This window comes from Methylobacterium sp. NEAU K (genome assembly GCF_030700285.1).
Taxonomy (GTDB): Bacteria; Pseudomonadota; Alphaproteobacteria; order Rhizobiales; family Beijerinckiaceae; genus Methylobacterium.
This window is the reverse complement of record NZ_JAUYZJ010000032.1, coordinates 1-53,891: the sequence shown is the minus strand read 5'-3', so window position 1 is coordinate 53,891 and position 53,891 is coordinate 1. Positions and strand designations below refer to the sequence as shown.

The 53,891-nt window shown below is 69.1% G+C and carries 55 protein-coding genes and 1 pseudogene (1 of these 56 running past the window's edge); 22 read left to right on the top strand and 34 right to left on the bottom strand.

Features of this window, described 5'->3' with window-relative positions; all coding sequences use genetic code 11:
- Positions 1 to 825 carry the 5' portion of a ring-cleaving dioxygenase gene (locus tag Q8W67_RS21440; RefSeq protein ID WP_305549786.1) on the bottom strand. It extends 96 nt beyond the left edge of the window, so the window shows 825 of its 921 coding nt (coding positions 1–825); the start codon lies at positions 823 to 825; its stop codon lies beyond the left edge, outside the window.
- A gap of 121 nt (positions 826 to 946) precedes the next feature.
- Here Q8W67_RS21440 and Q8W67_RS21435 point away from each other — a divergent pair, with 121 nt between their 5' ends.
- From Q8W67_RS21435 to Q8W67_RS21425, 3 genes are all read left to right on the top strand, one after another.
- Positions 947 to 1,867, top strand: a complete 921-nt coding sequence (locus Q8W67_RS21435) for a LysR family transcriptional regulator (protein ID WP_305549784.1) — start codon at positions 947 to 949, stop codon at positions 1,865 to 1,867.
- A gap of 332 nt (positions 1,868 to 2,199) precedes the next feature.
- Positions 2,200 to 2,322, top strand: a complete 123-nt coding sequence (locus Q8W67_RS21430) for a hypothetical protein (protein WP_305549782.1) — start codon at positions 2,200 to 2,202, stop codon at positions 2,320 to 2,322.
- Positions 2,323 to 2,613: 291 nt separating this feature from the next.
- Complete coding sequence (locus Q8W67_RS21425) at positions 2,614 to 2,832, top strand: hypothetical protein (RefSeq protein ID WP_305549780.1); 219 nt, start codon at positions 2,614 to 2,616, stop codon at positions 2,830 to 2,832.
- A 29-nt stretch (positions 2,833 to 2,861) separates the two neighbouring features.
- Here the strand turns inward: Q8W67_RS21425 and Q8W67_RS21420 are convergent, their stop codons facing one another.
- Positions 2,862 to 4,337 carry a YdiU family protein gene (locus tag Q8W67_RS21420; protein WP_305549801.1) on the bottom strand — a complete coding sequence of 492 codons (1,476 nt, stop codon included), beginning with the start codon at positions 4,335 to 4,337 and terminating at the stop codon, positions 2,862 to 2,864.
- A 537-nt stretch (positions 4,338 to 4,874) separates the two neighbouring features.
- Here Q8W67_RS21420 and Q8W67_RS21415 point away from each other — a divergent pair.
- Positions 4,875 to 7,028 (top strand): ATP-binding protein, encoded by a 2,154-nt coding sequence (locus Q8W67_RS21415; protein ID WP_305549778.1) that lies wholly within the window; start codon positions 4,875 to 4,877, stop codon positions 7,026 to 7,028.
- Between the two features lie 25 nt (positions 7,029 to 7,053).
- Here the strand turns inward: Q8W67_RS21415 and Q8W67_RS21410 are convergent, their stop codons facing one another.
- The 5 genes from Q8W67_RS21410 to Q8W67_RS21390 all read right to left on the bottom strand — a co-directional run bounded on the left by Q8W67_RS21410 (position 7,054) and on the right by Q8W67_RS21390 (position 11,642).
- Positions 7,054 to 8,109, bottom strand: coding sequence for a zinc ribbon domain-containing protein (locus Q8W67_RS21410; RefSeq protein ID WP_305549776.1), 1,056 nt, complete (start codon positions 8,107 to 8,109; stop codon positions 7,054 to 7,056).
- Between the two features lie 67 nt (positions 8,110 to 8,176).
- Positions 8,177 to 9,520: an MFS transporter gene (locus Q8W67_RS21405; RefSeq protein ID WP_305549774.1), complete on the bottom strand. Its 1,344-nt coding sequence runs from the start codon at positions 9,518 to 9,520 to the stop codon at positions 8,177 to 8,179.
- Positions 9,521 to 9,996: 476 nt separating this feature from the next.
- A complete protein-coding gene (locus Q8W67_RS21400) occupies positions 9,997 to 10,554 on the bottom strand; it encodes a MucR family transcriptional regulator (RefSeq protein ID WP_305549772.1) in 558 nt (185 codons plus the stop codon).
- 328 nt (positions 10,555 to 10,882) lie between these two features.
- A complete protein-coding gene (locus Q8W67_RS21395) occupies positions 10,883 to 11,185 on the bottom strand; it encodes a hypothetical protein (RefSeq protein WP_305549800.1) in 303 nt (100 codons plus the stop codon).
- An 82-nt stretch (positions 11,186 to 11,267) separates the two neighbouring features.
- On the bottom strand, positions 11,268 to 11,642 hold the full coding sequence (locus Q8W67_RS21390) for a hypothetical protein (RefSeq protein ID WP_305549770.1): 375 nt from the start codon (positions 11,640 to 11,642) through the stop codon (positions 11,268 to 11,270).
- A 102-nt stretch (positions 11,643 to 11,744) separates the two neighbouring features.
- On the opposite strand from Q8W67_RS21390, the gene Q8W67_RS21385 reads away from it, so the two are divergent.
- From Q8W67_RS21385 to Q8W67_RS21375, 3 genes are all read left to right on the top strand, one after another.
- A complete protein-coding gene (locus Q8W67_RS21385; RefSeq protein WP_305549768.1) occupies positions 11,745 to 12,503 on the top strand; it encodes a CDP-diacylglycerol diphosphatase in 759 nt (252 codons plus the stop codon).
- 73 nt (positions 12,504 to 12,576) lie between these two features.
- On the top strand, positions 12,577 to 12,903 hold the full coding sequence (locus Q8W67_RS21380; protein ID WP_305549766.1) for a hypothetical protein: 327 nt from the start codon (positions 12,577 to 12,579) through the stop codon (positions 12,901 to 12,903).
- A gap of 25 nt (positions 12,904 to 12,928) precedes the next feature.
- Positions 12,929 to 13,378 carry a hypothetical protein gene (locus tag Q8W67_RS21375; RefSeq protein ID WP_305549764.1) on the top strand — a complete coding sequence of 150 codons (450 nt, stop codon included), beginning with the start codon at positions 12,929 to 12,931 and terminating at the stop codon, positions 13,376 to 13,378.
- A gap of 395 nt (positions 13,379 to 13,773) precedes the next feature.
- Here the strand turns inward: Q8W67_RS21375 and Q8W67_RS21370 are convergent, their stop codons facing one another.
- Positions 13,774 to 14,037 carry a hypothetical protein gene (locus tag Q8W67_RS21370; RefSeq protein ID WP_305549762.1) on the bottom strand — a complete coding sequence of 88 codons (264 nt, stop codon included), beginning with the start codon at positions 14,035 to 14,037 and terminating at the stop codon, positions 13,774 to 13,776.
- A gap of 243 nt (positions 14,038 to 14,280) precedes the next feature.
- On the opposite strand from Q8W67_RS21370, the gene Q8W67_RS21365 reads away from it, so the two are divergent.
- The 4 genes from Q8W67_RS21365 to Q8W67_RS21350 all read left to right on the top strand — a co-directional run bounded on the left by Q8W67_RS21365 (position 14,281) and on the right by Q8W67_RS21350 (position 15,913).
- Positions 14,281 to 14,640 carry a hypothetical protein gene (locus tag Q8W67_RS21365; protein ID WP_305549760.1) on the top strand — a complete coding sequence of 120 codons (360 nt, stop codon included), beginning with the start codon at positions 14,281 to 14,283 and terminating at the stop codon, positions 14,638 to 14,640.
- A 17-nt stretch (positions 14,641 to 14,657) separates the two neighbouring features.
- Positions 14,658 to 14,891, top strand: a complete 234-nt coding sequence (locus Q8W67_RS21360) for a hypothetical protein (RefSeq protein WP_305549758.1) — start codon at positions 14,658 to 14,660, stop codon at positions 14,889 to 14,891.
- Positions 14,892 to 15,118: 227 nt separating this feature from the next.
- On the top strand, positions 15,119 to 15,442 hold the full coding sequence (locus Q8W67_RS21355) for a hypothetical protein (RefSeq protein WP_305549756.1): 324 nt from the start codon (positions 15,119 to 15,121) through the stop codon (positions 15,440 to 15,442).
- A gap of 225 nt (positions 15,443 to 15,667) precedes the next feature.
- Positions 15,668 to 15,913, top strand: a complete 246-nt coding sequence (locus Q8W67_RS21350) for a hypothetical protein (RefSeq protein ID WP_305549754.1) — start codon at positions 15,668 to 15,670, stop codon at positions 15,911 to 15,913.
- Between the two features lie 246 nt (positions 15,914 to 16,159).
- Here Q8W67_RS21350 and Q8W67_RS21345 read toward each other — a convergent pair whose 3' ends face one another.
- Positions 16,160 to 16,339, bottom strand: coding sequence for a hypothetical protein (locus Q8W67_RS21345; protein ID WP_305549752.1), 180 nt, complete (start codon positions 16,337 to 16,339; stop codon positions 16,160 to 16,162).
- Positions 16,322 to 16,477: pseudogene (locus Q8W67_RS21340) on the bottom strand (amino acid ABC transporter substrate-binding protein); the annotation flags it as partial. The pseudogene Q8W67_RS21340 and the gene Q8W67_RS21345, both read right to left, overlap by 18 nt.
- A gap of 412 nt (positions 16,478 to 16,889) precedes the next feature.
- Between Q8W67_RS21340 and Q8W67_RS21335 the strand changes: the two are divergent.
- Positions 16,890 to 17,816 (top strand): dihydrodipicolinate synthase family protein, encoded by a 927-nt coding sequence (locus Q8W67_RS21335; protein ID WP_305549751.1) that lies wholly within the window; start codon positions 16,890 to 16,892, stop codon positions 17,814 to 17,816.
- Between the two features lie 190 nt (positions 17,817 to 18,006).
- Here Q8W67_RS21335 and Q8W67_RS21330 read toward each other — a convergent pair whose 3' ends face one another.
- On the bottom strand, positions 18,007 to 19,224 hold the full coding sequence (locus Q8W67_RS21330) for a pyridoxal phosphate-dependent aminotransferase (RefSeq protein WP_370693925.1): 1,218 nt from the start codon (positions 19,222 to 19,224) through the stop codon (positions 18,007 to 18,009).
- A gap of 284 nt (positions 19,225 to 19,508) precedes the next feature.
- Between Q8W67_RS21330 and Q8W67_RS21325 the strand changes: the two genes are divergently transcribed.
- Genes Q8W67_RS21325 through Q8W67_RS21310 form a run of 4 tightly spaced genes read left to right on the top strand, consistent with a single transcriptional unit; the run spans position 19,509 to position 22,698 of the window.
- Positions 19,509 to 20,927 carry a cytochrome ubiquinol oxidase subunit I gene (locus Q8W67_RS21325; protein ID WP_305549747.1) on the top strand — a complete coding sequence of 473 codons (1,419 nt, stop codon included), beginning with the start codon at positions 19,509 to 19,511 and terminating at the stop codon, positions 20,925 to 20,927.
- A gap of 7 nt (positions 20,928 to 20,934) precedes the next feature.
- Positions 20,935 to 21,942 carry a cytochrome d ubiquinol oxidase subunit II gene (gene cydB, locus Q8W67_RS21320; protein WP_305549745.1) on the top strand — a complete coding sequence of 336 codons (1,008 nt, stop codon included), beginning with the start codon at positions 20,935 to 20,937 and terminating at the stop codon, positions 21,940 to 21,942.
- Entirely contained in the window at positions 21,942 to 22,064 is a 123-nt protein-coding gene (locus Q8W67_RS21315; RefSeq protein WP_305549743.1) for a DUF2474 family protein, read from the top strand. Before cydB ends, Q8W67_RS21315 begins: the two co-directional genes overlap by 1 nt.
- 55 nt (positions 22,065 to 22,119) lie before the next feature.
- Entirely contained in the window at positions 22,120 to 22,698 is a 579-nt protein-coding gene (locus Q8W67_RS21310) for a GbsR/MarR family transcriptional regulator (RefSeq protein ID WP_305549741.1), read from the top strand.
- A gap of 201 nt (positions 22,699 to 22,899) precedes the next feature.
- Here the strand turns inward: Q8W67_RS21310 and Q8W67_RS21305 are convergent, their stop codons facing one another.
- Positions 22,900 to 24,558 carry a porin gene (locus tag Q8W67_RS21305; protein ID WP_305549739.1) on the bottom strand — a complete coding sequence of 553 codons (1,659 nt, stop codon included), beginning with the start codon at positions 24,556 to 24,558 and terminating at the stop codon, positions 22,900 to 22,902.
- 757 nt (positions 24,559 to 25,315) lie between these two features.
- On the opposite strand from Q8W67_RS21305, the gene Q8W67_RS21300 reads away from it, so the two are divergent.
- Positions 25,316 to 25,501 (top strand): hypothetical protein, encoded by a 186-nt coding sequence (locus tag Q8W67_RS21300; protein WP_305549737.1) that lies wholly within the window; start codon positions 25,316 to 25,318, stop codon positions 25,499 to 25,501.
- A gap of 83 nt (positions 25,502 to 25,584) precedes the next feature.
- On the opposite strand, the gene Q8W67_RS21295 is transcribed toward Q8W67_RS21300, so the two are convergent.
- Complete coding sequence (locus tag Q8W67_RS21295; protein ID WP_305549735.1) at positions 25,585 to 25,956, bottom strand: EAL domain-containing protein; 372 nt, start codon at positions 25,954 to 25,956, stop codon at positions 25,585 to 25,587.
- A 360-nt stretch (positions 25,957 to 26,316) separates the two neighbouring features.
- On the opposite strand from Q8W67_RS21295, the gene Q8W67_RS21290 reads away from it, so the two are divergent.
- Positions 26,317 to 26,715 carry a hypothetical protein gene (locus Q8W67_RS21290; protein WP_305549733.1) on the top strand — a complete coding sequence of 133 codons (399 nt, stop codon included), beginning with the start codon at positions 26,317 to 26,319 and terminating at the stop codon, positions 26,713 to 26,715.
- 978 nt (positions 26,716 to 27,693) lie between these two features.
- On the opposite strand, the gene Q8W67_RS21285 is transcribed toward Q8W67_RS21290, so the two are convergent.
- The 11 genes from Q8W67_RS21285 to Q8W67_RS21235 form a co-directional block, all read right to left on the bottom strand.
- Positions 27,694 to 27,975 carry a Rieske (2Fe-2S) protein gene (locus Q8W67_RS21285; protein ID WP_305549731.1) on the bottom strand — a complete coding sequence of 94 codons (282 nt, stop codon included), beginning with the start codon at positions 27,973 to 27,975 and terminating at the stop codon, positions 27,694 to 27,696.
- 61 nt (positions 27,976 to 28,036) lie between these two features.
- Positions 28,037 to 28,741 carry an ABC transporter ATP-binding protein gene (locus Q8W67_RS21280; protein WP_305549729.1) on the bottom strand — a complete coding sequence of 235 codons (705 nt, stop codon included), beginning with the start codon at positions 28,739 to 28,741 and terminating at the stop codon, positions 28,037 to 28,039.
- On the bottom strand, positions 28,734 to 29,549 hold the full coding sequence (locus Q8W67_RS21275; protein WP_305549727.1) for an ABC transporter ATP-binding protein: 816 nt from the start codon (positions 29,547 to 29,549) through the stop codon (positions 28,734 to 28,736). The genes Q8W67_RS21280 and Q8W67_RS21275 overlap by 8 nt, the downstream gene beginning before the upstream one ends.
- Positions 29,546 to 30,580 carry a branched-chain amino acid ABC transporter permease gene (locus Q8W67_RS21270; RefSeq protein WP_305549725.1) on the bottom strand — a complete coding sequence of 345 codons (1,035 nt, stop codon included), beginning with the start codon at positions 30,578 to 30,580 and terminating at the stop codon, positions 29,546 to 29,548. Before Q8W67_RS21270 ends, Q8W67_RS21275 begins: the two co-directional genes overlap by 4 nt.
- On the bottom strand, positions 30,577 to 31,449 hold the full coding sequence (locus Q8W67_RS21265) for a branched-chain amino acid ABC transporter permease (protein WP_305549723.1): 873 nt from the start codon (positions 31,447 to 31,449) through the stop codon (positions 30,577 to 30,579). The genes Q8W67_RS21270 and Q8W67_RS21265 overlap by 4 nt, the downstream gene beginning before the upstream one ends.
- 95 nt (positions 31,450 to 31,544) lie before the next feature.
- Positions 31,545 to 32,693 carry an ABC transporter substrate-binding protein gene (locus Q8W67_RS21260; RefSeq protein ID WP_305549721.1) on the bottom strand — a complete coding sequence of 383 codons (1,149 nt, stop codon included), beginning with the start codon at positions 32,691 to 32,693 and terminating at the stop codon, positions 31,545 to 31,547.
- A 37-nt stretch (positions 32,694 to 32,730) separates the two neighbouring features.
- Positions 32,731 to 33,930: a 2Fe-2S iron-sulfur cluster-binding protein gene (locus Q8W67_RS21255; protein WP_305549719.1), complete on the bottom strand. Its 1,200-nt coding sequence runs from the start codon at positions 33,928 to 33,930 to the stop codon at positions 32,731 to 32,733.
- The gene (locus Q8W67_RS21250; RefSeq protein WP_305549717.1) at positions 33,927 to 34,793 is read right to left on the bottom strand and encodes a xanthine dehydrogenase family protein subunit M; all 867 of its coding nucleotides are present in this window, start codon (positions 34,791 to 34,793) and stop codon (positions 33,927 to 33,929) included. The genes Q8W67_RS21255 and Q8W67_RS21250 overlap by 4 nt, the downstream gene beginning before the upstream one ends.
- A complete protein-coding gene (locus tag Q8W67_RS21245) occupies positions 34,790 to 37,144 on the bottom strand; it encodes a xanthine dehydrogenase family protein molybdopterin-binding subunit (protein ID WP_305549715.1) in 2,355 nt (784 codons plus the stop codon). Before Q8W67_RS21245 ends, Q8W67_RS21250 begins: the two co-directional genes overlap by 4 nt.
- Entirely contained in the window at positions 37,141 to 38,019 is an 879-nt protein-coding gene (locus Q8W67_RS21240) for an alpha/beta hydrolase (RefSeq protein WP_305549713.1), read from the bottom strand. Before Q8W67_RS21240 ends, Q8W67_RS21245 begins: the two co-directional genes overlap by 4 nt.
- 1 nt (position 38,020) lies before the next feature.
- On the bottom strand, positions 38,021 to 39,295 hold the full coding sequence (locus Q8W67_RS21235) for an amidohydrolase/deacetylase family metallohydrolase (protein WP_305549711.1): 1,275 nt from the start codon (positions 39,293 to 39,295) through the stop codon (positions 38,021 to 38,023).
- A gap of 120 nt (positions 39,296 to 39,415) precedes the next feature.
- On the opposite strand from Q8W67_RS21235, the gene Q8W67_RS21230 reads away from it, so the two are divergent.
- Positions 39,416 to 39,934 (top strand): MarR family winged helix-turn-helix transcriptional regulator, encoded by a 519-nt coding sequence (locus Q8W67_RS21230; protein WP_305549709.1) that lies wholly within the window; start codon positions 39,416 to 39,418, stop codon positions 39,932 to 39,934.
- A 26-nt stretch (positions 39,935 to 39,960) separates the two neighbouring features.
- Here the strand turns inward: Q8W67_RS21230 and atzF are convergent, their stop codons facing one another.
- The 5 genes from atzF to Q8W67_RS21205 form a co-directional block, all read right to left on the bottom strand.
- Positions 39,961 to 41,820 (bottom strand): allophanate hydrolase, encoded by a 1,860-nt coding sequence (gene atzF, locus Q8W67_RS21225; RefSeq protein ID WP_305549707.1) that lies wholly within the window; start codon positions 41,818 to 41,820, stop codon positions 39,961 to 39,963.
- 68 nt (positions 41,821 to 41,888) lie between these two features.
- Complete coding sequence (locus tag Q8W67_RS21220) at positions 41,889 to 42,803, bottom strand: polysaccharide deacetylase family protein (RefSeq protein ID WP_305549705.1); 915 nt, start codon at positions 42,801 to 42,803, stop codon at positions 41,889 to 41,891.
- Positions 42,803 to 43,585 (bottom strand): ABC transporter ATP-binding protein, encoded by a 783-nt coding sequence (locus tag Q8W67_RS21215; RefSeq protein ID WP_305549703.1) that lies wholly within the window; start codon positions 43,583 to 43,585, stop codon positions 42,803 to 42,805. Before Q8W67_RS21215 ends, Q8W67_RS21220 begins: the two co-directional genes overlap by 1 nt.
- Positions 43,578 to 44,438: an ABC transporter permease gene (locus Q8W67_RS21210; RefSeq protein WP_305549701.1), complete on the bottom strand. Its 861-nt coding sequence runs from the start codon at positions 44,436 to 44,438 to the stop codon at positions 43,578 to 43,580. Before Q8W67_RS21210 ends, Q8W67_RS21215 begins: the two co-directional genes overlap by 8 nt.
- Positions 44,435 to 45,388, bottom strand: coding sequence for an ABC transporter substrate-binding protein (locus tag Q8W67_RS21205; RefSeq protein WP_305549699.1), 954 nt, complete (start codon positions 45,386 to 45,388; stop codon positions 44,435 to 44,437). Before Q8W67_RS21205 ends, Q8W67_RS21210 begins: the two co-directional genes overlap by 4 nt.
- 118 nt (positions 45,389 to 45,506) lie before the next feature.
- Here Q8W67_RS21205 and Q8W67_RS21200 point away from each other — a divergent pair, with 118 nt between their 5' ends.
- Positions 45,507 to 46,403 carry a LysR family transcriptional regulator gene (locus Q8W67_RS21200; RefSeq protein WP_305549697.1) on the top strand — a complete coding sequence of 299 codons (897 nt, stop codon included), beginning with the start codon at positions 45,507 to 45,509 and terminating at the stop codon, positions 46,401 to 46,403.
- Between the two features lie 426 nt (positions 46,404 to 46,829).
- On the opposite strand, the gene Q8W67_RS21195 is transcribed toward Q8W67_RS21200, so the two are convergent.
- From Q8W67_RS21195 to solA, 5 genes are all read right to left on the bottom strand, one after another.
- Positions 46,830 to 47,594, bottom strand: a complete 765-nt coding sequence (locus Q8W67_RS21195) for an amino acid ABC transporter ATP-binding protein (RefSeq protein WP_305549695.1) — start codon at positions 47,592 to 47,594, stop codon at positions 46,830 to 46,832.
- 17 nt (positions 47,595 to 47,611) lie between these two features.
- Positions 47,612 to 48,445: an amino acid ABC transporter permease gene (locus tag Q8W67_RS21190; protein WP_305549693.1), complete on the bottom strand. Its 834-nt coding sequence runs from the start codon at positions 48,443 to 48,445 to the stop codon at positions 47,612 to 47,614.
- Entirely contained in the window at positions 48,442 to 49,191 is a 750-nt protein-coding gene (locus Q8W67_RS21185) for an amino acid ABC transporter permease (RefSeq protein ID WP_305549691.1), read from the bottom strand. The genes Q8W67_RS21190 and Q8W67_RS21185 overlap by 4 nt, the downstream gene beginning before the upstream one ends.
- Before the next feature lie 46 nt (positions 49,192 to 49,237).
- The gene (locus Q8W67_RS21180) at positions 49,238 to 50,080 is read right to left on the bottom strand and encodes a transporter substrate-binding domain-containing protein (protein ID WP_305549689.1); all 843 of its coding nucleotides are present in this window, start codon (positions 50,078 to 50,080) and stop codon (positions 49,238 to 49,240) included.
- A gap of 71 nt (positions 50,081 to 50,151) precedes the next feature.
- Positions 50,152 to 51,321 carry an N-methyl-L-tryptophan oxidase gene (gene solA, locus Q8W67_RS21175; RefSeq protein WP_305549687.1) on the bottom strand — a complete coding sequence of 390 codons (1,170 nt, stop codon included), beginning with the start codon at positions 51,319 to 51,321 and terminating at the stop codon, positions 50,152 to 50,154.
- A gap of 176 nt (positions 51,322 to 51,497) precedes the next feature.
- Here solA and Q8W67_RS21170 point away from each other — a divergent pair, with 176 nt between their 5' ends.
- The gene (locus Q8W67_RS21170) at positions 51,498 to 52,535 is read left to right on the top strand and encodes a GlxA family transcriptional regulator (RefSeq protein WP_305549799.1); all 1,038 of its coding nucleotides are present in this window, start codon (positions 51,498 to 51,500) and stop codon (positions 52,533 to 52,535) included.
- Positions 52,536 to 52,753: 218 nt separating this feature from the next.
- A protein-coding gene (locus tag Q8W67_RS21165) for an IS3 family transposase (RefSeq protein ID WP_305549685.1) occupies positions 52,754 to 53,865 on the top strand; the annotation gives its coding sequence in 2 pieces (ribosomal slippage) (positions 52,754 to 53,003 and positions 53,003 to 53,865; 1,113 coding nt in all).
- Positions 53,866 to 53,891: the final 26 nt, after the last annotated feature.

Genomic DNA, 53,891 nt, shown 5'->3' with positions numbered 1-53,891 from the left:
GTCGACCGCGAAGCCGGGCGCGTCCGTGGCGATCTCGAACAGCACCCCGCCGGGCTCGCGGAAGTAGACCGACCGGAAATACTGGCGGTCGCGCTGCTCTGTGACGTGGAGGCCGAATCCGGCGAGCCGATCGGCCATGGCGGCCTGTGCGGCGTCATCCGCCGCCCGGAATGCGATGTGGTGGACAGAGCCTGCGCCCTGTCGGCCGCGGAGGAACCCGCCTACCGCCCGGATCGTCACGAAGCTGCCGACATCCGCGCTGCCGGCGAAGCGGATCAGGCTGCCCTCGCGGCCGATTTCGCGCAGGCCCAGAACCTCCGTGAGGATCGCGGCCGTGGGCTCGGCCTTGTCCAGCAGGAGCGTCACGCCGTGCAGGCCCCGGATGGCGTGTTCCGCCGGCACCTCGGCCGATGGCCAGCCGGACTCGTCGGCGTCGACGCCGACGAGAGCCAGCATCATGCCGTCCGGGTCGCGGAAGCGCAGGGTCGGCGCGCCGAACACCTGGACCAGCGGCTCGTGGGCGACCCCCTTCTCGATCAGACGGTGGGCCCACCAGCCGATGGAGGCGCGCGGCACCCGGAAGGCGGTCTCCTGGGTCTCGCCGATCCCGACGCGACCCGGAGCCGCGTGCTCCACGGGGAAGAAGGTCAGGATCGTGCCGGGCTGCCCGGCCTCGTCGCCGTAATACAGGTGGTAGGTGCCCGGATCGTCGAAGTTGACGGTCTTCTTCACAAGCCGCAGGCCGAGCACGCGGGTGTGGAAGTCGAGGTTGCGCAGGGCCGGGCCGGAGAAGGCCGTGACGTGGTGGAGGCCGGTCTGCACCATGGCTGTGTCTCCCGTGATCCGCCGCGCGGGGCGCGGCGCGTTTGCGATGACCCGAATGTGCCCCTTGCCATGGCTCTCGAAAATAGAAACGATGGAAACCTATCGTTTCCGGAATTGACCCATGCGGCTGCCCGATTTCGAGGCCTGGGCGGTCTTCGCCAAGGTGGTGGAAACCGGCTCCTTCGGCGGGGCCGCGTCCGATCTCGGGCTCTCGAAGGGGACTGTCTCGAAGGCGGTGGGCCGGTTGGAGGCCCGGATCGGCGCGCGCCTGTTCAACCGCACGTCGCGCAAGCTCGCCCTCACGGAGGCGGGGCAGGCCGCCAGGGCGAACGCCGCGCGCATCCTGGCGGAGGGCGAGGCAGCCGAGGCGCTGGCCATTGCCGGCTCCACGGAGCCGCGTGGGCTCGTCCGCCTCGCCGCCCCGATGACCTTCGGGGTGATGCACGTGGCGCCGCTCCTGCCGGACTTCCTCGCGCGGTATCCGGCCGTGTCGGTGGACCTTCACCTGTCCGACGCGGTCATCGACCTGGTGGGCGGCGGGTTCGACATCGGGCTACGGATCGCGGCGCTGCCGGATTCTTCGTTACGCGCCCGCCGCCTCTGCGCGATCCGCCGCTCGCTGGTGGCCACGCCCGCCTATCTCGATCGGCACGGCCGGCCCGCGAATCCGGACGACCTCGCCCATCACGCCTGCCTGGGCTATGCCTACCTGCCGACGCCCGATCGCTGGCAGTTCGTGAACGACGCCGGGTTGGAAGCCGTCGTCGTGCCCGGCGGCCCGTTGCGGGCGAACAACGCCGAGGCGCTGGCGCCCGCGCTTCGGGCCGGCCTTGGCCTCGCCCTGCAGCCCGACTTCATGATCTGGGACGACCTCGAGGCGGGGCGCCTGGAGCGGGTCCTGCCGGGCTGGTCACCGCCGCCGATTGCGCTCCACCTGGTGACGCCACCCGGCGATCCGCGCCCGGCCCGGGTGACGGCGCTCATCGGCTATCTGGGGCAGACGCTCGCTCTGGCCCCCTGGGCGACCTCGCACCACCGCTAGAGCGCTGATCGTGCCCGATCACGGGGCGGCGGTCTCGGGCCTCTCCGTGGACGAGGTCAAGGACATCTTCTTCGTGTCGGGCTTGAGCCGGAGTTGCTGATAGGCTCCGCGCGGCACTTCACGGAACGAGATTTCCAATGACTTCGCAGCCTCTCGGAAGTGGAAGGCGCCCCTCTGAAAGCCCGCGAGATCCTGTGATGGGGCGAGTTGAACCAGCGCTTCCACCTCGACCTGCTGCGGTACGCGGAGCGCCCGCGCTCGCTGGGCATCGTTTCCAGCCTGCTGCAGGGCTGACGGCATCCGGGATCGTCGACCACGCGGAACAGGAGCACATGCAGATCCTCGCCCTGTGCGAGGCCGGGAGGAACGACGCGGCGGCCGATCTCCTGCGCGGCCATATCGAACTGGTGGGCGTGGCGCCGGTCGCGATCGATCGGCGGCCGCTCACAACCTGATCCCCCCTCCGTTCCGGTCGGGCCGCCGGACGCCTGGAGCCGAAGCCCACGCCAGGGCAACCGGCGATGTCTCGCCTTCGCGGGCGCCAGCCACCGGCTCAACGGTCGGTCCGGTTCCGCAACAGGGGCGCCGTGTTCGAACCGGCCATCGTCCGATCGGGCAAAGCTCGGGTGAATCAAATGTCGGAATTTGTGTTAAAATTCGTTAATACTAATATAAGCGCAAAATGAACGTCCATCGCGTTCCAGGCATGTGTATGAATAAAGATTTGTGTCGCAGAGGTGATGGATATGACGTCCTATTCCATCTTTATTCGCGATCTGGCTCGACCCGACGGGTACCCGCCCCTGCTTCTGGCCTACGATATTCACGATCGAAGCGAGGCGCAGTCGATCGTTTCGATGATCGCCGCTTCCTACCAGGATCATGGCTTCAACCCCGCAACCCGGGTTCACTGGTTCCGGCAGGGCGGCGGCGTGCACGAAATCTATGCGTGGCCGCATTTGTAAGGCTGCGCGCCAGCACGGTCGATGCCGACTCAGGTGCCGCAGAACGTCCGGTAGCCCACCCCGCCGCCCTCGGGCGCCTCGGCATAGCGGGCGTAGGAGGGCTGCGCGTCGTAGGGACAGGACAGCACCGCCAGGAGTTCCTCGAAGGGGGCGAAGTCGTTCCGCTCCACCGCCGCCTCGATCATCGCCTCGACGCGATGGTTGCGCGGGATGAAGGCCGGATTGACACGCCGCATCGCCGCGGCCGTCGCGGCGGCATCGCGGCCCTCCAGGACCAGCCGGTCCCGCCAGCGCGAGCCCCAGCCGTCATAGGCCGTCGGGTCGACGAACAGGTCGCGGACCGAGGTATCGTCGTCCGGCCGCTCGGCCGCGTCGCACAGGGCCCGGAACGTGAGGGTGAAGTCGGCCTGGTTCTCGGCCATCCGCTTGAGGAGGTCGCTCGCCAGCGCGGCGTCGCCCTCCCGGACCTCGGTGAGCCCGAGCTTCCGGGCGAGGCCGCCATGATAGGCGGCCTCGAAGCGCGGCGCGTAGCCGGACAGGACGGCCTCCGCCTCAGCGACAGCCTCGGTCTCGTCGGCGGCCAGCAGCGGCAGCAGGGTCTCGGCCAGACGCGTCAGGTTCCAAAGCGCTATCCGCGGCTGCTCGCCGTAGGCGTATCGCCCGTGCTGGTCGATGGAGCTGTAGACCGTCCGGGGATCATAGGCGTCCAGGAAGGCACAGGGACCGTAATCGATGGTCTCGCCGGCGATCGACATGTTGTCGGTGTTCATCACTCCATGGACGAAGCCGACCAGCAGCCAGCGCGCCACGAGGTCGGCCTGTCGGGCGACGACGCCCTCCAGGAGCGCCCGGTAGGGGCGTGAGGCGTCTGCGGCCTCCGGATAATGCCGGGCCAGGACGTGGTCGGCCAGCGCCCGCAGGCCTTCGACATCGCCCCGGACCGCGAAGTACTGAAAGGTGCCGACCCGGATGTGGCTCGCCGCCACGCGGGCAAGCACGGCGCCGGGCAGCAGCGTCTCGCGCACCACGGGCTCGCCCGTCGCCACGGCGGCCAGCGCCCGGGTGGTCGGGATGCCGAGCGCCGCCATGGCCTCGCTGACCAGGTACTCGCGAAGCACCGGCCCGAGTGCCGCACGGCCGTCGCCCCGCCGGGAGAACGGCGTCGGACCGGATCCCTTCAGCTGGATGTCGCAGCGGCGGCCCGCCCGGTCGACCACCTCGCCGAGCAGGATGGCGCGACCGTCGCCGAGCTGCGGCACGAACTGGCCGAACTGATGTCCCGCATAGGCTGCCGCGAGCGGGGCCGCCCCGTCCGGAACTCGGTTTCCCGCCAGGGCCGCCACCCCCTCGGCACCTGCGAGCCAGTCCGGATCCAGGCCGAGGCTCCGGGCGAGGTCGTGGTTCAGGCGGATCAGGCTCGGGGCGGCCACGGGTGTCGGTGTGCGGAGCGCGAAGAATCGCTCCGGCAGGCGGGCGTAGCTGTTGTCGAAGGGGATCGCCGTCATCATCGGCATCTATGGCCGACGAACCCGGCGAGCAAGCGCGGCCGCACCGGGTTCCCTGAAGACAGCCCGAGTTGCCAAGGATTCCGGCCGCCCAGAGTTTTGCACGGCGCAGATCTGGTGCCCGACGGCGCAGTCACGGCGCCGGAGATCCGGTCCCGGGTTCGTATCCGACAGCCCGGGAGCGGATCCGCCCGGCCGGCCCCGGCTTTCTCCCGGGTCGTCCGGCCACGTGTGGCGCACAAGCCTCAGGACCGACCCTCCCGGCCGAAACGCGCGCGGGATGCTTGTAAGACCGGTTCCCACGGGCGATGCCGCGCCCATGGCTGCGCGCGGACCCGCCTCGATATCGCTGAGCCCCGACCTGCGGGCGGTCGCCGAACGCCTGCCGGCCACCGGCCGCCGCGGCGCCCTCGGCGACGGGACGCGCGCAGTACGGCGCTTGCGCGACGGGCGCGGGCAGGGTTCGATGGCCCGTCGGGAGTCCGACCTGAGGGCTGCACAGGATGCCGCAGCGAACGCGCGGGAGCCGCACCAGGGATGAGCGCCACGGCTGCATTCCTGCCCGGTGGCGGCGAGCTCGGCGCGATCGTCCGGGCCTACGACTGGGCCGCGACGCCCCTGGGGCCGATCGAGGGCTGGTCCCAGAGCCTGCGCTCCGCGGTCAGCACCCTGCTGCTGTCGCCGGTGCCGATCGTACTGCTCTGGGGCGCGGACGGCATCATGATCTACAACGATGCCTATTCGGTTTTCGCGGGCGGCCGGCATCCGCAGCTCCTCGGCTCCAAGGTGCGCGAGGGCTGGCCGGAGGTGGCCGACTTCAACGACAACGTCATGCGCGTCGGGCTTTCCGGCGGCACGCTCTCCTACAAGGACCAGGAACTCATCCTGCACCGCTACGGCCGGCCCGAGCAGGTCTGGATGAACCTCGACTATTCGCCCGTGCTCGACGAGAGCGGCCGGCCCGCCGGGGTCATCGCCTTCGTGGTCGAGACCACCGAGCGCGTGCTCGCCGAGCAGCGGCTGCAGGCGAGCCAGGCGCTCGCCAAGGTCTATGCCGACCGCATCCAGCTCGCCCTCTCGGCCGGCGCGATCATCGGCACCTGGGTCTGGGACCTGCATGCCGACGCGTTCACCGTCGACGAGGGCTTCGCGCGCAGTTTCGGCCTCGATCCCGCCCTGGGTCGCGTCGGGCTCAGCCTGGAACAGGTGATCGCGACGGTCCATCCGGACGACCGCCAGGGTCTCATCGCGGCGATCGACGAGGCGGTCAGCCGCGGGGGCGCCTACGCGCACCAGTACCGGGTGCGGCGCACCGACGGGAAGTACTACTGGATCGAGGCGAACGGCCGCGTCGATCTCGGACCGGACGGGACGCCCCTGAGCTTCCCGGGCGTGCTCATCGACGTCGAGGACCGCAGGGCCGTCGAGGCCGAGCGCGACCGCGCCATCATGATGCTGCGCACCCTGACCGACACGCTGGAGCAGCGCGTCGCCGAGCGGACCAGCGAGCTGATGCAGACCGAAGAGGCCCTGCGGCAGTCGCAGAAGATGGAGGCGGTCGGCCAGCTCACCGGCGGCGTGGCGCACGACTTCAACAACCTGCTGACCATCATCCGCTCGTCGGTGGACTTCCTGCGCCGGCCCGAGCTGCCGGAGGCGCGCAAGGCCCGCTATCTCGACGCGGTCTCCGACACGGTGGACCGCGCGGCCAAGCTCACGGGCCAGTTGCTGGCCTTCGCGCGCCGCCAGGCGCTCAAGCCCGAGGTGTTCCATGTCGGCCAGAAGGTGCGTGGGATCGCCGACATGCTCGATACGGTGATCGGCGCCCGCATCCGCGTGGTCGCGGAGGTGCCGGACGAGCCCTGCTACATCCGGGCTGATGTCAGCCAGTTTGAGACCGCGCTAGTGAACATGGCAGTCAATGCCCGGGATGCGATGGATGGCGAGGGGACGCTGACCCTGCGGTTGGCCGGCGGCAGCACCATGCCGGCGATCCGCGGCCATGCCGGCGCGCGGTCCGCCTTCGCGGCCGTGTCGCTGACCGACACGGGCGCGGGCATTCCGGAGCGTGATCTCGGCCGCCTGTTCGAGCCGTTCTTCACCACCAAGGAGGTCGGCAAGGGCACCGGCCTAGGCCTGTCCCAGGTCTTCGGCTTCGCCAAGCAGTCAGGCGGCAACGTCGACGTGACGAGCACGCCGGGGCGCGGGGCCACGTTCACCCTGTACCTCCCACAGGTCGAGGTTGACCGCGAGGCCGACGAGACCGACGGAGCCTCGGCGCCGCAGGCGCCTCTGGGCGCGGGGCAGCGGGTTCTGGTGGTCGAGGACAACGTCGAGGTCGGCCAGTTCGCCACCCAGATCCTGCAGGATCTCGGCTACGAGACCACTTGGGCGGCCAATGCCGAGGAGGCGCTCGACCGGCTTGGCCGGGACGGAGGCGGGTTCGAAGTGGTGTTCTCGGATGTGGTCATGCCCGGCATGGGCGGCCTCGCCCTGGCCCAGGAGCTGGCGCGCCGCCTGCCGGACCTGCCGGTCGTGCTGGCGTCGGGCTACAGCAACGTCCTGGCCCAGGAGGGCACCCACGGATTCGATCTGCTGCACAAACCCTATTCCGCCGACCAGCTCGGGCGTGTCCTGAGCCAGGCGGTCGGCCGGACGTCGCAGGCACCGGATCCGTCGACCGCCCATTGAGGGACCGACCGGGCCTCGGAGCCCTCTACGCGGCCGGGATAGCCGCGCCCGCGCTCTGGTGGCCGCAGGCGTGGCAGAATCGCTCAAAGGTGCTCTTGCGCTGCGTGCAGGCCGGGCAGCGCTCGAACAGGCCGAGCCCGCAATGCGGGCAGAAGTTCGTGTCCGGATCGCCCAAGGCGACGGGCCGCTCGCAACCGGGGCAGATCTTCTTGGCGAACCGCGCCAGCGCCTGATCGATCGCGATCTCCGTGCGGCGTTCCTGGTTGGGCCGCGCCTCGACCAGGGCCTGCCGCTGGCGGTAGGCGTGCAGGGCGTTGATCGCCGAACGCCCCCCGATCAGCGTCACGAGCACGCCCACGCCGTACTGGACGTAGCCGCCGTAGCTCGGCAGGTAGGGGACCAGCTCGACGAAGAACGCGAAGGCCGCGGCCAGCGCGAAGCCCCAGACGAACGGCCAGTTGCGCGTGTGCCGCCGCTTCAGAAGCAGCCATCCGGCCAGCGCCAGCAGCGGCAGGGTCAAGGCGAGCCGGTAGCCGAACACCCGGAGTTCCTGGCCGCGCTCGGCCGCGTCGCGCTTCTGCTGGGCCGCTGCGCGCAACGCGCCGTCCGCCTGCGCCTGAGCCGCCTCCCGCTCAGACAGGTCGAGGCCCGTTCGCGCCAGGGCGGCCAGCCGCTCCTCGACCGCCCGCTCCGCGTCCTTGAGCGTGTCGAGCTGCAGCGTGCGCGCGATCAGGCCTGGATCCTGGTCGACGCGCTGCGTCGCGTCCCGGGTTTTCAGCCAGTTGGCGAAGGTCTCGCGCGCACCCTCTGAGGCCGCCTGGGCCGCCTCCAGGGCGAGCCTTTCCTGTTCGATCCGGCGCCGGTTATCGTCCTGATCCCGGCGGATCTGCTTCAGGATGTCGGCCGAGGCCCGGGCCTGGTCGGTATCGAGGAACTGTCCGAGGGTGTAGCGTTGCTCCACCTGCGGCAGGTCTCCGACGATCAGGGAGCCAAGCCCGATCAGGAACCCCGCGAAGAGCAGCGCGACGAGCCAGAGCGCGCGGGTGAACCAGCGCTCGGACAATCTGGAACCGGCACGCACGCCATCGACTCCGCTGATTCGTCGGTCGCCGCAAGCTTTAGCATAAGCCGGCGACTGGCCGAGTGGCTCAGGCGCCGCCGCCCCTGCGCGCGGCCAGTCGCCGGTCCGGCGCGGCTTGGGGCATGGATGGCGCCGCGCGTTCCCACCCCGGCACGAGCGATAGGCCGGCCGAAACCAGGGCGAACAGGATCAGCGGCGTCAGGCTGAGGTTGAAGCTGCCCGTCGCGTCCTTGATCGCGCCGATCAGATAGGGCCCGAGGAAGCCGCCGAGATTGCCCACGGCGTTGATGGCCGCGATGCTGGCGGCCGCCGCGGCCGGCGGGAGTTCCTCGGTCGCCAGGGCCCAGAATGGCCCCTTCAGCATGTAGACGCCGGTGGCCGCCACGGTCAGCGCGCAGACCAGCGGGGCGATACCGGACAGGATCGTGCCCCCTGCGAGCCCCGCGGCCAGGACCAGGAACGGGATCGCCAGATGCCAGCGACGCTCGCCCACCTGATCGCTGTGCCGGCCCCACAGGATCATCGCCAACGATGCGACACCGTAGGGGACGCTGTTCAAGAGGCCGGTCTCGACGTTGCCGAGGCCGTAGCTCTTGACGATCTGCGGCGTCCAGAAGGTCAGGCCGTAGCTGCTCGCCGTCGAGCCGAAATAGATCGCCGCAAACAGAATCAGCCGCCGGTCGCGCAGCATCTCCCCGAGTGAGGGGCGCTCGGCCCCGCCGCTGCGCGCGGCGTTCCGGGCGCCCTCCTCCTGGAGACGCTCCGCCAGCCAGACACGCTCGGCTGCGGGCAGCCACGCGGCGCGGCTCGGCCCGTCGGGCAGGAGCCACAGCACGGCCGCCGCCATCAGGACGGCGGGCAGCCCTTCGAGGATGAACAGCCATTGCCAGCCGCGCAGGCCCCAGCCGCTCAGGCCGAGCAGCGCGCCCGAGATCGGCGAGCCGAGGAACGACGAGACCGGGATCGAGATCATGAAGATGCCGACGATCCGCGCCCGGTAGGCCGACGGAAACCAGTAGGTGAGATACAGGATCACGCCCGGGAAAAATCCGGCCTCGGCCACGCCGAGCAGGAAGCGCAGGGCGATGAACGACCACGGCCCCTGCACGAGCGCCATGGCGATGGAGATGAGCCCCCAGGTCGCCATGATCCGGGCGATCCACAGCCGCGCCCCGAACCGTTCCAGCATCAGGTTGCTGGGGATCTCCATCAGGAAGTAGCCGAGGAAGAAGATCCCGGCGCCCCAGCCGAATACCGTGGCAGTCAGTCCGACATCATGGTTCATCTGGATCGCCGCGAAGCCGACATTCACCCGATCCAGGAAGGACACGAAGTAGGCCAGGATCAGGAACGGCACGAGCCGCCACCCGATGCGCCGCATCGCGGACCGTTCCAGCTCGGTCTCGGCCATGGTGATCCTCCGCGACGGCGGCCGTCTTCGGGCCGCTCAAAAAGGCAGATGCCGTTTCCGCGTGTGCCGGTTCGGTAACCCGCCGAAAGACGTCTTGGACTCGGATGAGCCGGCGATCGCGTGGAGCCAGCCGAATGGCTCGCGCTGAGCGGCCGCCTCAGGGCGCGGCGCCCCCCAGCAGAGCGTGCGAATCATCAGAGGCCTCCTCGCGGGCCACGCGGTTCGAGCCCCGATCTTGCCCCCCCGCGGAACGAGCGCGAAAGCCTGCCGGCCGACAGTCGCGGCGGAGCGATGACTTCGGATCGGCTCGCGCTCGACCGGACGAACCTGTCGTCGGACATTGTCGGATCAGACGAGGCGGCGGAGACCGACCTGCGCCTGGTTGGCTGCATGCCACGGACGCAAAGCCCGACCGCAGCCGGCGCCTGGACCGCATCAGCGGCCGGAGCCGCCCAGGGCTCGGCCGGATGCGCCGCTCACGCCTTCGTCTCGGCCTTCCTCGGCTTGCGGGCCCTGGCCGGCTTCGCGAGAGGTTCGGCAGCCGCACCGTGTCCGTCGGACGCCGGCTCCTCGGCGACGGTCTCCGCGATCACGGTGAGCTTCGGGACGGGCTTCCTGCGCTTGTGGCCCAAGCCGGCGGTGCGGGCGAACTCGGCACGCATCGCCGAGTAGTTCGCCGCCGTCGTCGGGTAGTCGGCGGGCAGTCCGTAGCGCTGCCGGTACTGCTCAATGGTCAGGCCGTTGCCGGTGAGGTGCCGCTTCAGGGTCTTGTACGGCTTGCCGTCGATGAAGCTGATCAGCGCGTCGGGGCTGATCGATTTCCTGATCTGTGCAGGAGTCGGCCTCTTGAAGTCCGGCTCGGCCGGCCCGCTGGTCTGGCCCAGGCTGGCCAGCGCCGCGTGAACACCCGAGAGGAGCGTCGGCAGTTCGGGCGCCGGCACGGAGTTGTTGGCTACGTAAGCCGACACGATGTCGGCAGTCAGCTCGATGAAATCGACCTGCTCTTCCTGCGGCAACGAAATGCTGTCTTCCATGGGCCCCTCTCGCGTGGGAGTGGCCAATGAACGTGTCTCGATCGCTCGCCAGTCAAGTGCATATTTGCGCAGATGCAACTGATTGTGGCCGTTATCTACGGAACTCGCAGTCGGATATCAACATAGATTAGTCATTGCGTTCGAGCGGCAGGGACGGAGACACGACACACCCGGCGGACGGCCTGGAGACGGACGATTAAGGGAATGTTAACCTCACTGTCGTCTCTCGGGGTGTCGCTGCGGTTTCGAGGGGTACGAAGCCGAACGGCAGGCGGGCCGAGCCCTGCCCCTTCAGGCTCGGCCCGCGCCTTCGTCTGCCCGCTGCCGCTCAGGCGTTGGCGGCCTGTCCGACAGGCGTGGCGATCGCGCCACTCTTGGGCGGAGGCACGACTGCCTGGAGCACCCGCGCCGGACCGGACCCGTATTCGGCGCGATAGGTGCGCTCCAGGGTCATCAGCGTGCGCATCGGCCCCTCGGCCAGATCGAGGAGTCGCGCATCGCGCCAGCGGAGCTTGGTGAGCCCGCCGCGGCTGAACCAGCGCGGCCTCTCGTCTTCGACGAGCAGGACCAGCTTGCCCGTCCACGTCTTGCGAAACCAGAACCGCCCCGTGAGCTTGCCCGCGCCGAACATGGCAGCACCTCGCATGAGAGCCACGTGGGTCAACGCGCCGGTAGCTCGGCGGTTTCCCGGCGGCCGCGCAACGAGATCGCCGTCATCCGCCCGCCCGCATGCGCAGGCGATGCCCCGCCCAGGAGAGGATGGCGAGGCCGGCGACCTCGCCGATGAGCGCGGCGCCCGCCTTCACGAGGAAATCGTCGAACCGGCCGTGGCGCGTGCCGGTCAAGGTCTGGGATGCCTCCAGGCCGCCGGCCAGGAGGACGCTGCCGGCCAGAACCCAGGGCCAGTGCCGCGGGTAACTCGCTATCATGAGCAGCCCGGCCGCCGCATAGGCGGCCGCCCGCTCGAAGCTCGGGTTGGCGGTCACGACCGGCCGGAGGCCGATCGGAACGAGGGTGATGGTGATCAGGGCCGCCACCAGTATCCAGGCCGCCAGCCGCACCAGTCCGAGCACCCGCTTGTCCACCATGGAGCGTCGAAGTCCCGTAACATTGCGCTGACGGCTGACGCATACAGTGATCGCCCGCCGGCGGCTGTTGCACATCCGCGGCCAGGACCCAGAAAGCCCACCATGCGCCGGATGCTGGTCGCCGCGATCCTGCTCGCCGTCACGTCGGTTCCGGCCGCGACCGCGGCCAACCCGACGCGCGACGTGCTCTGGGTGGCGCTACAGGCCTGCCTGCTCGCCAAAAAGGCCGCGGGCCGGACCTTTCCCTGCCTGGACGTGGACCTCGGCGATGCCGGGCAACCGGGCACCGCCGTGCTGCGCGCACCGGGCCAGCCGACCCATATCGTCGTGATGCCCACCGCCGATGTCTCGGGCATCGAGGCCCCCGTGCTCCAGGGCCCGCACGGCATCGCCTACTGGCGGGCGGCGCTGGCGGCGCGGCACTACGTGTCGGCTCCGCTGGAGGATCGGCTGCCCGTCGCGGCGGTGGGGCTGGAGGTGAATTCAGTGGGCGGCCGCAGCCAGGACCAGCTGCACATCCATCTCGATTGCATGCGGCCGAGCGTGATGGCGGCCCTGAAGGCGCATGGCGGCGCTGTCGGCGGGACCTGGGCGCCGTTTCCCGTGGCGCTGGAGGACGAGCCCTACGTCGCGATGCGGGTCCCGGCAGAGGAGGTGGATCACTTCAACCCGTTCGCGGCCCTTGCGCGCGTGCCGGGCTGGCGAACAAGCCTGCACGATGCGAGCTTCGCCGCGGTCGGAGCTGCCTCGGACGATCCGCGCGGGGGCATGATCGTTCTGGCCTACAGGGCGTCGGACGCCAGTGCCGAGGAACTGATGGACCACAGCTGCCGGGTCGCCCGTCCGCGGAAAGGCAGCTGACGGACGCCGGACGCCTCGAACTGTTGCCCGTTCGTTCTAGCCGGAGGATCGGAAAATCGGGCATATCGGCGGCATGCGCATGCCCGTGCTCAGCCTGTTGATGATGCTGGTCCTGATCGACGTCGGGTCGGCGGCCGCCGCGACGGCCGATCCGCGCGTCCTCGAACTGGCCTGGCACCGCTGTCTGCGCGAGGCCTACGCGCACCAGCCGCCCGGCCAGAGCCGGGCCGGGGACGAGCGCAACGCCCTGGACGCGTGCAAGATGCACGAGGACGCCTTCGTGGCCTCGCTGATGGCTGCCAGGCCCGCAGATGACGGCCGGCCCGGGACCGTCTGGGCCCGGACCTGGGCGGCGTTCGTGGAGCCCCTCACGGCCTGGATCGGCGGCCTGGGGCACTGACTGCGCGCCGGAGGGTTTTCACGAGGTGGACCACGCGCGCTTCGCCGCCGCGGCGTCCTTCTCGGTCAGCGTGATCGCGCCTTTCGACGTGCTCGACGATGCCGGCATGGGCCCGGCCCCTGCCGGGCCCGGGATCAACGGGGCCAGGACCAGGGCCGACAAGACGGCCCGCGGCGTCGCACCGCGCGCCATTCCCCGAACCCGGCAGCGTGGGGATCGTTGGTCCGGCATGATCGAACAGAGCCCGACACCGCCGCTGGATCAGGTTGCCGACGCCCGTCGCCGCGAGATGGCGACGGAGCATCTCCTGTTCGGCACGATCCGCTTCCTAGCCCGGCGCCATCCGGAACTGTTGGACGAACTCGACGGCAGCCTCGATCACCTCTGGGACAAGGCAGAGGGCGAGGCCCGGAACGATGAGGCCGTGCGCAAGATCGCCGGCCGCATCATCAAGAGCCTGCGGGCCGAGCGCTGAGCGGACCGGCGTTGGCGGACCGACGAACCATCCGCTTCGTCTTTTGACCGCGCGCAGTTTTTTCAATGCGCAATTGCACGACGCTTTTGCGAGCGCCTTCAAGACCAGGAGCCGCAGCAACCTTTTGGCGTCCGCCGTCTACGACGCAGAATTGCGAGCTTGCCGCGCCGGGACGCGGCCACAGAAATTCCGCCGTGAGGGCTGCCCGAACAGGTGTTCGCGCAGCGGAGCGCTGCCATCCTGACGGGCCTTTTTCCGGTTGCAGACGCACAACGGCGCGAAGCGTCTGCATCCGCAGCCGGTCTTCGGGAGGCGCCCCGCCGCGGGCAAGCCTGTGTGCCCCCGCCTGAATACCGCGGACCCGCCCTAGGGGCACCGGCCCCGAACCTGTCAGGTCAACGCGCGCAGCCGACGCAGATGCCGCGGGTGATCGCGTCGTTGCGCTCCTCGATCGGACTGCGCCGCTCGATGCTGCCGGTCTCGTTGGGGCCGAGCGCCCCCGGGTTCGGAACCGTCTGCCCGGTGGCCGCAGTGTACGGCGCCTTCGCTGCCGTCGTCGGGCCGCGACCCGTTCCGGTCTCGCTCACGGTCTGGGCCGATACCGGAAGAGGGGCCACCGCCAACAGCGTGACGGTCGCGATCATCAGGGGTGCGCGCATGTGAAGCTCCTGGCGCAGGGATCCACGAAATTGACGCACCCGGCGGGCGAAAGTTCCGACGCGACAGGAGGATGCGCTGGCCGCGGCCATCGAGGGCCCTGTCGGTATACCGGAAGTTCGCGCCGGACCTTCGCGGCGGCGACGACGCCCTCACCATCCGGGGTAACGGCTAAGCCCTTTTGAGACTTGGTGCCGACGCAGGATCGTCCGTCACTGGCTCCGTCACGATCGAAGGGGCTCACCATGAACCCGACCGTCAAGGATGTGCTGCTGAACGAGCGCGCCAGCGTCCTGTCCGCCCTCGCGGCCCGCGAGGGAACGGTCTCCGATCTGCTCGTCCAGCTCAACGGCGTCGAGAACGACATCTGGCGCCTGCGTCACCGTCTCATCGATCTCGAGGCCTACCTGATAGGCCAGCACATCAGCCTGCCGGACGAACCGGGGCGCCCGACCGGCGCCGCCGACCCGCCGGACATCGCGGTCGAGGCGGTCGCGCCGCGAAGCCTCCCGGCCTGCAAGCCCCTCGATGAGTTCGTGCGCTACCGGACCGGAAAGCGAAAGGCTCTCGCCGACACCGCATCGCACCGCGTCGGGGACGTCTGACTGTCGAGCCGATGACCATGAGCGAGCGCCGAACCCTGGCCGGAACCCGATCGCGGCACGTCCGCGACAGGCGTCCCCTGCCCGAGAGCCTGACGCGGTTCCTGACGGATGCGAAGGCCGAGGCCCCCGCGGCACCGGTCTGTCTGTCGCGACCTGGAGGCGCCCCCGGACGAGCCCGGGACATCACCACGGTCCTTCTGGCCGCGGCTGTCATCCTATGGGTCGGCGGACACGCCATGCAGGCCTGGTGACCGATCCGGACGCCGCCCTACCTCCCTTGGGCACGGCCTGAGAGGAACGCGCATGTCCGAACTTCCGAGCCACCGCTGCTGCCAGCGGGGCACCCGGGCTGCCGCATGCCCCGAGGCCGCCGGGACGCTCCGGCGTCCGCACCGCGTGCGGGCGGCGCAGGGACACGCCTCCTGATGGCACATCGGCCAGGGCCTAACCGGCTCCCGCGACGCTCCGAAGGGGACGCATGATGGGCAACGGGGACGGCACCCACGCGCCGAACGCGAGACTCGCCGAGGTGCAGCGCCTCGCCACCGCTCTCGCTGCCCGCGTGCGGTACGCGCAGCTCGTCCGGCGGCCGATCTATGAGGACCAGATCAGTGCCCTCGTCCGGGCCGCACGCCTCATGGACGAGGAGAAGGTGCCGTGGCCGCCCATGGTGGAGGAGGTGCTGATGGAGCTGGCCAAGAGCATCGAAGCCACCCCGGCGGCCGAGGCCGGCGCGCCGGAGCCCGGCGGCGCGGCGGTTTCGCCGGCGACGGCTCCTCCTGCGGAGAGCCCGTCAGGGTGACACGGCGCGCGCATCCGACCCTCAGGCGACGCGGCGGACGGTGGGGCAAGGAGCGGGAAACGCGGGATCCAGCGCACGGATCCGTGAACAGCATGCTTCAGGAACTTCGACGCGAGGGTTTGATTAGGTAGAGCAGCGTGCGAGCAAAGATCTCGCCCCATCCTGATCGCGCGTGTTGGCGGCGTTCCGTCCCACCGACATCCCCTGAGGAGACCCGTGCGCCACATGAGCCTGAGCCTGCAGTCCGTGCAGGTCGCGACGAAGAGCGACGATGCGGAGAGTCAGCTTGTCTTCGCGGACGGCTTCCTTGTCGCGATCCTGGTCCGCCTCTCCGAACTACACGGCGACGAGGCGGGTAAATGGTTCCTCGAGGTGGGTTTCGGGCCCGTCGATCCCCTCTGCCCGCCGCTCTTCACCGACCTGGACGATGCGCGAGACTGGATCTCGGGACAGCTGCCGGCCGCGCAATGAGATCCGCTCGGCGCGGGATTGTCAGTCTTGCTGCGCCGGGACTTGGTTTGGCGCGGCGACCTTCGCGGTCCTGACGGCGTGACCGCCGCGGCGGTGCCAAGAGCACGGCTCCGAAAGGTGGCCGCCGGCTTTCGGACAAACGCGATGCAGCGGGACTCCGTGGTCCATGCTTTGACGCTTTGGAGTATCAGTGTCGTCACTCCGGGGCCGCGCAGAGGAGACCGGAGTCCGGATCCGCGGCCGGCGTCAAGTTGGCGCGTAAATATTTGACATCCAGATGCTTCTGGATTCCGGGCTCTCGCCTATGGCGAACCCCGGAATGACTGCGCGTCGCTTTGAAACAACCTTCATCTGAAGCACGACAGAACGCCAGGGTCCGGCCGGGGCCGCCGCCTCGCCGAGCAGCGTCTGGACGACGATCTTCATGGGCGCATGCGGCTTCTTCTTTTGGAAGTCGGGGAAGGACAGGCTGTCGTGGACCGACGCGTCGGCGCAGCCGAGGATGACCAGCTGTATCGACGGGTCGAAGCCGTCCGTGCCGACGCGTTCGGTCAGGGCCTCGGTCGGGAAGTGGGGTGGCCGAACGGGTCAGCCATGACAAGGCGCTGAGCCCGGATGGACGGCAACAGGTCACGCGTCCCACACAAAGGCGCGACCGCGACGCCTACCCGGAGCGGTGAGACCCGCGGTGGCGGTGCGAGTCCACGGGGTCTTGGCGCCGGGTCCACCGTGCCGTTCACGACGTCTTCCCCGGCCGGAGCGTCGACAGGGTCTGCAGGAATGGTCGGACGGGGAGCGGCCGGGCACTCCGAGCGCTAGGAATCTGTGCCCGACAGCGGTACGCCTTCGACGCATGGTATTCGGGTCTCGGTCCCCGGGTCGATCCTGGAGGAGCAAGGCCGTATCCCGGGCCGGCCCGTGAGGGCATGTTCGCGTGAGCCGGCGCGCGCGGCCCGCCTCGGCGGAAGGATCGCACATGACCTCTCCCGCCCAATCCTACCGGGGCGTCTTTCCGGTCGCCCCCACGGTGTTCGACGCCGCGGGCGCCCTCGACCTCGACGGGCAGCGCCGGGCGATCCACTTCATGATCGATGCCGGCAGCCAGGGCCTGTGCATCCTGGCCAACTTCTCGGAGCAATTCGTCCTCACCGACGACGAGCGCGAGACCGTGATGCACGCGGTGCTGGATCAGGTCGCCGGTCGCGTGCCGGTGATCGTGACGACCACGCATTTCTCCACCCGGGTCTGCGCCGCGCGCTCGCGCCGCGCGCAGGAGGCCGGGGCCGCGATGGTGATGGTGATGCCGCCCTATCACGGCGCCACGATCCGGGTTCCCGACCTCGGGATCTACGACTTCTTCCGCGCCGTCTCGGATGCGATCTCCATCCCGATCATGATCCAGGACGCGCCGGTGGCGGGCACGCCGCTCTCGGCCGCCTTCCTGGCGCGCATGGCCCGGGAGATCGAGAACGTCGCCTATTTCAAGATCGAGACCGCCGGGGCGGCGGGCAAGCTGCGCGAGCTGATCGCACTGGGCGGCGACGCCGTCGTCGGCCCCTGGGACGGCGAGGAGGCGATCACCCTGATGGCCGACCTCGATGCCGGCGCCACCGGGGCGATGACCGGCGGCGCCTATCCGGACGGCATCCGGCAGATCACCGACGCCTACGCGGCCGGCCGCCGCCAGGAGGCCCTGGACGCTTACGAGCGCTGGCTGCCGCTGATCAACTACGAGAACCGGCAATGCGGGTTGCTCGCCTGCAAGGCGCTGATGGCCGAGGGGGGCGTGATCGCCCACGAGACGGCACGGCTTCCGATTCAGCCACTTCATCCGGCGACCCGCGCGGGCCTGATCGAGCTCGCCCGCCGCACCGACCCGCTGGTGCTGCGCTGGGGGCGGTGAGGTGGAGCTTATCGGGCCTGATCGAAGGATGCGGGCATCGACCCGGCACAGGCGCGCGCCCTCCCCCTCAGAGGGGGACGCGTGCGCCATTTCCGGAGTGAGCCTCAATTGAGCCCTCGCGCCAACCGAATCGCACTGTGCGAGGCTCTGCTAGGCGTGCAGGCGAAGGAGTTGCGGACCGCCTCCGGGATCAGTGTGCAAACCCGGACGAACTCCGCCCCAGCACGGCGGTCAGCCGGGCCACCGCCTCCCGCGCCAGCGCCGGGCTGATGGCGAAGCAGATGCGGACGAGGCCTTCGCCCTCCGGCCCGAAGGCGGTGCCCGGTGCGACGCCGACCTTGGCGTCGCGCAGCAGGCGAAAAGCCAGGTCGAGGCTCCGCTCGTCGCCCGCGATCCGGGCCATGAGGTAGAACGCCCCGTCCGGCGGCGCGACCGTGACGCCGGGCAGGCGCGAGAGTCCGTCAACCAGGATCGCACGGCTCTCGGCGCAGCGGTCGACCATCGTGCGGATGAAGCCGTCGCCCTCCTCGAGGGCCGCGATGCAGGCGTGCTGGATGAAGCTCGGGATTGAGGTCGTGCTGTACTGCCCGAGCTTGGCGAAGGTGGGCGCGAGGCCGCGCGGAAAGATCACCCAGCCGGCCCGCCAGCCAGTCATCGCCCAGTTCTTCGAGAAGGTGTTGGTCACGATCAGGCGGTCATCCTCCGTGCAGATCTGCAGGAAGGACGGCGCGATGCTGTTGCCGTAGGTGAAGTGCGCGTAGACCTCGTCCGACAGGATCCACAGGCCGCGGGCGCGGGCGAGGTCGCGCAGGGCCTTCATTTCTGACAGCGGCATGGTCCAGCCCGTGGGGTTCGAGGGCGAGTTCACCATCACCACCCGGGTGCGCGGCGTCAGTGCCGCCTCGATGTCGGCCAGCGGCAGCGCGAAGCGTCCGTCAGGCAGGATGCGGTACGGCACCGTCACGGGCACCCCGCCAGTGATGCGGACCGCCTCGGCGAGGTTCGGCCAGGCGGGCGACGGGATGATGATCTCGTCGCCCGGCTCCAGCAGCACCTGCGCGGCCTGCATGATCGCGTTCATGCCGCCAGCGGTGATGGCGAAGCGGTCCGGCGGGATCTCCGCACCCCAGTGCCGCGCGTGGTAGGCGCCGAGCGCCGCCCGCAGGGCCAGCAGGCCGAGCGAGGTGGTGTAGCGCGTATGCCCGGCCATCATTGCCCGGTGCGCCGCCTCGACGATGAACGGCGGGGTCGGCAGGTCGCCCTCGCCGATCCAGAGCTTCACCACCTCGGGATCGTCCCTGCCGCGATCCGCCACCAGGCCGATCTGGCTCGTGCCGATGCCGCGGATGCGCGCCGAGAGCGCGGCGGCGAGGTCGACGGGGGGCGCGGACACAACAGCATCGGCCATGGTTCGTGACAGCTCTCGTTATGGCGGGGCAGCTCGCCGAGGCCACCTAGCGTGCGGCGCCACGGCCCGATGGCGGGCATCGCGCCTGCAAGGTCCCGGCTTCTGGGGAATCTCCGGGAGCCTGCCGTGTCCGGATCCGCGCGTCCAGGCCCTGTTGGCGACCCTGCCCGGTACGGGACGCTCGTCGGTGAGGCATCCGGCGCCAAGACGCAATTTATCGACTTTTCAGAATTTTCTGAAATTGCTATATGCAAAGCCATTGACCCCCGAGCCGGAGATCCGACGTGCTCGCCAATCTGGACCCCCTGATCCTCGCCCGCATGCAGTTCGGCTTCACGGTGGCATTCCACATCGTGTTCCCGGCCTTCTCGATCGGCCTGGCGAGCTTCCTCGCCGTGCTGGAAGGCCTGTGGCTCGCCACGGGGCGACAGGTCTTCATGGACCTGTTCAAGTATTGGATTAAGATCTTCGCCATCGCGTTCGCCATGGGCGTCGTGTCCGGTTTGGTGATGTCCTATCAGTTCGGCACGAACTGGTCGGTGTTCTCCGACAAGACCGGCCCGATCCTCGGCCCGATGATGGCCTACGAAGTGCTCTCGGCCTTCTTCCTGGAGGCGGGCTTCCTCGGCGTGATGCTGTTCGGGATGACCAAGGTCGGGCCGCGGCTCCACTTCGCCGCGACCCTGATGGTGGCGTTCGGGACCTTCTTCTCGGCGTTCTGGATCCTGTCGGTGAACTCGTGGATGCAGACGCCTTCCGGCTACGGCACCAACGCGCAGGGGCAGTTCGTGCCCCAGGACTGGTGGGCGGTCGTGTTCAACCCCTCCTTCCCGTTCCGCCTCGTGCACATGGTGCTGGCGGCCTACCTCACGACTGCCCTGGTGGTCGGCGCGGTCGGCGCGTGGCATCTGCTGCGCGATCGAGCCAACCCGGCCGCCCGGACGATGTTCTCGATGGCAATGTGGATGGCCGCTCTGGTGGCGCCGGTCCAGATCCTCGCGGGCGACGCGCACGGGCTCAACACCCTGGAGCACCAGCCCGCCAAGGTCATGGCCATGGAGGGCCATTACCGGAGCCATCCGGACGGGGCGCCGCTGGTGCTGTTCGGCCTGCCCGACCAGGAGGCCGGCACCGTGCGCTACGCGGTGGAGATCCCGAAGCTGTCCTCGCTGGTGCTGAAGCACAGCCTGGATGCGCCGCTGGCGGGCCTCGACAGCCTGCCGCGAACGGACTGGCCGCCGGTTCCGATCGTGTTCTGGTCGTTCCGCATCATGGTCGGCCTCGGCATGCTGATGGTGTTGCTGGGCGGCCTGAGCCTGCTCGCGCGCTGGCGCGGCACGCTCTACGCGTGGCGCCCCCTGCACCGTTTCGCCGTCGCCATGGGACCGGCCGGCTTCGTGGCGGTCCTGGCGGGCTGGATCACCACGGAGGTCGGGCGCCAGCCCTATACGGTGTACGGCCTGCTGCGCACGGCCCAGTCCGCCTCGCCGCTCCAGGGGCCGGCCGTGGCCGCCTCGCTCACCGCCTTCGTGGTGATCTACTTCTCAGTGTTTGCCATGGGCACCCTCTACATCCTCCGGCTGATGGCGCACCCGCCTCATGCCGGCGAGACCGGGATTGAGCCCGGCGCGCCGATCCGGACTGCGGGCATCACGCCCGCCCCCTCGGTCGATCCGGACCGCCACCTCCAGCCGGCCGAGTGAGGCAGCCATGGCCTACAGCGTCGATCTCACCGTGGTCTGGGCGTTCGTGATCGCCTTCGCGGTCTTCGCCTACGTCGTCATGGACGGCTTCGATCTCGGCATCGGCATCCTGTTCCCGGCCCTGCGGCCGGGGCCGGAGCGGGATACCGCGATGAACTCGATCGCCCCGGTCTGGGACGGTAACGAGACGTGGCTGGTGCTCGGCGGCGGTGGCCTGTTCGCGGCCTTCCCGCTGGCCTACGCGGTGATCCTGCCGGCCCTGTACGCGCCGATCATCGCCATGCTGCTCGGGCTGATCTTCCGCGGCGTCGCCTTCGAGTTCCGCTGGCGCGACCCTCGCCACCGCGCCGCCTGGGACTTGGCCTTCACGGGAGGATCCCTGGTGGCTGCCCTGGCACAGGGGATCGCGCTCGGCGCCCTGCTGCAGGGCATCGCCGTGGAGGGTCGCGCCTATGCCGGCGGCTGGTGGGACTGGCTGACGCCGTTCAGCGTGCTGGTCGGGGTGAGCCTCGTCGTCGCCTACGCGCTGCTCGGAGCCACGTGGCTGGTGATGCGCACCGAGGGTCTGCTCCAGCTTCAGGCCCGCCGCTTCGCCCTGCGCCTCACCGTCGCCACGGTGGCGGCCATCGCGCTCGTCAGCGCGGCGACCCCGTTCCTTCAGGGGCGCTACTTCGAACGCTGGCTGACGATGCCGAACGTCCTCGTCTCCGCGCAGGTGCCGCTCCTCGTGGCGCTCGCCGCCTACGCCCTGTGGCGGACATTGCGGGGTGGGGCCGAGCGGAGGCCGTTCCTGATCGCGCTCGGCCTGTTCGCCCTCTCGTTCGTGGGGCTGGGCATCAGCATCTTCCCCGACGTGGTGCCGGGCCGGATCACGATCTGGCAGGCGGCCGCTCCCGAGGCCAGCCAAGTGTTCATGCTGGTCGGCGCCTCGATCCTCATCCCGGTCATCCTGATCTACACCGCGTATTCATACTGGGTGTTTCGCGGCAAAGTCGACGCGCACGGGTATCACTGATGGCCCCCGCGACGACTCTTCCGCTCTGGAAGCGCCTCGCCTGGTTCGCCGCGATCTGGGGCGCGAGCGTCGTCGGCCTCGGGGCCGTCGCGACGCTCCTCCGGTTCTGGCTCAAGACCTGATAAGCCGAGCGCGACGCCGGCGAGGCCGGGGTCGAGCCTTCGTCGGATCGCTACCGTGCAACTGCCTCCGCTCGTCCAGACCTTCGTGCTGCATTTCGGCGAGATGGGCTCCCGCTGGGGCATCAACCGGACCGTGGGGCAAATCTACGCCCTGCTGTTCGTAGCCGAGCGACCCCTGAATGCCGACGAGATCGTCGAGCGGCTCGGCGTGTCGCGCTCCAACGTGAGCATGGGCCTCAAGGAGTTGCAGGCCTGGCACCTCGTGCGGCTCCAGCACGTGCCGGGGGACCGGCGGGACTACTTCGCGACCCCCGAGGACATCTGGCAGATCGTCCGCACCCTGGTCGAGGAACGCAAGAAGCGCGAGATCGACCCGACCCTGACGATGCTACGCGAACTCCTGATGCAGGAGGCGGACACTGAGGCGGAGCGCCACGCCCAGGCGCGGCTCGGGGAAATGCACGACCTCTTCGAACTCTTCGCCGGCTGGTACGCCGACGTGCGCCGCCTGGACACCGAGCGGCTCGTCCAGCTCCTCACCCTCGGCGCGAAGGTCCAGAAGGTGCTGGAGATGAAGGACCGCCTGACAGGCTTGCCGGGCCGGCTCGGCGGGCGAGCGGGCAAGCCGAATTGACGCGGACCGACCCGGCACCGCGTTCAGCGACGCCCCCAGGCCTCGTGGCCGTCGGCAGGCTGCCGCTCCTCACACCCGGGACTTCCGCCCGCCGATGCCGGCCGGTCGCCGCGGGCAACAGGCCTCGCAGGCCGATGCTTTGCCAGATTGGCGGCATCGCCGGACCGGCTGCCGCGTCGGCGGCGAGCACGATGACCGGGATCAGAAATCTCGTATGATGCGCAGACGGATCTGCGCCGTGTCGGCAGAACTGCTTGCCCGGATCGGCACGCCGTTCACGTTGATCCCGTTCGGGTTCTTGTTGGCATCATTCGTCACGCCCTGCAGCAGAGCAGCGCGCACGTATTCGCCTTCCAATCCGATGTCGAGATCGCGCACCGGCGACCAGATGAGGCTCGCGCCTGCCACGATCAGGCTCGTGTCGCGCAGGGTGTTGCTATAGCCGAACGCCGCGAGGTTGGCCGCATTGATGGTGCCGTTCGAATTAAAGATCGGAGCCAACCCGAATCCGATCGTGGCCAGTTGATACCGATCGGCCTTGCCGAACCTTGCCTCGCCGTAGCTGGCAAAGACGGCGGAACGCCATTCCGGCGTCCAATTGTGCAGCAACGCTCCGACCAGCGTGAAGCTTTCGGACAGATCGAATTTGCCGTTGACCGGATTGACCACGGCATCCACGAGGTACCGCTGGATCGGGGAGCCGTTGAAGATCACAGAGGAGACCAGCCCGCCAGCGCGGAATTGTTGAATGCCGGTATAAGATTCGGCACCGCGGCCGTATGATCCCTGCAAGTAGAGAATGTCGCCGGGGGCGATGAATGGGAGATTGATTTTGATGCCAGCCTGCACGGCCCAGCCGTAAGCACTAGAGGAACGGGGAACATTTGCGGCCGCGGGCGCGGTTCCACCGTTGATGCCGGCGAGGAAGGCGGCATTGCCGCCGTTGATCTCGTGGATGGCGGCGGAGACTTGGGTCGAACCCCAATCCGAATCATAGCGCGCGACGCCCACGAAGTCCGGGAGGCGGCTCTTCTGTGTGGCGTCTTCAAGAGCGATGACCGTCGGCATGCCGACCGCATTCCGGGCGACGATGATGGGCGCCACGGCCGTCGCGTTTCCATACGGATTGAAGACCCCGAATGCCGTCGGTGCCGCTTCGGTGGCCGTTCCGCTCGCATAGACCGGCTGGCGCCGTTGGAGGGGATCTTCCATCGACACCGTCGCAGAGAACCCGGGCGCGAGCTTTGCCGTGTAGGCGAGCAGGTTCGTGGAGGACACGTCCGACCCCAATGACCCGCGCGAGATCTCAAGGTCGTGCGCATAGAAATCGTAGAAGGACGACGCTCGGCCAGCTGTCAGGCCGGCAAACTGGATGAAAGCCTTGTCGGCCTGCACATAGCCCTGAGCGCGGCTGTAGGCATCGGGGCCGAGCCCTGGGAAGGCAGCGCCGAAACGCTGAAGCGTGCCGGACGTCTCGGGGGTCGATCCGGTACGGCTGGCGAGTTCAAGGCGCACGAAAGCACGCAGTATCCCATAGTCCGTTTGCGTTCGAGCATCGAGGTTGAGCCGCAGGAGCCCGCGGTACTGCGAGATATCGCCGTTCGTCGTGCTCCGGTTGGCCGTGCCTATAACGCCATACTCAAAACGCGCACGGCCACCGACACGCAGGCAGGTGTCGGTTCCTGGCACGTAGAAGAAGCCCACACCTTCCGCCGAGCACACGCGGACATACGCCACAGCGGCACCCTTCTGATCCGGGAGTTCCGCTGCATCGACGTTGCCGATCGCTGCAGTCCCGAACACCAGCGACGCCACGGCCGCTCGCAAGCGTATCCTCCGCGCCTCGTTGCCGACGTCCATGGATTCCCGACGGGGTGAAAGCTTCCTTGCGCCGCTTACTTCAGAGAATAAAATTGTATAACTACCGCAAGACATAGAACAAGTTCTCGTGTAAATCAAAATTACCGTATCTATCGGCAATATATAGATCGAGTCAACACTGCCTAGGCGGCATATCTCGACGACAATCCCACCGACATGGTATCTGCGGCACGTTGGCAACAGGGCTTGGAACGATCCCAAGCCGTGCCTGCACGTTGGAATAATCTCGGTTTCAAAGCCTTTGACCTGCCCGGTCTTTCGGAACGGACCGAGAGGCCGCCGCATGATGGCGGCTCCATGCCGCCGAAAGGCGCAAGCGCCCGCCACGGAAGACGAAACGGGGTCGGCGGGAGGACGTCGAAACGGAGACCGAGGACCGCCCGCCGGGGCGATCGGCTTCTCGCGGCCGGTCGGGCTCGCGGCGGCGATAGGGATATCCATCCGGCGGGGCGGCGACGGGCTGGATTCCGTTCCTAGAATTGGCTATTCGTCCGAGCGGGGCGGTACGCGCGGCCCTGGGGCGTGGAAACCCCTGTTTGACGGTTTGGTGCCGGCCGTGACGGCACCCGAATCCTTGACCGCGCGGTCGGGGAGCCTGCGATGCATGTCCAGGCGTCCCGGCGCTAAAGGTCGTAGGGACCGTTCAAGCACGGTTTTCCAACTCCCCGACTACGGGTGGTCGAGAGGACTTGTTTGCGGGGGCGTACCGCAGACATGAGCTTGCCGGGGGTGGACCATGGGTTCCAACGATCCCGAGTTGCGGGCGCGCCAGCTCGCCGCCCTGCGCGCGGTCTACGAGTCCTGCCCGGGACGGACCGACGATCGCACCGCCAGCGGGATCACGCGGCACACGAAAGCGCTGCTGGGCAGGATCCTCATCGTGTTGGGGGGATTGCAGGAGGGCACAGGGACGCGGCGATAATGCCACCGGGCAGACGCGGATGAGGGCCGGCCCGATGCATCGGTGAGCGACGGCGCGCGGACCTCGGCCGCCTGCCGGACCGCTCAGGCCATCCGTCGCGCTGCGCGCCGGGCCTCGGTGACCGCGTGCGGGATGCGCTCGATCAGCGCGCCGACCTCGCGGGACGGGCGCGCCGGGCTGCACAGAAAACCTTGCGCCGTGTCGCACCGCCGCCGGAGAAGCTCGGCCTGCTGCGTCGTCTCGACTCCCTCCACGGTGACGTCGATGCCGCGGCCCCGCGCAATGACCGCGATCGCCTTGATCACCCCAAGACATTCACGGCGACTGCTCAGGTTGCGCACGAAAGCATGGTCGATCTTGAACTTTTTGACCGGTAACTGGGTCCGATAGCTGAGCGACAAGTAGCCCGCGCCGAAATCGTCGAGCGCAAGCCTCACACCGCGCGCGTAGCGCACGCAGACTGTCCAGGACATGCGCCGGGTTCGCCGATTTCTGCGCGGACGCCGTCGATGAGGTAGGGCGCGCACAGGGCCGCCACGGCGGACCCGGCCAGAGCCTCCGCTTCCGCGGGGGTTCCGGCTGCGGTGGAGGATTGCGAACTCGCCGCCGCCGAGCCGGAAGACCTGCGCTTCCGCCCCGAAGGTCACCGAGACGGGACGCGACCTCTCGGCGAACGAGATCGAGCAAACATCCATGGCGTGCGGCATCGTCAGGATCGGCGGAGACAAGGACCGTTCGCGGGATGACAGAGGGCCCGGAATTTGCTTCAAAAAGTGACTCCCGGCCGAGCACGCAAAGAAAAAGGGCCATCTGACGTGAGAAAGGCCGCTCTGGGTGCTGTCATAGCGCTCCTGCTCTCTCAATCCGCCATCTATGCTCAAGATATCATTGGATTGGACGCGCCGGACTCGCCAAGTTCGGGCGCGCAATCGGACGTGGAGATGCGAGCAAGGGTCGCGGCCGAGTTTCCGGACACCCTCTTGATCCGCTTCCGCAATGTCAGGCGCATCACCTCGGAAGCCGGGCACGAGGTCGAGTTTTGCGGCCAGGTGAGTGCTATGGATCCTGGGCGGCCTGAGCCGAATTACCAGGTTTTCCTGTATGAGCGGACCGGCACGACCGAAAACGTACGCATCCTCGGCGCCGACGCCTTGAATGGCTTCCGTATTGGGCGAAAGATGATCGGTGCCTTGAAGCGTGTCGGATGTCTGTGAACCCCATCCTCCCGGCCTTGGACGAGATGCTGGCGCCGGCGCACTGCGACGTGTGACGTCGCTCGGCGACGTCCGACTTCATGCCGAATCGTGGTGGGCGAGCTTGGCTAAGCCGGCCATCGCCCCCAAGCAGACATTCGGACTCCGGTGGCCGCCCCGCGATTCCGACGGACCGGACAGAGGCTTCGGTCGCGTCCCCGGAGTGGAACGACAAAAATCGCGAAGTCGTCGAGCACCCTTGAGCGTGACCGAACGAATGGCAGGCCGTCGCTGCCCAACCCGAGAAGATCGCCGTCGGAATGACGGGTATTTTAGGAGCTTGCCACCACTCTCGGTTGGATCAAGAGACGGCGGATCCTAATATAAATTTTACTTTCACCTGTCGACGCAACCGGCTCGCAGGTTCGCGATTTCTGCTATGCGTCCCCCAAGCGCGTCGTCGCTTGGCAGAGCGAGGAGTTATTGACAATGCGTCTCTCGATCATAGCCGCCGGGCTGCTTGCTGCACTTGAAATGACCGCACTGACGAGTCCCGCAGCGGCGGTTCCTGCCGGACCGGACGCGAAGGTCGCGGCCCCCGCCGACATGTTGACGGCTGTCCGCGCACGGCGATCGGCTCGCCGAGCAGGCCTTGTTCGCCACCAGCGCTTCCAGTTCAACAAAGTCACGCGTGGCGCACCGGCTGGGAGTTCAGGTGGCAATGCAGTCACCGGCAGCGGCGCGGCTCCCAGCGGAAAAGATTAGATTTTCGATCCTGCAATGTGGTGTGAACGATCGAGCCCGAAACGTTCGGGCTCTTTCGTCCATCGTTTCGTTCGGCGGCGAGATCGCGCTTGCATCGCGAGCCAGTCTCGTCTTGTCCACCCACCCCTGACCCGCGCCGGGTCTTCCGGGGGCTCCACCTGTCATGCCCAGATCGATTTGCACCCCTTGGCTGCGTGACCCGAACCAAACGGACTCCGGGAAATCCGGGGCGGTTCACTCCGACCGGCGCGGCGAGTCCCGTTTCATCCTGAGCCAGAGCCCGTCGGGCGCTGCCTCGACGTCGAACAGGCGAAGGGCGCGAAACGACCAGCTCGGCGAGACAGATCCGTCCTGAAGGTCGAAGGAGGCAAGATGCCTGGGGCAGAATAGCCGTCCGCCGGCGCACCGCCCGAGAGACAAATCAGCGCCCTCGTGCGGGCAGGCTCGTTCGGTCGCCACGATCCGCTCACCGTCTCGCACGAGAAGCAGGTGGTGCCGTCCCACGATGATCGGCATCAAGGTTCGACCGCCGAGAAGGTCGTTGGGGCCGAGGCGGATCCGCTCCGGCCGTTCCGTCTCAGCCACCGAGGTAGGCTTCCCGCACATGGGGATCGGCGATGAGGGCTTGTCCCGTCCCCTCGAGCACGATGCGGCCGGTCTCGATCAGGTAGGCGTAGTCGCAAAGTTCGAGGGCCGCGAACGCGTTCTGCTCGACGAGGAGCACGGTCGTGCCGGCGTCGCGGATCGCCCGGATCACCGCGAACATCCGCTCGACGATGTTGGGCGCCAGACCCAGCGACGGTTCATCGAACAGCACGAGTTTCGGACGACCCATCAGGGCACGGCCGATCGCCAGCATTTGCTGCTCGCCGCCCGACAACGTGCCGGCCGCTTGGTCATGGCGCTCTGCGAGGCGTGGGAACTCCCCATAGATGCGCTCCAGATCCGTCTTGATGGCCGTCCGGTCGCGGCGCAGATACGCGCCCATGGCGAGGTTTTCGGAGACCGTCATCTGCGGGAAGACGCGTCGTCCTTCCGGGCAATGGGCGATACCCTCGGCCAGGATGCGGCGGGGCTCCGCGCCCGCGATGTCACAGCCGGCGAACCGGATCGCGCCGGAGCGCGGCGAGACAAGGCCGGAGATCGCCCGGAGCGTCGTGGATTTGCCAGCCCCGTTCGCCCCGACGAGGGCCACGAGCTGGCCCTCGCGCACGTCGATCGTGAGCCCTTTCAGGGCGGTGACGTGGCCGTAGCCGCAGACAAGGTCGCGGATCTCAAGCATGGACCGCCTCCCGGGCAGACGCGGCGGCCTGCCGGGCGGCGCTGCCCTGGCCGAGATAGGCCTCGATCACAGTCGGGTCGCTGCGGATCCGGTCCGGCGGCCCCTCGGCGATCAGGCGACCGTAGTTGAGGACGACGATGCGGTCGGAGACCTCCATCACCATCGGCATGTCGTGCTCGACGAGCAGGATGGTGATGCCGCGCTCGCGGATCTGCCGGATCAGCCGCACGAAGACGCGCGTCTCGGAGGCGTTCATCCCCGAGACGGGCTCGTCGAGGAGGAGCATGGCGGGCTCCGTGGCGAGCGCAAGTGCCACCCCGACGAGGCGCTGCTCGCCGTAGGCCAGGGCGCCGGCCTTCTCCCGCGCTCTGTCAGCGAGGCCGACCCAGTCGAGGAGCGCCTCGGCGCGGGCCCGCAGGCGGGTCTCGCTGGCGCCCGAGCGGCCGAGAAGCGCATCGAGGAGCGGCGTTCGGCTGATCCGGGCGCCGTGCCTGTGCAGGCCGATCATCACGTTGTCGAGCACCGTGTCGTCCGGGAAGACGCTGGTGCGCTGGAAGGTGCGGGCGAGGCCGAGGCGGGTGATCTCGTGGGGCTGCAACCCTCTCAGCCCGGTGCCGCGGAAGCGCACCGCACCCTGGCTGGGCTTCAGGAACCCAGTCATGACGTTGAAGGCGGTAGTCTTGCCGGCCCCGTTCGGGCCGATCAGGCTGACGATCTCACCTTCCTGCACGTCGAAATGCAAATCCGCGATGGCGACGAGGCCGCCGAAGCGAACGCCGACATGCTCGACCGAGAGGACCGCGCTCATCGCTGCACCGCCGGATTGGCTTCGAGAACGGGAACGGCCCTGGCCGGTCGGCCACCGAGCAGCACCGCAAGGCCCGGCACGATGCCCCGCGGCATCACGAACAGGATCACGATGAGCACGACGCCGTAGACGATCCACTGGGCTTCCGGCGCCATGACCGGGCGCAGCGCCACGGGCAGCAGGCCGAAGATCAGCCCGCCGACGACCGGCCCCATCAGGGTGCCCTTGCCGCCCGCCACGACCATGATGACCATGCTGACCGTGGTGGCGAACAGGAACACGTCGGGGTCGATGATGCGCAGGTAATGGGCATAAAGACTGCCCGCCGCGCCGGCCATCGCGGCCGAGATCACCGCCGCCACCGTCAGCGTCCGGGTGGCGTTGATGCCGACCGAGAGCGCCAGCGGCTCGTTCTCCTTGAGGCCTCGCATCGCCCGTCCGAAGCGCGAGCCGACGAGGCGGGCAATCGCGAGGTAGCAGAGCGTGCCCACGCCGAGCACGAGGTAGTAGTTCTGCAGTTTGGTCTTGAGGGTCCACATGCCGAGGCCCGGCAGGCCTAGCGTGATCGCCGGAATGTTGGTGAGCGCCAGCGGCCCCTGGGTCAGCTCTACCCAATTGAGGGCCACGAGCCGCACCACCTCGGCGAAGGAGATCGTCACGATGACGAAGTAGGCGCCGCGCACCCGGAAGGAGAGCCGCCCGATCAGGTAGCCGCACGCGCCTGCCGCGACCGTCGCGAGCAGGAACCCGAGAGCCGCCGGCCAGGGCTCGTGCACCGCGCGGATGCCGAATCCGAGATCCACGTCGAAGCCGAGGCTCGTCAGCGCGCTGACATAGGCGCCGATGCCGAAGAAGGCGATATGGCCGAGGCTGAGCTGCCCGGTGAAGCCGAGGAGCAGGTTCAGGCTCATCGCGCCGATCGTCAGGATGCCCGTCACGATCAAGGCGTTGAGGAGGTAGGGGTTGGGGCCGAGCGCCAGCGGCAGGACCACGAGGCCGGCGAGGAGCGCGAACGGGAGAAGCCGGCTCATCCGATGCGCTCCGCTTTCGCGAACAGCCCGGTGGGCTTGTAGAGCAGGACCGCGATGATGATCAGGAAGCCCATCGCGTCCCGGTAGCCGGAGGAGACGTAGCCGGCGCCCAGTTCCTCCGCGAGCGCCAGGATGAAGCCGCCGATGGCTGCGCCGGTCACGTTGCCGAGGCCGCCCAGGATGACGATCGCGAAAGCCTTGAGCTCGGCGAGCCCGCCCATCTGCGGGAACACCACGTAGACCGGACCGAGCAGGGCGCCGGCCGCCGCCGCGAGCGACGAGCCGAGCGCGAAGGTGGCGGTGTAGATGCGGTGCACGTCGACCCCCATCAACGCCGCGGTGTCGGCGTCCTGGAAGGCGGCGCGCATGGCTAGCCCGAGCTTGGTGCGGTTGATCAGCGTGTATGTGAGCGCGATCAGGCCGAGCGCGGCACCGAGCACGAACAGGCGCAGCCAGGAGACCGAGACCGGGCCGATCTGGAGAGGCGCCTCGGGAAAGGGCGAGGGAATCGCCTTGGCGACGCCGCCGAAGATCCAGAGCGTGCCCGATTGCAGGACGATGCCGGCGCCGATCATCACCAGCATGGTGGTGTCGATGTCCGAGCCCCGGAACGGACGCAGCAGCACCAGCTCGATCGCGGCCCCGAGGAGGAGGCCGCCCAGGATCGCCACCGGCAGCGCCAGGAAGAAGTTCAGCCCGAGAGCGGCCGCGGCGAGGTACATGACGTAGGCACCGACCGTGTAGAGCGCGCCGTGGGTGAAGTTCACGACGTTCATGATCCCGAAGATCAGCGTGAGGCCGATCCCCAGCAGGGCATAGGTGCCGCCGAGGATGAGCGCGTTGACGAGGTGCTGGATCAGTTCGTCCATGGGCGGCCTCCGGGAATGGCGCCCCGGCCGGGAGAGGGCCGGCCGGGATCGAGGGGACTGGCCTGAGGACGGTCAGGCGGACGGCACGGCAGCGCTCAGAGCGACGGCACGACCACGCGGCCTGCCTTGATCTCGATGAGGTAGACGTCTGGCTTGCTCTGCCCGCTTTCCTTGCCGGCAGGACCGGTTTTGGCGAAGCGGATCGGCCCGTTGAGCCCGACGAAATCGACCGACCAGAACGCCTTGGCGATGGCGGCCGGATCGGCCGAGCCGGCCTTCTCGATCGCGTGCGCGATCGCCCGGATGCCGTCGTAGCCACGGAAGCTCTCGGTGACGCCGGCGAACGCGAAGCCGCGCTTCTTCCACGCGTCGATGAAGGCTTCGGTAGCCTTCGGGTCCGGTGTCCTGTCGGGCGACCACGGCAGGAACGTCGTCAGGTGCATCGTGCCATCGGCGGCCGCGCCGGCCTGGGCGATGATCTGGTCCGGGTTCTGGGAGCCTCCGGTGGTGATCACCCGCTTCTTCAGGCCGAGGGCGGCCATCTGCTTGAACAGGAGCACGAGCTGGTCCACGGAGCTCGTGATCATGATCGTGTCGGCATCCGAGGCCTTCAGCTTGGCCAACTGGGCGCTCATGTCCTGCGCGCCCTGATCCATGGTCTCGACGAGGCCGACCGTAACGCCCTTGTCCTTGAGCATCTTGCCGAAATCGGTCGCCGCGCCGCGGCCGAAATCGTTGTTGAGGACCAGGAAGTCGACCTTCTTCATGCCGAGGCGGTCGACCATCGGCGCGAAGGTCTCGGCCTCCAGGGACGAGGGCGGCGAAATGCGGAACACGTAGGGATTGCCCGACGTGGTGATCTTGCCCGACGAGGAGGTCTCGACCAGCATCGGCGTCTCGTAGTCCATGAGCTTGGGCATCACGGCGAGCGTCAGGCTGGAGCCCCAGGCCCCCATCATAACCGGGGTCTTGTCGCTGGTGATCAGCTTCTCGGCCACCGAAGCGGCCTCGGTCGGGTTGCTCTTGTTGTCCTCGATGACGAGTTCGAGCGTCTTGCCGAGGACGCCGCCCTTGGCGTTGATCTCGTCGGCGGCGATCTTGGCGCCGTTCACCACGTAGGTGCCCGAGGCCGCGAAGGGCCCGGTCAGCGGCTCGTTGACGCCGATGCGGATCGCGTCCGCCCGGGCGGCCGTCGCCGCGAGGGCCAGTAGGATCGCGGTCGTGAGGGTGAACCTGCCAAGCATTCTCGTGTCTCCGGTGCGGGGGAACAGTGGGGTGCGGTCAGGAGCGGCCGAGCCACGCCGCGAGGCGCGCGCGGATGAGACTGAGGAGCAGGTGAAGCGGATTGAGACCGGCAGGCGCCGGGACCGCAGCGCCCGATAGGCGCGCATCGAGGTTGCGGACGAGATCCGCCGCGATGCGGCCGGCGAGGTCGCGCACGAGGCCGGGGCGGCCGAACTGCGCGAGCGGCCCCGTCAAGGTGTAGCCGACATCCAGCTCGACCCGGGCCGTGCCCGGCGTCGGTCCGGATTCGACCCGGTAGCGGATTTGTCCCTCGGTGGCCGAGCGGCCACCCGCATCGCTGCCGGCCCCATGGACCGAGCCGCTCCGCGCCGCCTCGTCCCGCTCGATGCGGGCACGGCCGCGGAATGTGGCGGCGATCGGCCCGATCCGCACCTGCAGGCCGCCCTCGACCGCATCGGGCGCGGGCCTCGCCGTGAGCACGGCCCCCGGCAGGCAGGCAGCGACCGCCTCGATGTCGCCGAGGAGCGTGAAGACCGCCTCGGGCGGGTGGGCGAGATCGAGCGCCTGCGTGAAACGGTGAGCGGGCTCGAAGGCCGCGGCAAGGTCCGATACCGCCGCGGGAGCGACCGAAGCGACGGGGCTCGTCAGACGGCGCACCGGCGCGACGATCGTCTCGCCAATCCGGGCACCGACCGGGCCGAGGGCGCGTGCCGCGCCGGTCTCGGGGAGGATGCCGCGCCCGCGTCGGTCCGCGATCACCGCCATCACCGCCCGCACGATGCCGGCATAGCCGGTGCAGCGGCAGAGATTGCCGGACAGGGCGACGCGAATCCGTCGCTCGTCGGCGTCCGGCAGACGCAGGACCAGGTCACGCGCGGCCACCAGCATGCCGGGTGTGCAGTAGCCGCACTGGAGCGCATGCTCACGGTTGAAGGCGGCGCGCAGCTCACCCGCGATCTCGTCCGCGTCCAGGCCCTCGATCGTGGTGACGGCGGCGCCGGCGCAAGCGCCCGCGAAGGTGAGGCAGGCGCGGGCCGGCTCGCCGTCGAGGAGTACGGTGCAGGCGCCGCAGACGCCGTGCTCGCAGCCGAGATGCGTGCCGGTGAGGTTGAGCCCCTCGCGCAGCACGTCGCCGAGATGGCTCCGCGGCTCGGCCTCGACCCGCAGCGAGCGGCCGTTGACCGTCAGCGGGAGGGCCATGCGGCCCGTCCCAAATTCCGCCAGCGCGGCGCTCATGCGGCCTCCGGAAGATTTAACGGCACGGGCTTGGCGGCCTGCGCCACCGCGCGGGCCAGGACCGTGACGTGGACGTGGCGCTCGACCGCGTCCGTCATGCCGGCGGCGCGCAAGGCCGCGTCCGCCGCCGCCGGGTCGAAGCGGTCGGCGAAGTCGGCGCCGATGCGCCCGCCGAAGAGCGGGCGGGCATCGGCGAGGAGCACGGGCGGCCCCTCGACCGCGCCGATCACCGCGCGGCCCCGGCCCTGGCCGGGTTCGAGGCGCACGGCCCCGATGGCGTGGGCGAACTCGCCGATCTTCGCGCAGTGCTTGACGTAGCCCCAGGCCGCGCCTGCCGGCAGGGCCGGTACGCGCACGGCGACCAGGATCTCGGCACGACCGAGGGCGACCGTGAGCGGTCCGGTCACGAAGCGCTCAACCGGCAGGGTCCGGCACCCGTCGGGGCCCGCGATCTCGACCTCGGCACCGAGGGCGGTGAGGGCGCTCACCCAGTCGGCGGCCGGGTCGGCATGGACCAAGCTGCCGCCGACCGTGCCACGGTTGCGCACCGGCCGGTAGGCGATCGCGGCGGCGACCCGCCGGAGGGCGCCCCGGGTGAGGTCGCGCACGCGCCCGTCCTCGATGTCGGCGTGGGTCACGCAGGCCCCGAGCACGAGCGTGTCGCTCTCGACGCGCACGGCCCGTAACTCGGGCACGCCGGTGATGTCGAGGATGAGATCTGGCTCGACCAAGCGCAGGTTCAGCATCGGCCCGAGGGACTGGCCGCCCGCGATCAGCTTCACGTTGCCGGGGGCCTCGGCGAGGCGCGCGAGGAGCGCGGCGAGGCTGTCCGGGCGCTCCCAGGCGAAGGCGACGGGCTTCATGCGGCCTCCCGCGCGGGTTCGGGGGTCGGCCGGGCGGCGAGCACCGCCTCCACGATCCGCCGGGGGGTGATGGGGGAATGGAGCAGCTCGACGCCCAGCGGCTGGAGCGCGTCGTTGACGGCGTTGGCCAGCGCCGCCGGGGGCGCGATGGCGCCGCCCTCGCCGATGCCCTTCTGGCCGAAGCGCGTGTAGGGCGAGGGCGTCTCCATATGGTCGATGCGGGCCATCGGCACGTCGGCCGCGCCGGGCAGCAGATAGTCGGCGAAGGTCGAGGCGAGCGGCTGGCCGCGGTCGTCGAATCGCATCTCCTCGAAGAGCGCCGTGCCGATCCCCTGCGCGAGGCCGCCGTAGATCTGGCCGTCCACCACCAGGGGGTTCACCAGCGTGCCCCCGTCCTCGACGATGACGTAGTCGAGGATCTCGACCGCCCCGAGATCGGGATCGACCGCCACCACGGCCGCGTGCGCCGCGTAGGAGAAAGTGCCGGAATCCCGCACCGGCTTGTAGCCGGCGGTGACTTCGAGGCCGCCCGGATCGGTGTCGGGCGCGAGGTCCTGCGGGCGCCGGTACCAAGTGCGGGCGATGGCCTCGAGAGGAATGTCACCCGAGGGGCCGACCACGTGGCCGCCCTCGAAGCGGCAATCCTCGGGCCGCGCCTGGAGCAGGTGGGCGCCGATCCTGACGGCGCGGGCACGCAGCTCCTCACAAGCCGCCGCCACCGCGCCGCCCGCCATCACCATCACGCGCGAGCCCCAGGAGCCGGTGGAGTAAGGCGTCATCGCAGTGTCGCCGTGGACGAGGCGAGTGCGGGCCACCGGGACGCTCAGGATCTCGTGGGCCACTTGGGCGAGGGTGGTTTCGAGGCCCTGGCCGTGCGAGTGCGCGCCGATCCGCAATTCCAGGCCGCCATCCGGTGTCAGGCGGGCGCTCGCCTGTTCGTGGCCGGGGACCATCGGGATGCCCCAGCCGGAATAGACCGAGGTGCCGTGCGCCGCCTGCTCGCAGTAAATCGACAGCCCGAGGCCGATCCGGCGCCCGTCCGGCTCGCCCTGCCGCTGTCGGGCGCGGACCGCCTCCACGTCGATGGCCTTCAGCGCCCGGGCGAGCGCCTCCGGATAATCGCCGCTGTCGAAATGCTTCTTCGTGATGTTTTCGAACGGCATCTGCTCGGGCCGAACGAGGTTCTTCTCGCGCACCGCCTCGGGCGGGATCCCGGCCGCGCGGGCGACCGCGTCGAGGACGAGTTCCAGAGCGAAGCAGACGCCCGTGCGGGCCACGCCCCGGTAGGGCAGGATCGGGCATTTGTTGGTCGCCACCGACCACGTGCGGCAGCGATACGCCGGGAAGTCGTAGGGGCCCGGCAGGATGCTGGCGACCTGCGCGGCCTCCAGGCAGGCCGAGAACGGGTAGGCCGAATAGGCACCGGAATCGACGGTGGCCTCGCAATCGATGCCGCGCAGGGTGCCGTCCCGCTCGGCGTAGGCGGTGATGCGGTAATGATGCTCGCGGCAATTGGCGTTGGCGGTCAGGTGCTCGCGCCGGTCCTCGAGCCAGCGGACCGGATGGCCGCAGCGCAGCGCGAGCCAGGCGAGCGCCACGTCCTCGGCGAGCAGGATCGCCTTGTAGCCGAAGCCGCCGCCGACATCGGGCGAGACGATGCGGATGCGCCCCTGTTCGATCCCGAGACATTCCGAGAGGCCGTTGCGCACGATGTGCGGCATCTGGGTGGCGGTGTGGACGACGAGCTGATCCAGGCGATGATCGAGCTGCACCACGGTGCCGCGGCCCTCGATCGGCGCCATGCATTGGCGGCCCGTCGAGATGGTGCGGCTGACTTTGATCGGCGCGTCGAGGGCGCTCTCGAAATTCACGTCGACCACAGTTTCCAGGAAGACGTTGTCGCCCCAGTGCTCATGGACGAGGGCGGACCCCGGTTCACGTGCGGCGAGCATGTCGTGGACGGCGGGCAGCTCCTCGAGATCGAGCACAACGGACGCGGCGATGTCCTCGGCCTCGGCGCGGGTCGGCGCGACGCATAGGGCAACGAGTTCGCCCACCTGCCTGACCTTGCCGGTGGCGAGGACCGGCTGCTCAGAAACCTTGAAGCCGGGCAGGCCCGAGACCGCGCGGATCGGCAGCACGCCCGCCAGGTCGGAGGCGGTGAACACGCGATCGCGATACGCCTCCGGCACGTGGATGGCGCGGATCCGGGCATGGGCCAGCGGGCTGCGCACGAAGGCGACGTCCTGCATGCCCGGCAGGCGGATATCGGCCACGTACTGTCCGCGCCCGCGCATCAGGCGGTCGTCTTCCTTGCGGGGCAAGCGTGCCCCGACCCCCTCGCCAGTCATCGGGCACCTCCGAGAAGCGCCTGCGCCGCGCGGACCAGGATGCCGTCGGGCCTGCGGAAGCCGTTGAGGATCGAGAAGTGATCGGCGCCCGGCACAGGCAGCAGGGCGCCCGGGGCATGGGCGGCGCTGCGCAGGGCGTGGAAGTTGCGCGCGTCGTGGATCAGGGCCGGGAGTTCCCTGCTGCCGTAAGCCAGCGTCATGGGCTTGGCCGTCACGGGCAGCCGCAACGGCGACAGGGTCTCGATCTCGGCGCCGGTCAGCCGGAGCTTCTCGTTCAGGTACGTTTCGCGGATCGGGGCGAGGTCGTAGACGCCGGAGATCACGAGCGCCGCCACCACGGCAGAATGCTTGAGGTGGAGGGCGGCGAGCTGTGCCCCCGCGGACCAGCCGGCCAGGACGATCGGTCCGCCGATCCCATTGGTGGGTCCGTCCTCTGCGAGCCAGTCGAGGGCGGCCCCGATCTCCGCGACGATGCCGGCGAGGCTGGCGTCGGGTGCCAGGGTGTAGCCCGGCATCGCCACCGACCAGCCGGCCGCGTTCAGGCCCTCGGCGAAGCAGGCGAAGTCGGCCCTGGCGTTGCGCTGCCAGTAACCGCCATGGACGAAGACGAGGCAGGGCGCCTGCGCGTCCGCCGCCGGGTAGAGGTCGAAGGCGGTGCGATCCCCTTCCGCGTAGGGGATATCGAGGCCATCCGGGTGCGCGGCCCGGTAGGTCGCCGAGGCCGCGTTGCGGGTCGCGACCTGGGCCGCGCTGTCGGGAACGCCCGCATTGTTGTCGTAGCAGGCGCCCCGGGCCGCCGGGTCCAGGCCGTCCCAGCGGCGGCGCGGATCCGGCGGTGTCGGGTCGTCGAGGACGAAGGCGGGCACCGGCGCCATCTCAGGCCGCGATCGCCTGGGGCAGGATCGGCGAGTCGGCCTCGAAGCGCCTGCCTGCGCGCAGGCAGAAGGCGGGGCGCAGCAGGCGCTCGGCCACCACCCGCGTGTCCTCGTTATCGCGCAGCAGGAAGCGGCCGCGGTCGTCGTGCAGCACCGAGACGTCGGCCGCGTAGCCGACCCTGAGGGCGCCGATCCGGTCGCTCATACCCAGCATCTCGGCCGGGTGCGCGGTCACCATCGGCACCACCTCCTCCAGCGGGATACCCAGCGCCATCATTGAGCTCATCGCCTGGGTGAGGCTGAAGCGGGCTTGGCCGAGGAAGGGGTGGTTCTCGTCGTCGTGGTGCTCGTCCGGGGTGCCGGCGGGCTGGGGCACCTCGGTGTTGTAGCCGTGCATGTCGGCGCCCAGCGTGTAGGGGATCACGCCGGCCGGCAGCGAGGCCCGGGCCACGCGGTAGGAGAAATGGCTGCCGTGGCCGACATCGACCTTGAGCCCCGCCTCCATCGCCCGGCGGATGATGTGGTGGACCTCGCCCTGCTCGTTGATGAAGCCGCCCGGATGGCGGGTGAAGGGATGGGCCAGCACGTCGCCCGGCCGCAGCAGCGGGATCACACGCTCGACGATGGTGTCGGCGTCCTCGCCGTTGGCGCCCGATTCCGGCAGGCCCCAGAGCTGGCCGAAATGCACATAGAGCGGCAGATCGGAGCGCCGGCTGATCTCGGCCGCCATCTCCATCACCTTGATGCCCCAGCGGGCGAAGCCGCCGATCTCGGCGTGCCCCTTGATGCCGCGCACGAGGTCGCGGTTCTCGGTCGCCGACTTGACCGTCGCGTCGATGTCGACGCCGTCCGGGCTGTACAGGTTCGGGTAGAAATGCCCCTCGAGGCCGCCGACGAGATAGGCCGACAGGAAGGCCAGCACCCGCGTGTCGGAGCGCTCGGCGATGAAGTGGCGGAAGCCCGGCAGTGTCATGCAGGAAGGGCCGCCCTGGTCCACGACCGTGGTGACGCCCGAGCGGACTCCGACCATGTCGGGGTTCAGGCCGAAGCGGCCGGTGACGTACTGGTAGACGTGGGCGTGCGTGTCGATCATGCCGGGCAGGACGAGCTTGCCAGAGACGTCGATCACCTCGGCGGCAGCCGACGGCAGGATGGCTTCCTCCACCGCGGCAATGCGCCCGTCCTGCACCGCCACGTCGCGGATGCCATCGACGCCGGAAGCGGGGCAGATGACCCGGCCGCCCCGCAGAATCAGATCGTAGCGGCGATTGTCCATCTCGACCTCGTGATCCAGGCCGGCTCGCGCCGGCCTCGCCCTTGCCAAAAGCGAAGCATGCTTCGTATCCAACTTCGCATAGGGCGTGCCAGGATGGGAAGCGTTCTGCGGAGACGGACGATGGATGAGGCCCTCCAGGCCGGACTGGCAGAGGGGACGGCTGCGGCGGAGGCCCCGGCAGAAGCGCGGTGCTGGCCCTTGGTCGAGCGCCCGGGCTTCCTCGCCCGACGCATGCATCAGATCCACGTCAGCCTTTTCTCAGAGCGATGTGCCGCTTTCCGCATCACGCCGCTGCAGTACAGCCTGCTTTCTCTCCTTCGAGACCTACGCGAGGCCGATCAGACCACGCTCTCGAACGCGGTCGCCCTCGACCGGACGACGACCACGGGTGCCCTCAAGCGGCTTGCCGCCCGCGGGTTGGTCAGCCGCTCGACTTCGCCCACGGATCGCCGGGCGCAGGTCTGCCGCCTGACAGCCGAGGGAGCGGCGCTTCACAGCGCCATGGAGCCGGCGGCGCGGGAGGCCCACGCTCTGACCGTGGAGGCACTCACTCCAACCGAGCAGGACCTTCTCACCAAGCTCCTGAGACGTGTCATCGAGGGTCACGGTCACCGGAGAGGCCAAGCCGACATCGAGTAGGTCGGCTCTCGTCGAAGCCTTGCGCCTCACTCCTTTGAATCCCGATCAGCTACGTCCGCGACAACGTCCGTGTGCGATCGCTGGGCTGCCGCATGGCTGGCAATGTAACGACGCCAGCCGCTGAACCGGGTGATGTCGGTCGCGCCGTCGATCCCGGCGGCCTCGACCAGAAAGCCCTTCGGCGCGGTGCCGTCGGCGAGCCGCACGGTGCCGATCCCAAGCGGTGCGGGGATGCCGGCCACGAACGCCCCGAAAGCGGCGGGCGCCAGCGCCCATACCTCCGTCTCGATGGGGCCGCCACCGCCTTCGACCACGCGCAGAAGGCCCGGGCGCTGCGGCGGTCCGCCGGGCAGGACGTGGAGGCGATAATCCGGTCCGGTCTCCGCCGCGCGCAGGTAACGCGCCCCTCGCTCGGTCAACTCGCGATTGAGGGGTAGCCCCGATAGATGCGCACCGACGACGACCAGCTCGATCTCACCCGGCTTGGCGCGAGCCGCCCCCGCTTCCGCCGCCGGCACGGGCAGCGTTCCCGCACCGATCCGCGGGGCCGCCACCGCGTGCAGGCGCGCGCCGAGCGCGGCGAGCAACCCGTCATGCCCGCGCGGCGCGAGCAGCGTGACGCCCGAGGGAAAGCCGTCAGCCCGTTCATGCCCCGGGACCGCGAGGGCGCACCAGTCCAACAGGTTCACGAAGTTGGTGTAGGTCCCGAGTTCGCTGTTCGGCCCGATCGGGTCGGCCCTCACGGCGGCGCAGGTCTGCGGGCGCGGGTAGGTCGGCACGGCGAGCACGTCCACATAGTCCCAGAGCGCATCCGCGGCCCGGCGCAGCTCCGCAAGGCGATAGAGGCCGGCGAAGGCGTCCGCCGCGCTGTGCCGGTCGGCGGCGCCGATCACCGCCCGCGTCGTGGGGTGCAGGATATCCGGGCGCGTCTCCATCACCGGGCGGATCGCCGCGTAGCGCTCGGCGACCCAGGGCCCGTCGTAGAGCAGACCCGAGACCGCAAACATCGGCGCGAAATCGACCGGCGCGGCTGCGCCGGCGAGCTCTTCGAGGTCGGCGACCGTCGCGGCAAAGGCAGCCTCCGAGAGCCCGTCCCCGCCGAAGCGGAGGCTCGCCGCATCCGGCACGCCGAGCCGCAGGCCGGGCGGAAGGCCGGCGGGGACGGAGGCTACAGGAAGGGCTCGCGACCAGGGATCGGCGCCGTCGGGGCCGGCCATGACGCGGAAGGCCGCGTCGGCGTCGGCGACCGTTCCGGCAAAGACCGACAGCGTGTCGAGCGTGCGGCAGGCCGGCAGCATGCCCCGGGTGGAGATCGCCCCGAGGGAGGGCTTGAGCCCGACGACGTTGTTGAGCCCCGCCGGCACTCGGCCGGAGCCCGCCGTGTCGGTGCCGATTGCGAAGGTCACGATCCCATGGGCAACGGCAACGGCGGAGCCGCTGCTGGAGCCGCCGGGCACGTAGGCCGGATCGATCGCGTTGCGCGGGGCCGGGTAGGGCGTCCGCAGGCCGACGAGCCCCGTGGCGAACTGGTCGAGATTGGTCTTGCCGATCAGGATCGCCCCGGCCGCGAGCAGGCGCGCCACCGCGGGCGCCGTCTCGACAGGGGTATAGGCGAAGTCCGGGCAGGCGGCGGTGGTCGGCAGGCCGGCCACGTCGATGTTGTCCTTGACGGCGAAGGGGATTCCCCAGAGCGGCCTGGACACGGGATCGAAGGGCGGAAGCGCGGCGGCGGCATCGCGCACCGCGCCCTCCGGCACCAGCGCGATGAAGATGCCGGGGTCGTCGATCGCGGCGAGCCGCCGGTAGGCCTCGGCCACGACGGCGCGCGGGTCGAGGCCCGCGGCATAGGCCGCGTGCAGGAGCGGGATCGTCGGGAAGGGCGGCACGGCGGCTCCTCGTGTCCGGGCTCAGGGCGTGCGCCGGCCGCATCACGGCGGCGCGGCCGGCGCGTTGGTCAGGACTCGTCGCCGGTCGCGCGATACCAGTCGAGGATCTCGCCGCCCTGCATGAAGACCACGTCGCTGCGCGCCATGAGTGCGTCGAGCAGACGTTCGAGCAGGCCGATGCGGTGCGGCACGCCGGTGATGTAGGGATGGATCGCGAAGCTCATCACTTTGGCGCCCCCGAGGGGGCCGGAGCCGGCCGCCTCGGCCGAGAGGCGGTCGAGGTTGGCGAGCGCCCGTTCTACGAACTCGTCGGCCCGGTGATGCTGGATGGCCAGCAGCGGGATGTCGTTCAGCTCGACCGAGTAGGGCAGCGCCACGAGGGGTCCCGAGCGCGTGGCCACCCGGCAGGGGCGGTCATCGACCACGAAGTCGCCGACGTACTCGATGCCCGCTTCATGCAGGAGGTCGGGCGTGTCGAGGGTCTCGGTGAGGCCCGGCCCGAGCCAGCCGCGCGGCAGACGCCCGGTTACGTCCGCGATCGCCGCGACCGTGCGGGCGATCATCCCGGGCTGGTCCTCGATCCGGTGGGTCGGGACTTGGTGGAATCCGTGGGCCATGAAGTCCCAGCCGGCTTCATGTGCGGCGCACGCGATGCGGGGATAGGCGGTGCAGACCGAGCCATTGATCGACAGGGTCGGGCGGATGCCGCGGCTGGCGAACGCCTCGAGGAAGCGCCAGAAGCCCACCCGCATGCCGTACTCGTGCCACGCCCAGTTCGGCAGGTCGGGCAGCAGGCTCGCGGCGGTCGGCGGCACCAGGATCTGGCGCGGCATGGGGTGGTCGATCAGCCAGTGCTCGACATTGACCACGGGCCAGACGGCGACGTGCTTGCCGCCGGGCAGCGCCAGGGGCAGCCGGTCGACGGCGGCGCGGTAGGCGAGGCGGTTCTCGGGCCGCCGGGGATCGTCGAAGGCGATGTCCATCAGGCGGCCGCCCGCGGGGCGTGGTGGCTGTGAAGCTGCGCGGCCAGCATCCGGCGCAGGTCGTTGAAGGCCGGGCTCGACACGTCGCGCCGCCGCGGCAGATCGACGGCGTGCACCGCCTCGATCCGGCCGGGGCCCGGCGACATCATCACGATGCGGTCCGCCAGGAAGATCGCCTCCTCGATGGCGTGGGTCACGAACAGGATCGTCAGCCCCGTGCGGGACCAGAGGTCGAGGAGCTCGTCCTGGAGGCGCTCGCGGGTCATGGCGTCCAGTGCCCCGAAGGGCTCGTCCATCAGCACCACCTCGGCCTCGTTGGCGAGCACGCGGGCGATGGCGACGCGCTGCTTCATGCCGCCCGAGAGCTGGTGCGGGTAGGCGTCAGCGAAGGCCTGGAGGCCGACGAGGGCGATGTAGCGCTCGGCGGTGTCGCGCACCTCGGCGGAAGGCCGCCCACGCGCCTTGGGGCCGAAGCCGATATTGTCGCGCACGGTCAGCCACGGGAACAGGCCGTAATCCTGGAAGACCATGCCGCGGCTCGGCCCAGGACCTAGAATGGGCTTGCCCCACATCAGTGCCTCGCCGGCACTCGGCGCCTCGAAGCCGGCGGCCACGCGCAGCAGCGTCGACTTCCCGCAGCCGGAGGCGCCGAGGAGGCAGACGAACTCCCCGCGTTCGACGGTGAGGTTCGCCTCGCGCAGCGCCTCGGTCCTGCGCCCGCCCGCCGCATAGGTCTTCGAGACCGCGCGCATGTCGAGGATCGGGATCGTGGGGTCAGCCATGGTTCGGGCTCCAGGCGAGCAGCCGGCGGCCGAGCAGCATGACCAGCCAGTCGGAGACGAAGCCCGCGACCCCGATCACCGCCATGCCGCAGATCACGATCTCGGTGCGCGAGAGCTGGCGCGCCTCCATGATGATCGCCCCGAGGCCGGTCTGGACGCCGGTCATCTCGCCGACCACGATCACCACCCAGGCGAAGCCTAACCCGAGCCGGAGGCCGGTGAAGATCGACGGCAGGGCGGCCGGCAGCACCACCCGGAGGAACTGCGCGGCCCCGGTGCATCCCAGCATCGCGGCCGCCTCGAACAGCCGCGGCTCCACAGAGCGCACCCCGAACACGGTGTTGACCAGGATCGGGTAGAACGCCCCGAGGAAGACCAGGAAGAAGGCCGAGCGGGGCCCGAGGCCGAACAGGATCATCGCCAGCGGCAGCCACGCGGTGACCGGGACGGGCCGCAGGACCTGCAGGACGGGATCGAGGAGCGCCCGGATGAGCGGGACCCGGCCGATCAGCAGACCAAGCGGCAGGGCGGCGGCGGCCGCCAGCGCGAAGCCGCCGTAGACGCGGCCGAGCGAGGCCGCGAGATGCGTCCACAGGGTGCCGCTGAACGCGTCGTCGTTGACGCCCCCGACCGCGAGATCGCGCAGCTCGGCCCAGACCTCGGCGGGCGGCGGGATCAGGCTGTAGGGCCGGCCCGCGGTGGTAAACTGCCAGACAGCGACCAGCGCCGCGGGCACGACGCAGGCCAGCGCCAATCGGCGCAGGCGGGCGAGCCCGACGCCGGCCCGATCGGCCTTGCGGGCAGGCGCGGGCATCGTCGCCGGCAGGGCGCCGGCCTCGATCCCGGTGCTCACGCTCGCCCCATCGCGTCGACGAAGCGGGTGTCGATGAAGCCGGGCTCAGGCAGGCGCTTGATCTGCTTGAGCGCGAGCATGTGCTGCGCGTAGGCGCCGGCCTGCCGGACCTCGTCCGGCCCCAGGCGCCAAGTCAGCTCGACATTCGGCGCCGAGCGTTCCAGCGCCTCGCGCTTCTGGCCGAGCTTGGCCACCGCCATGGCGATCATCGCCTCGCGGTCGCCGGCCGCGAAGTCCGTGGCCTTGCGGTGGATCTCCAGCATGGTCCGGACCAAGTCGGGACGCTCGGCCAGCGTGTCGCGGTGGGCCCCGAACACCATGTTCAGGGATCCCATCTCGGTGCCGTAGGGATATTCGACGAGTTGCCCCACGCCCGATGCGAGGCTGACGCCGGGGCCCGGTTCGGCGCCGACATAGGCGTCGACGTCGCCGCGCGCGAGGGCGATGTGCATCTCCGAGAAGGAGACCCGCACGGGGGTGATGTCCTTCACGGAGAGGCCCTCCATGCGCATCCGCTCCAGGACGAAGACCTCCTGGGTGCTGCCGGGCCAGATCGCGACCCGCTTGCCGCGTAGGTCCTTGATGGCGTGGATGTCGGAATCCTTCCTGGCGATCACCGCCATCCCGCGGTTGCAGGTGGAGGCGATGACCACGAGCGGTTCGCCCGCGGCGGCCCCCAGCGTCGCGGCGGCGATGCCGAAAGTCCCGAAGTCCACCGACTTGGTCACGACGGCGTTCTTGCACTCGGTCGGGCTCTCGAACGGCACCACCTCCACCTTCACGCCCGCCGGGGTGAAGCGCTCGTAGAAGCTCGGCGCGATCGAGTGGATCAGCTTGAGCGACCCCATACGGATCGTCACGGGCGCGCCCTGAGCGCGCGCGCCGCCGGACAGGGGTCCGAGGGTAAGGCCGGCCCCGAGACCGGCCAGAAGGGTGCGGCGGCGGATCATCGAACGGTTCCTGCAGAGTCCCGATGCTGAAGAAGCTATGAGCGGGGTCTGTTGCAAGGAAGTGCTATTTTCTGAGTATGCCGTTGCATTTCAGGCAACGGAACCGCAGGATGCGGGCGTGAAACATCTGCGCACGGTCACCTACGTCGCCGAGGTCGCCCGCGCCGGCTCGATCCGGCGCGCGGCGGAGCGGCTGAACATCACGCCGTCGGCCCTCACCCGGCAGATCCAGGACCTCGAATACGAGCTCGGCACGCCGATCTTCGAGCGTCTCGCACAGGGCATGCGGCTCAACGCGGCCGGCGAATTGTTCGCCCGGCACATCCGCGATCAGATGGCGGATCTCGACCGTGTCCGCTCGCAGATCGCCGACCTGTCGGGGGTACGGCGGGGGCATGTAGCACTCGCCTGCAGCCAAGCCTTCGTCACTCAGGTGGTGCCGGAGGAGGTCGAGGCCTATCGCGCCCGGTTTCCCCAGGTCGGCTTCACGGTCCAGGTCCGCGACCACGCGCAGGCCGTGACCGCGCTGGCGGCCTTCGAGGCGGACCTCGCCCTGATCCTGCAGCCGCCGCCCTCGGCGGAGCTGCACCCTCTCTATTCCGGCCACCAGACCCTGTGCGTGCTGATGCGCACCGGCCACGCGCTGGCGGCCGAGACGGGGCCGCTCCGGCTGCGCGACTGCCTCGCCCACGCCCTGGCGTTGCCCGACCATTCGCTCGCCATCCGCCACCACATCGAGCACGCGCTCGCCCGACGCGGCGTCGAGCTCCGGCCGGTCGTCGAGTCGGGCTCGCTGGAATTCCTCCGAAACCTCACCCTGAGGGAGGACGTGATCAGCCTGCAGATCCCCAGCGGCATCCCGGAGGATCCGCGCCTGCGCAGCCGCCCGATCGACACCCGCGATCTCACGCCCATGACGCTGGTTCTGGCTCAGCTGCGCGGGCGATCGCTCTCGGTGGCCGCGGCCAAGTTCGCCGATCAGCTCGTCGTTCGGCTTAACCGGGAAGGGGCCTGACGGGCCGTTCAATTTCGCATCGTTGCCGATGTCGGACGCTCTGACGAGCAGCCTGGAGGCGGCAGACGGGTGCATCATTCGCGCTCCCGGCGTTGCAGCGTCAGGGCGACCAAACCGGGCCGTTGCTCGGTGCCGCTTCGCATCGGGAGCCGCGGCTGGCTTGCCGCGTGAACCCGGCCATTCCGCTGGGTGCCCATTCCAGTCGTCAAAGCGTTCCGCATCGCCAGCCGAAGCGAATGTCATTGGCCCGGGACGCTGCAATGGGGTGATTGTAGTCCGGCCTCCGCCAAGTTCTGGAAGAACCGGCGCTGGCACTCGATCGTCGTCGACAATGCGGCGGGCAGCCAAGCGGCAAGTCCAAGTCCCGACGGCGCATCGGAGGGATCACGTCGCCGCCAGCGGACAGCCAAATGGCGCGATGGGGCTTCAGAGAACTTGCGAGAGGAATCGGCGGGTGCGCTCGTCCTGCGCGGACGCGAAGAACGTCGCTGGCGGCCCATGCTCGACGATCACGCCGCGGTCGGTGAAGTAGATGTGGTCGGCCACATCACGGGCGAAGTTCATCTCGTGGGTCACGAGCAGGCAGGTCATGCCTTCCTCGGCGAGTTCGCGGATGGTGACCAGCACCTCCTTGACCGTCTCCGGGTCGAGGGCGGCGGTGACCTCGTCGAACAGCATCACGTCGGGCCGCATCGCGAGCGAGCGGGCGATGGCCACACGCTGCTGCTGGCCGCCGGAGAGCTCGCCGGGATAGGCATCCTCTTTGCCGGCCAGCCGCACCTTGGCCAGCAGCGCGCGGGCCCGGACCTCGACCTCGCGACGGTCTTGCCCGAGTACGTGGATCGGAGCCATCATCACGTTGGCGAGCGCGGTCTTGTGCGGGAACAGGTTGTACTGCTGGAATACCATGCCGACCTTGCGGCGCAGGGCCAGTTTGTCGAGCTTCGGGTCGGCGACCTCGATCCCCTCGACGCGGATCGTGCCCGCGGTGACCGGCACGAGGGCGTTGATGCAGCGGATCAGCGTCGACTTGCCCGAGCCCGAGGGCCCGATGATGCAGACCACCTCCCCCTTGCGCACGTCGAAGCTGATGCCCTTCAGCACCTCGAACGAACCGAAAGACTTGTGCACGTCAATCAACTGCACGATCGGCTGATCGGGGGACCAGTCTTCAGGTCGGGGGCCGGCCATGGTCAGGTGGTCTCGGTTCAGCGGGTCTCGAAGCGCCGCTCTAGGCGAGCGGTCAGCCGGTCGATCGGGTAGCAGTAGAGGAAGAAGCATAGCAGGGCGAAGCCGTAGAGCGGCGCGAACAGCTCCGGCCTCCCCCCCTCGGCCGCGTGGACCTGTGCGGTAAGGGTCAGCATCTCGGTGACCCCGACGATCGAGGCCTGCACGGTCGCCATCGCGATCAGGGCGTAGACGTTCATCCAGGGCGGCAGCATGCGCTTGGCGCATTGCGGCAGGATGATCCGCCACAGGATCTGCCGGCGGGTGAAGGCCAGGGATTCGGCAGCCTCCCACTGCGTCGTCGGCACGGAGCGCACCGCTCCGCGGACGATTTCGGCAACGTTGGCCATCACCGGCAGACTGAACCCGAACGTCGCCTTGACCCAGTCGGGCAGCGGCACGCGAAGGCCGAAGACTGTGACCTGGAACGGCACCAGGAACATCACGAAGAACAGCAGTACCAGCCAGGGCACGTTGCGGAAGACCTGCGTCACGGCCCAGGCGACGCGGCGCAGGACCGCGCCCTCGGCGAGCATGGCGAGTCCGAGCCCCGTGCCGGCCAGCGTGCCGAGGAGCATCGCCATCAGCGAGATCGCGACGTTGAAGGCGAAGCCCGTGAGCAGAAGCGGCGCCCATTTGAGCACCACCTCCAGCGGCGGCAGCGAGGCCGTCCCGGCCTGGGCCCAGGCCGGGAGCGCGACCGTACCGAGGCCGCAGAGAAGCCACGCATGGGCCGGGCGCAGCCGCGCCTCGCTGCGCGGGGCCACGAAGGGCAGCAGGACCGGCAGGCCGCCTGGACGATCGGGCCCGCTCATCGGCCGTAGCCCGGGATGCGCAGCGCCCGCTCCCAGCGATGCATAATCCACACGAGCAATCCGACGAGGACGGCATAGGTGGCGAGCAACACGAGCATCATCTCGAGGACGTTCTGCGACTCGGACCAGATCTGCTTGACCGCGTAGAGAGTCTCGGGGACGGCGATGGCGTAGGCGAGCGTCGTGGTCTTCAGGAGGTTGATCAGGTTGTTGTTCAGCGCCGGCAGGCAGACCCGTAGCGCGAGCGGCAGGACGACGTGGCGGTAGGCCTTGAACCGGGTGTAGCCGAGGGCCTCGGCGGCCTCGGCGGTCGTCCTCGGCACCGCCTCGATGCCGGAGCGGAAGATCTCGACGTTGAATGCCCCCGCAAACAGCGAGAGGGAGAGGATCGCCCATTGCACGTTGTCGAGGAGCGGAATTCGCAGGCCGTCCGCCGTGCGCAAAGCCGGCAGCAGGGTGCCGAGGCCGAAGTAGAAGAAAAAGATCTGTACCAGGGGCGGTGTGTTGCGGAAGACCACGACGAAGCCGTTGACAAGCCCCCGCAGCAGGCGGGACGGGCCGCTCTGCAGCAGCGCTCCCACCGCGCCGATCACGAGACTCGCCAGGATGGTGGTGACGCTGAGCAGCAGCGTCATCCGCAGGCCGCCGATGTAGCGGTTCCAGTCATAAGGGTCATAAAAGACCGTGAAGTTGAGGCCCGTGGTCTCGTAGAGACGCTGAAACCAACCCTGCACGGCCTCGATCATCGCGCGCCCCGCGACGGATCGCGCGAAGTTACTGGATGCACGCGCATCAGTTGGTGGCGTTCTTGTATTTTTCGTGCATCGCCTTCGAGTACGTGGTCGGCTCGATGCCCCACTTCTTCTCCTCGTCGACGATTAGACCGGTCTTCATCCAGTCTTTGGTCGCGGTCTCCACCATCGTCTGGAGCGACGTGTTCCCTGGCGCCACTGCCATCATCCAAGGTGCATCCATGATGCCCTGGAGCGGCAGGGCGTATCCGGCCTTCCAGTCGTCGTCGAGGAGCTTACCCTGGAGCATGCTCTGGTCGTAGAGGTAGCCGAGACAATTGCCCTGCTTGAGTGCGAAGAGCGGCTTCTCGGAACCGTCGAAGGCGACGATCTCCGGACCATAGGTCCGCGCGACGTCCTTGTTGTACCACGCTCCCGAGGTCGCGCAGAGCGGCTTGCCCTTCAACTGCGCCCAGTCCGTGATGCCCGACGTCTTGGGCAGGAGCACGTTGACGAAGTCCGAGTAGTATTGCGGGTCGATGGCCTGCACCACGCGCCGCCGCTCGGGCTTGTCCGACAGCGTGGCGATCAGCAGGTCGACCTTGCCCTGCTGCAGGAACTCGATCCGGTTCGCCGAGACGACAGGCACCAGCTCGAGCTTCACGCCGAGCCGCTTGGCGAGGTCGGCCGCGAGGTCGGGCTCGAGGCCGATGATCGCCCCGCTCGGATCGCGGAAGCCGAACGGCTTGTAGTCCGCCTTCACGCCGACGATCAGCGTCCCGCGCTGCTTGATCGCCTCGACCCCGTCGGCGGCCTCGGCCCGACCGAGCGTCGCCAGGGTCGACGTCGCAGCAAGCGCGGCCAGCACGCCGGCTGTCGTGATGGCGCGAATGGTCTGTCGCATCGGATCGGTCCTGTCCTTTGGGGCTGAATGTGACACAGCTCGAAGCAATCGACGAGCCATCAGCGGGTGCTTCAGCAGAAGCGGGCGAGGGCAAACGGGGCGAGGTCGACCAGACCGCCGCCGCCGGCCAGCTCCGCGGCCACCGCCTCGCCGATGCCGGCCGAGTGCTTGAAGCCGTGGCCGGAGCAGGCGGAGACCACGAGCACGCGGTCCATCTCCGGGTGCCGGTCGATGATGAAACCACGATCGGGGGTCACCGTGTAGACGCAGGCCGCGGCCTGGACGACGTCCGGGGTCGCGCCGGCCAGCCGGCCTCTGACGCGCAGCCGGTACATCTCGGCTGACTCCAGCGGATCGATCCGGCGCTCGACCGCCTCGGCGGTGGTGGTGGTGCTGTACTGCTCCGTCGCGACCTTGATGGAGCGAGAGCCCGGCATCGGCGGGAAGCCGTAGAGGTAGTCCGTGTCCCCCGTCCCGTACATCCAGATGAAGACCGGCGCCCGCGGCCCGTAAGCCGAATCATCCTCCAGGGCGTACCAATGCAGCAACTGGCGCCGGACCGTGAGAAGCCTGTCGAACGGGCGGCCGAGAAGCGGGGCGGTCCAGGCGCCCGCGGTGACGACGGCGCGGTCCGCCAGGACCACGCCGTCCGCGGTCTCGATATGGACGCCGGCGTCGTCCTGCCGAAGCGCTACCACCTCGCACCCCGTTCTGGTCTCGGCCCCCAACTCGCCGGCGCGCCGCAGCTGCGCCGCGACACAGCGCTCCGGGAACACGTATCCGCCATCGGGCTCGTAGTAGGCCTTCTCGTCGCCGGCGAGGTTCATGAATTGCGGGAACCGGCGCCCGACCTCGCCTCCGTCGAGCACCTCGTGGACGATCCCGGACGCCTGCGCGGCGGCGATCGAACGGCCGACGAAGTCCGGCTTGCCGTGATGGGAGGAGATGCCGTTACCGGGGGCCATGACGAGGGCGCCGCAGGCATTCAGCAAGGCCTCGCCCGTCTGCGCCTCCAGTTCGCGCCAGATGCGGTGAGAGGCGGTGACGAACGGAACGTAGTCGCGCCCCTCGCCGACCGCTTGGCGGGTGATACGCGTCTCGCCGTGGCTCGACCCGAAGGCATGCGGCGGCACGAAGCGATCGAGTCCGATCACCGCGGCGCCTCTACGAGCCAACTGATAGAGGGCAGCGCTTCCCATCGCGCCCAAACCCAGCACCGCGACGTCCAACCGTTCGACCATCAGACGGCCTCACGCAGGGGAGCTCGATAGCAGCCCCCATCCCGGATCGGGAAGGCGTGCCGGGGCGCGTCGGGGTCGGGCATCTGTGAACGTCCTTTGACGGTGACGTCGAACGACCTCGAAGATGGCCGGTCGTGACCGTTGCGTTTGCCCACAAGGGACGCTTTCTTGCCCGTATGGGACAAGCGGATGCGGAATGGCGCGGCGATACCCGCTCGGCGCCCGGCGACTTCCAGCAGGAGATCGGCTTCATTCTCGTTCCCGGTTTCGCTCTGCTGTCGTTCGCCTCGGCCTGCGAGCCCTTCCGGGCCGCCAACCGGCTTGCCGGACGCGATCTCTACCGGCTGCGCTACTTCGGCGAGACGGCGGAGGGTCGGGTCGCCGCCTCGTCCGGGGTGGAGGTCCCCACCGAAGGGTTGCCCCGCGAGCACGGAGACCTCCACACCGTGTTCGTCTGCGCGGGCGGTGAGCCGACAGATTGGCATCGACCGGCCATCCACGCCGCGCTGCGGCGCCTCGCCCGGTTCGGTGTCCGCATCGGAGGCATCTCGGGGGGCGCCTATCTCCTGGCCGCAGCGGGGCTCCTCGCGGACCGTCCGTTCACCATCCACTGGGAATACGCCGGCGCCACGGTCGAAGCGTTCCCGGATCTCCCCCTCACGCGCGCTCGCTACGTCGTGGATCCAGTTCGCCTCACCTGTGGTGGCGGCGTCGCGCCTCTGGATATGATCCATACCCTCATCGCTGCGCGCATGGGGGAAGCGTTCGCACGGCGCGTCTCGGATTGGTTCCTTCACACGGCGATCGGTGCCGCTGCCGATCCGCAGCGAGCCTCCACGGCTGAACGCTACGGCGTCCACCATGCCACCCTGCTCTTCGTCATCGAGACGATGGAGAAGACCGTGGAAGCGCCGCTCGGCCGTTCCGCGATGGCCGGCCTTGCATCGATCAGTGAGCGTCACCTCGATCGCCTGTTCCTGGACAAATGCGGCCTGAGCTTCTCGGCCCAATATCGAGCGATCCGCCTAACCCATGCCCGGCGCCTCCTGCGCCAGAGCCCCCTCAAGATCAGTGAGATCGCGACGGCCAGCGGATTCTCAAGCGTCGCTCACTTCTCGCGTTGCTATCGAATTGGCTTCGGTTGCAGTCCGTCCGCGGAACGACAAAGACTCTCTCGAAATTTAGTGGGTGATTCGAAAAGCCGCTCACAATAGCATTCAGATTGATCATGACGAGAAAAAAACTTATCGAGCCACGACGTAGCAGTTTCGCGTCACGAGCGGTTGTTGGCCCGATGCCTGCGAGCGGACATTCGGCTTTGAACCGATTGTGTTGAAAAATTCGTGACCGGGTCAAAGCACCAGTGCTGCTGACCTTGCCCCCTGGTCTGCCCTCGTTCTGAAGCTAGGGTCCGTCGATGAGGAGACGGACGATGAAGAAGAGCCGGTTCAGCGAAGAACAGATCATCGGCATCCTGAAGGAGCAGCAGGCTGGGCTGCCAGTGGCTGAGATCTGTCGCCGCCACGGCATCAGCGATGCGACCTTCTACACGTGGCGCTCGCGTTTCGGCGGCATGGAAGTCTCGGACGCGCGCCGTCTGAAGGCGCTCGACGAGGAGAACCGCAAGCTCAAGAAGCTCCTGGCCGAGGCGATGCTCGACGTGGCCACGCTTCGCGAGGCGATGGGAAAAAACTTCTGACGCCCAGCGCACGGAGAACGGCCGTGAGCTGGGCCATTGAGGAGAAGGGCTACTCGCAGCGTCGCGCCTGTGGGCTGATCGGCCTGGAGCCGAAGTCGTACCGCTACGCCTCGACCCGCGGCGACGATGCGACCGTGCGGGCACGCCTGCGCAGCCTGGCTGGCGAGCGCCGCCGTTTCGGCTATCGGCGTCTGCTGATCTTGCTGCGCCGGGAGGGCCTCACGCTGAACCACAAGAAGCTCTTCCGCCTCTATCGGGAAGAGCGGCTGTCGGTGCGCAGGCGTGGTGGTCGCAAACGGGCCCTTGGCACGCGAGCGCCGGCCGCCGTGCCCCAGGAGCCGAACCAGCGCTGGAGCCTCGACTTCGTCTCGGACATGCTCGACGATGGACGGCGCTTCCGCATCCTCGTCGTGGTCGACGACTGCACCCGGGAGTGCTTGGCGCTGGTGGTCGACACGTCGCTGTCCGGGCGGCGGGTCGCGCGCGAACTCGACCGGATCATCGCTGGCCGGGGCAAGCCACTGATGATCGTCTCGGACAATGGCACCGAGCTGACCTCGCACGCCATCCTGCGCTGGCAGGAGGAGCGTGCGGTCGAGTGGCACTACATCGCCCCCGGCAAGCCGCAGCAGAACGGTTTTGTCGAGAGCTTGAATGGGCGCTTGCGCGACGAGTGCCTGAACGAGCATCTGTTCCGGAGCCTGTCGGCGGCCCGGACCATCATCGAGGCCTGGCGGGTCGACTGTAACACCTGCCGCCCTCACACGAGCCTCGGCGGGCTCACCCCGAACGCGTTTGCAGCCCGGTCCCGACAGGACCAGAACCAGAACGGACTCTGGTTATGAACGGGGGCAAACAGGGGGCAAGGTCA

Excerpts from the sequence above, each read along its gene's own strand:
- Q8W67_RS21230 (WP_305549709.1), top strand. The coding sequence starts at position 39,416 with ATGGATGAGGCCCTCCAGGCCGGACTGGCAGAGGGGACGGCTGCGGCG.
- Q8W67_RS21270 (WP_305549725.1), bottom strand. The coding sequence starts at position 30,580 with ATGAGCCGGCTTCTCCCGTTCGCGCTCCTCGCCGGCCTCGTGGTCCTG.
- Q8W67_RS21170 (WP_305549799.1), top strand. The coding sequence starts at position 51,498 with ATGGGACAAGCGGATGCGGAATGGCGCGGCGATACCCGCTCGGCGCCC.
- Q8W67_RS21275 (WP_305549727.1), bottom strand. The coding sequence starts at position 29,549 with ATGAGCGCGGTCCTCTCGGTCGAGCATGTCGGCGTTCGCTTCGGCGGC.
- Q8W67_RS21400 (WP_305549772.1), bottom strand. The coding sequence starts at position 10,554 with ATGGAAGACAGCATTTCGTTGCCGCAGGAAGAGCAGGTCGATTTCATC.
- Q8W67_RS21335 (WP_305549751.1), top strand. The coding sequence starts at position 16,890 with ATGACCTCTCCCGCCCAATCCTACCGGGGCGTCTTTCCGGTCGCCCCC.
- Q8W67_RS21415 (WP_305549778.1), top strand. The coding sequence starts at position 4,875 with ATGAGCGCCACGGCTGCATTCCTGCCCGGTGGCGGCGAGCTCGGCGCG.
- Q8W67_RS21390 (WP_305549770.1), bottom strand. The coding sequence starts at position 11,642 with ATGGTGGACAAGCGGGTGCTCGGACTGGTGCGGCTGGCGGCCTGGATA.
- Q8W67_RS21305 (WP_305549739.1), bottom strand. The coding sequence starts at position 24,558 with ATGGACGTCGGCAACGAGGCGCGGAGGATACGCTTGCGAGCGGCCGTG.
- Q8W67_RS21350 (WP_305549754.1), top strand. The coding sequence starts at position 15,668 with ATGAGCCTGAGCCTGCAGTCCGTGCAGGTCGCGACGAAGAGCGACGAT.
- Q8W67_RS21405 (WP_305549774.1), bottom strand. The coding sequence starts at position 9,520 with ATGGCCGAGACCGAGCTGGAACGGTCCGCGATGCGGCGCATCGGGTGG.
- Q8W67_RS21220 (WP_305549705.1), bottom strand. The coding sequence starts at position 42,803 with ATGGACATCGCCTTCGACGATCCCCGGCGGCCCGAGAACCGCCTCGCC.
- Q8W67_RS21360 (WP_305549758.1), top strand. The coding sequence starts at position 14,658 with ATGAGCGAGCGCCGAACCCTGGCCGGAACCCGATCGCGGCACGTCCGC.
- Q8W67_RS21245 (WP_305549715.1), bottom strand. The coding sequence starts at position 37,144 with ATGACTGGCGAGGGGGTCGGGGCACGCTTGCCCCGCAAGGAAGACGAC.
- Q8W67_RS21280 (WP_305549729.1), bottom strand. The coding sequence starts at position 28,741 with ATGCTTGAGATCCGCGACCTTGTCTGCGGCTACGGCCACGTCACCGCC.
- Q8W67_RS21345 (WP_305549752.1), bottom strand. The coding sequence starts at position 16,339 with ATGAAGATCGTCGTCCAGACGCTGCTCGGCGAGGCGGCGGCCCCGGCC.
- Q8W67_RS21255 (WP_305549719.1), bottom strand. The coding sequence starts at position 33,930 with ATGAGCGCCGCGCTGGCGGAATTTGGGACGGGCCGCATGGCCCTCCCG.
- Q8W67_RS21315 (WP_305549743.1), top strand. The coding sequence starts at position 21,942 with ATGGCCCCCGCGACGACTCTTCCGCTCTGGAAGCGCCTCGCCTGGTTC.
- cydB (WP_305549745.1), top strand. The coding sequence starts at position 20,935 with ATGGCCTACAGCGTCGATCTCACCGTGGTCTGGGCGTTCGTGATCGCC.
- Q8W67_RS21285 (WP_305549731.1), bottom strand. The coding sequence starts at position 27,975 with ATGCCGATCATCGTGGGACGGCACCACCTGCTTCTCGTGCGAGACGGT.
- Q8W67_RS21370 (WP_305549762.1), bottom strand. The coding sequence starts at position 14,037 with ATGCGCGCACCCCTGATGATCGCGACCGTCACGCTGTTGGCGGTGGCC.
- Q8W67_RS21180 (WP_305549689.1), bottom strand. The coding sequence starts at position 50,080 with ATGCGACAGACCATTCGCGCCATCACGACAGCCGGCGTGCTGGCCGCG.
- Q8W67_RS21185 (WP_305549691.1), bottom strand. The coding sequence starts at position 49,191 with ATGATCGAGGCCGTGCAGGGTTGGTTTCAGCGTCTCTACGAGACCACG.
- Q8W67_RS21235 (WP_305549711.1), bottom strand. The coding sequence starts at position 39,295 with ATGGACAATCGCCGCTACGATCTGATTCTGCGGGGCGGCCGGGTCATC.
- Q8W67_RS21380 (WP_305549766.1), top strand. The coding sequence starts at position 12,577 with ATGCGCATGCCCGTGCTCAGCCTGTTGATGATGCTGGTCCTGATCGAC.
- Q8W67_RS21190 (WP_305549693.1), bottom strand. The coding sequence starts at position 48,445 with ATGAGCGGGCCCGATCGTCCAGGCGGCCTGCCGGTCCTGCTGCCCTTC.
- Q8W67_RS21430 (WP_305549782.1), top strand. The coding sequence starts at position 2,200 with ATGCAGATCCTCGCCCTGTGCGAGGCCGGGAGGAACGACGCGGCGGCC.
- Q8W67_RS21265 (WP_305549723.1), bottom strand. The coding sequence starts at position 31,449 with ATGGACGAACTGATCCAGCACCTCGTCAACGCGCTCATCCTCGGCGGC.
- Q8W67_RS21250 (WP_305549717.1), bottom strand. The coding sequence starts at position 34,793 with ATGAAGCCCGTCGCCTTCGCCTGGGAGCGCCCGGACAGCCTCGCCGCG.
- Q8W67_RS21395 (WP_305549800.1), bottom strand. The coding sequence starts at position 11,185 with ATGTTCGGCGCGGGCAAGCTCACGGGGCGGTTCTGGTTTCGCAAGACG.
- Q8W67_RS21195 (WP_305549695.1), bottom strand. The coding sequence starts at position 47,594 with ATGGCCGGCCCCCGACCTGAAGACTGGTCCCCCGATCAGCCGATCGTG.
- Q8W67_RS21420 (WP_305549801.1), bottom strand. The coding sequence starts at position 4,337 with ATGACGGCGATCCCCTTCGACAACAGCTACGCCCGCCTGCCGGAGCGA.
- Q8W67_RS21425 (WP_305549780.1), top strand. The coding sequence starts at position 2,614 with ATGACGTCCTATTCCATCTTTATTCGCGATCTGGCTCGACCCGACGGG.
- Q8W67_RS21355 (WP_305549756.1), top strand. The coding sequence starts at position 15,119 with ATGATGGGCAACGGGGACGGCACCCACGCGCCGAACGCGAGACTCGCC.
- Q8W67_RS21240 (WP_305549713.1), bottom strand. The coding sequence starts at position 38,019 with ATGGCGCCGGTGCCCGCCTTCGTCCTCGACGACCCGACACCGCCGGAT.
- Q8W67_RS21300 (WP_305549737.1), top strand. The coding sequence starts at position 25,316 with ATGGGTTCCAACGATCCCGAGTTGCGGGCGCGCCAGCTCGCCGCCCTG.
- Q8W67_RS21330 (WP_370693925.1), bottom strand. The coding sequence starts at position 19,224 with ATGGCCGATGCTGTTGTGTCCGCGCCCCCCGTCGACCTCGCCGCCGCG.
- Q8W67_RS21205 (WP_305549699.1), bottom strand. The coding sequence starts at position 45,388 with ATGATCCGCCGCCGCACCCTTCTGGCCGGTCTCGGGGCCGGCCTTACC.
- Q8W67_RS21260 (WP_305549721.1), bottom strand. The coding sequence starts at position 32,693 with ATGCTTGGCAGGTTCACCCTCACGACCGCGATCCTACTGGCCCTCGCG.
- Q8W67_RS21365 (WP_305549760.1), top strand. The coding sequence starts at position 14,281 with ATGAACCCGACCGTCAAGGATGTGCTGCTGAACGAGCGCGCCAGCGTC.
- solA (WP_305549687.1), bottom strand. The coding sequence starts at position 51,321 with ATGGTCGAACGGTTGGACGTCGCGGTGCTGGGTTTGGGCGCGATGGGA.
- Q8W67_RS21435 (WP_305549784.1), top strand. The coding sequence starts at position 947 with ATGCGGCTGCCCGATTTCGAGGCCTGGGCGGTCTTCGCCAAGGTGGTG.
- Q8W67_RS21385 (WP_305549768.1), top strand. The coding sequence starts at position 11,745 with ATGCGCCGGATGCTGGTCGCCGCGATCCTGCTCGCCGTCACGTCGGTT.
- Q8W67_RS21215 (WP_305549703.1), bottom strand. The coding sequence starts at position 43,585 with ATGGCTGACCCCACGATCCCGATCCTCGACATGCGCGCGGTCTCGAAG.